We start from the raw sequence: 55,135 nt of genomic DNA on the forward strand, positions 1-55,135 counted from the left end.
GTGATGGCGCCGCCCAGGGGGTGGGCTGGCTGATCACGCAGGACCACGGTATGGAAACGGTCAGACTGCCACCGATGCCCCGAACCAGCCGCGATGAAGCTCCCTTGCATGAGACTCGCTCGAGAGAGTCATATCCACTGAAGTACTTCGCGACCGAAATTTTCGGTCCGCGCTGAGTGAACGTGACTTTGGCTCGCAACACAAAGCCGCCCGGATCGAATGGCCAGACGGCATCCATGTAATAGTCGACCCTCCTCGTGGCGCGCTTGAGATTCATTCGAAAGGTTAGGGCTGAGGGGGTATTGGAGACGCTCGCCGAAGTGATGTTGTAGCGGGGGGCCATCTCCCACACATCCGACGTGTCCTTCCCGCGGACTGACTCTGCGGACGACGGGGCGGCTAGCACCAGCGTGCACGCAATAGCAAGGGCCACCGAAACAAGGGTGCTGGACCTACGAGTCAGTGCGGGCATGGCGTTCCTTCTACGTGGTCGCTGGGTTGAGAGGTGCGAGGACCACGTATTCCGGTCTGAGAAAGTACGCGCGTCCAGATCGCCGGTCAGCATTGCTCAGCGGTTTTCGACGACCCAGTCGATGCTGCGGGTCAACGCCTCGACGTCGAGTGCATCGATCGCGGGATACATCGCGATCCGCAACTGATTGCGACCGAGCTTGCGGTAGGGCTCGGTGTCGACGATCCCGTTGGCGCGCAGCGTCGCCGCGATCTCGTCGGCGTTGATCGACTCGTCGAAGTCGATCGTGCCGATCACCAGGGAGCGGTGGCTGGGGTCCGCGACATAGGGGGTCGTGAAGGAGGTGCGCTCGGCCCAGCCGTAGAGCGCGTCGGACGAGGCGGACGTACGCTCCACCATCCCGGCCAGCCCACCATGGGCGTTCATCCAGTCGAGTTGCTCGGCCATCAAGAAGAGCGTGGCGACTGACGGGGTGTTGTAGGTCTGGTTCTTGCTCGAGTTGTCGATCGCCGTCGGCAGGTCGAAGAACGGCGGGACATAGCGGTCGCTGGCGGCGATCTGCGCGGCGCGCTCCAGCGCGGCCGGCGACATCAGCGCGATCCACAGGCCGCCGTCGGAGGCGAAGCACTTTTGCGGCGCGAAGTAGTAGACGTCGGTCTGAGTAAGGTCGACCGGCAGACCACCAGCCCCCGAAGTGGCGTCGATCAGGACGAGCGCGTCGTCGGCGTCGGTGCCGTCGGGGCGTACGACTGGCGCCATCACCGCGGTCGACGTCTCGTTGTGCGCCCAGGCGTACGCGTCCACGCCCTCCTCCCGCACAGCGTCGGGCCGCGAACCGGGCTCGGACTTGATGATGGACGGCGCCGCCAGCCACGGGGCGGCAGTGACCGAGGCGGCGAACTTTGAGGAGAACTCACCGAAGGCCAGGTGTTGGGACTTCTCCCGGACCAGGCCGAAGGCGGCGATGTCCCAGAACGCGGTCGCGCCACCGTTGCCGAGCACCACCTGGTAGCCGTCGGGCAGGTCGAACAAGGAGGTGAGCCCCTCGATAACGCGGCCCACGGTCTTCTTGACCGGGGCTTGGCGGTGCGAGGTGCCCATCAGGTCGCGACCGGTGGCGGCCAGTGCGGCCAGGTGAGTCGGGTCGATCTTCGAGGGACCGGCGCCGAAGCGGCCGTCCACGGGGAGAAGTTCGGAGGGAATCTGCAGCGTCATGAGGAGTCCTTCGCGTGTCGCGGATCTGGCGGGCCGACGACGCTGTCAGCGCGGCTCTATTCTGGCAGGCGCGCCCCCGCCGCTCCTACGGAGTCCAGCATGACCATCCCCACACCTCACTGGGAGATCCGCCCGGTGTCGATCGAGCATCCGGATGCCCAGATGTTGATCGAGCAGGTCCAGAGTTACTACGTCTCCCTCTATGGCAGCCGCGACGAGACGCCGCTGGAACCCGGCTATTTCGAGCCACCGCAGGGCGCCTTCTTCGTCGGTTATCTCCACGGCGAGCCGGTCGCCTCGGGTGCGTGGCGGATGAGGCCCGACGTGGCGGCGCTGCTGGGCCTGGAGCGGCCGGTCGAGATCAAGCGGATGTACGTCGTCTCACGCCACCAACGCCAGGGGCTGGCAGGTCGGATGCTGGCGCATCTGGAGCAGACCGCGTGGGCGGCCGGCGCCACCGACGTGATCTTGGAGTCCGGCGCGCCGCAGGCTGCGGCGCTGCACTTCTACGAGCAATCGGGGTATCGACCGATCCAGCCGTTCGCGCATTACCGCGATTCCCCGCTCAACCGGTGCCTGGCGCGCTCGCTCGGCGGTGGTTGAGGAGCCGCCCAGGACTCCCGGTGGTTGAGGAGCCGCGAAGCGGCGTCTCGAAACCACCCGTCAGGCGGTCGCCCAGGACTCGTCCCAGCCCTCGACCGAAGACGCCGGCCGCGTGGCCGGACCGGTGTAGATCGCCGACGGGCGAATCAGGCGCCCGGTGCGCTTCTGCTCCAGGATGTGCGCCGACCAGCCACCCGTACGCGCACAGGTGAACATCGAGGTGAACATGTTGGCCGGCACCTCCGCGAAGTCGAGCACGATCGCGGCCCAGAACTCCACGTTGGTCTCCAGGACGCGGTCGGGACGACGCTCGCGCAACTCTGCCAAAGCAGCCTTCTCCAGCTCCTCGGCGACCTGATAGCGAGGCGCGTCGAGTTCCTTGGCCGTACGCCGCAGCACGCGAGCGCGCGGGTCTTCCGCGCGATAGACGCGGTGGCCGAAGCCCATCAGCCGCTCCTTGTTGTCCAGGAGCTCCTTGACGTACGCCCGCGCGTCACCGCGCTGCTCGACCTGCTCGATCATGCCGAGCACGCGCGAGGGCGCGCCGCCGTGCAGCGGGCCACTCATTGCGCCGATGGCGCCGGAGAAGGCGGCGGCCACATCGGCACCGGTGGAGGTGATGACGCGCGCGGTGAAGGTCGAGGCGTTCATGCCGTGCTCGGCCGCGGACGACCAGTAGGCGTCGATCGCCTTGACGTGCTTGGGATCGGCCTCGCCGCGCCAGCGGATCAGGAACTTCTCGGCCAGCGTCGCGCCGTTGTCCACGTCGGCTTGGGTGACGACCGGCTTGCCGAGACCGCGGGCGGCCTGGGCGGCGTACGACAGCACCATCACCGCGACGCGGGAGAGGTCGAGGCGGGCCTGCTCGTCGGAGATGTCGTAGGTCTGGCCCATCCCCAGCATCGGCGCGAGCATCGCGACCGAGGCCTGCACGTCAGCGCGTACGTCACCGGTGTGGATGGCGATGTTGTACGGCTCCGCGGGCGGCAGCCCCGGCTCGTACGACCCGTCGACCAGCAGGCCCCACACCTTCTCGAACGGCACCCGCCCGACGAGTTCCTCGATGTCGACGCCGCGATAGCGCAGCGACGAGCCTTCCTTGTCTGGCTCGGCGATCTCGGATTCGAAGGCGACGACGCCTTCCAGGCCGTGTTGGACCTCGGTCACGTGGACTCCCTTGTCAGTGAGCGGTGATGAGTTGGGGATGCGCAGCCTTGTGGGCGCGCGCGGAATTCCTGCGATTGTGCTCCGGTCATTGTGCCCCGCGCGAATCCGAACCGCGCGAGCGGTCCGCGGATTAGTCTGCCGTCATGGATCTGGGAAACCTGCTCAACGGCCTCGACCTCAACGACTTCAACGACGTCGCCAAGCTCATCACTGAGAACAAGGACTCGCTCGCGATGTTGGGCAGGTTGCCCGAATACCTCGACAAGTTGGGCGATGCACTGGGCGGGGCAGGGGAGCAGGCGCGCAGCGCATCCTTCGCGCTGGTCGGCGAGGACGGTCGCTCGGGTGCCCGATCGGCGTTGGCCTCCTCGTCCGAGGCATTGGCCGGCATCGTGTCCGCGTTGGCCGCGGGCGCCGACAAGATCTCCGACGCCGCGGACGGCGTCGGCAAACTGCCGATGATGGACGGCCCGGCTGCCAAGCTCAGTGGCGCCGCCGACGAGATCAAGGGCACCACCAGCAATCTCGGCGAGCTCGCGAAGGCGATGGACGCCATCGGCGACACCTTGGAGAAGGTCGGCGCGGCCCTGGCCAAGTTGGGCGAACATCTCAACGACTCGGGTACGCAAGCCCGCGGCTTCGCCCAACTTTCGTGAGTCTGTCGTGAGCATCGGGATCGATCCGGGCGCAGGGGCGCCCGACCAGCCGTGGGCCCGACAACGACGCGACTATGCCCTGGGTGGACTTGCTGAAGCCGACGCTCCGCAGGACCCGCTCGAACTCTTCCGGCATTGGCATGCCGACGCGACTCGAGCGCGGCTGCCCGAGCCCAACGCGATGGTGCTCGCCACGGTGTCGGCTGACGGGCAGCCGTCTTCCCGGATGGTGCTGCTGCGCGGGCTGACCGACGGGGCGTACGTCTTCTTCACCAACCAGGCCTCCCGCAAGGGTCAAGACCTCGCCGCCAATGATCGGTGTGCACTGCTTTTCCCGTGGCATGGCATCGAGCGCCAGGTGCGGGTCGAGGGGATGGCCCGGTCGTTGGACCGCGAGGCCGTCGCGGCGTACTTCCACTCTCGACCCCGTGGGGCGCAATGTGGGGCCTGGGCTTCGCGGCAGTCGCGTCCCATCGATTCGCGTGACGATCTCGAACGCGCCCAGGCCGAGGCCGAGAAGGCGTACGAGGACCTCGACGTGATCCCGGTGCCAGACGACTGGGGTGGGTATGCGATCACGCCGTCGGTGATCGAGTTCTGGCAGGGGAGGGCCAACCGTTTGCATGATCGGCTGGTCTATCAGCGCGACGGCTCTGAGTGGTCGATCAGTCGCCTCCAGCCCTGATCGCGCACCCCGTTTGCGGGTCTACCGGTGGTTTCGCCCGGTGGTGGAGGAGGCGCGCAGCCCCGGTGGTTGAGGAGGCGCGCAGCGCCGTCTCGAAACCACTTCCCCCCGGTGGTTGAGGAGCGCCGTAGGCGCGTCTCGAAACCACACCCCCGTGCGCGCTGCGTGGTTTCGAGACGCTCGCTTCCGCTCGCTCCTCAACCACCGATCCCGGACCGCCCGCCGGTGGTTGAGGAGGCGCGCAGCGCCGTCTCGAAACCACATTCCCGTGCGCGTGCTGCGTGGTTTCGAGACGCTCGCTGACGCTCGCTCCTCAACCACCGATCCCGGTCTCCCGGTGGTTGAGGAGCGCCGTAGGCGCGTCTCGAAACCACACCTCCGGCGCCACACCGGCCGCTGGGATGCTCGCCGAGGTGGTCGCGTTGGACGAGGTGATCGCTGCTGCTGAGGCCCGCAAACTCGCGTTGGCCGCCCGCTGGGCCGACGCGCACCCCGACCCCTCCCAGACCGGGGCGAAAACCCCGAAACACGGCCAGGCCGCGGTGTCGTGGCTGACCCGCGAAACCGCGCCCGACGAACTCGAGTTCGCCGACGATGCGTTCATCCCCACCATGGCCTGGGACGCCGGCGCCCCCTTCGCCGCCGCGATGGGCACCACCACCGCTGCTGGGGAACGGTTCATCCGCGACGCGTTGCTGTTGCGGCACCGCCTCCCCAGGATCTGGGCAGGCGTCCAAGCCGGCCGGGTCCCGGTGTGGCGGGCTCGTCGGATCGCCGAAACCATCATCGCCCAACCACGCGATGTCTCCGATGCTCTCGACGTCGAGGTGGCGCCGATCGCCGGCCGGGTCGGTGTCCGGCGACTCGACCAGATCCTGACCGCGATTTTGATCCGGCTCCATCCCGAGGAAGTCGAACAAGACTCCCTTGACGCGCTGGACAAGAGGTTCGTACGCCTGGACGAATCCTCGATGAATCACACCGGGGTCGCGGACATGGCCATCCGGGGCGACTGGGCAGACCTACACAACTTCGACCAGACCGTCACAGCCGTGGCTGCCGCGTTGAAAGCCCGCGCCCTCGCCGAAGGCGACTACGTCGAGTCGTTGGACGTACGCCGTGCACGGGCGGTCGGGATCCTCGCCGATCCCCACACCGCCGCCGCCCTCCTCGACGACAACAACCAGGCGCCCACCAGTCCGCGGCGGGCGATCGACCTGGTCGTGCACCTCACCCCCAGCCACCTCGACCCCGCGACCCTGGACCCGGTCACCCGCGCCTTCGTGCGCGGCGACCGCGCCACCCTCACCGCGATGGTTCAGACCTGGTGTGGCAACCCCGGCGCGACCGTCACGATCCGCCCGGTGTTGGACTTGGCTGCACACCGCACCTCCGCCGCATACGAGATCCCGCCCCTGCTGCGTGACCAGACCGACTACCTCGCCGCCGGGCACTGCACCTTCCCGTGGTGCACCCGCTCCGCCACCAGGTGCGACCACGACCACCACATCGCCCACAACCAAGGCGGACGCACCTGCTCCTGCAACCTCCATCCGCTCTGCAGAAGGCATCACAGACTCAAACACGAGGCCGCCTGGCAGGTCACCACGATCGAACCCGGCGTCTGGCACTGGGCCAGCCCTCACGGCCAGACCTACCGCCGAGACCCCGACGGCACTACCCCGCTGGACAAGACACCACCACCACCCCGAACGCGAACCACCGGATGCGACTACGCACCCTGGGAAACCCCACCACTCAACCCTGCTACGCACCGGCTGATGATCCGGTCGTGAGCGTCCGTCTCTGCCGATGTGGGAGAGTTTCACCATATGCGCGGAATTGTACATCTCTGACAGAGAATGGCATCCTGTGGGCATGACCGAACTGACTGTGACCCATGCGCGGGCACGGCTCGCTGACGTGGTCGACGAGGCTCGAGTGAAGCACGACCCCATCTACCTCACCCGCCGCGGCCAGCGGGTCGCTGCCGTCATCGATGCGGACGACCTGGCGCGCCTCATCGAAGCAGCCGAGAACCTGGCTGACCTCGAGGCCGCCCGTGCGGCGCGCGATGAGATGGCATCCGAAGGATCGATTCCCTGGGATGCCGTGAAGGCCGACCTGGGCCTGGCGTGACGTATCGCGTCGAGATCAGCCCGGGCGCGGTTCGCCAGCTCAAGAAGCTGGACGGGACCGCGCGGCGGCGTGTCCAGGCTGCCATCGAGCTCTTGGCCGAGGAGCCGAGGCCCACCGGAGCGAAGAAGCTCGTGGGCGGCGATGGCGAGTGGCGTGTCCGGACGGGTGGCTATCGCATCGTGTACGAGATCAACGATGGAGTCCTCATCGTCCTGGTGCTGGCCGTCGGGCATCGCCGAGAGATCTGCCGCGGACGCTGACGCGCCCTCATGCCGCGCAGAATGCGTTGGTTAGCCACCGAATCCGAGTAAGACCAACAGTCGTCGCTCGAGTTCGACCAGCGCTGGGGGCTCGAGGCGGCCGAGCACCGTGTGCGCGTTGGCGCGCCGGACCGTGGTGACTTTGTCCACCATCAGATAGCAGTCCTGATCGAGACCATTGAGTTCGTGGGCGACAACTAGGACCCGAAGCAGAGGCGCGTCCACGGCTGTAGTGGTGAACGGGCAGATGGTGAGTGAATCGGTGGCGTCGAACCGGCCGTCCTGGATCACCAGCGCAGGCCTGGGTTTGGTTGCGTAGACACTACCAGCGACCGTGATGATGTCGCCGCGCTTCATTCGGTCCAGTCTTGCAAGACGGCTTCCACGAAGTCCATGTCGTCTGAGCCCGTTGACGCGTCTGCCACCAAGGCGGCCTGGCGGTGGGCCTCCGCAGCGAACTCAGGCGAGCGCACTCAAGGAACGTCCGCACATGGCTGCTGCGTGGTCACGCGTCCCTGTCATTGCCTCGACTTGTGAGTGAGTGCTCACTCACTTAGAGTCCCGCTGTGTCTCAACCCAGATCCACCCGCGCCAAGCCCCTCGCGCCGGACGTACGCCGCCAAGCCCTGATCGACGCCACCTTGCCCTTGCTGCACGAGCACGGACGTACGGTCACCACGCGCCAGATCGCGGAGGCCGCTGGGGTGGCCGAAGGCACGATCTTTCGCGTCTTCGACTCCAAGGACGACCTCGTCCTGGCAGCAATCGAGCACGCCCTGGACTTCGAACCTTTCCTCCTCGACCTCGCAAACATCGAGCGCGAGCAACCGTTGCGCCAACGGTTGCTCGACTACGTGACGCTCTTGCAGATCCGCTTCCGCGGGACCTTCGCCCTGATGACGGCGATGGGCATGGTCGGTCCACCGCAAGCGCACAAGCACACGGTCGAGGCACGCGCGCGCGGCCAGAAGATCGCCGAGTCGTTGGTCGATCCCGACGCTGATCTCTTCCTCTGCCCTCCCGAGCAACTCGTCCGCACGCTGCGGCTGCTCACCTTCTCCGGCACCCATCCGCACATCTCCGACGGCGTCATCCTGACGCCGGAGCAGATCGTCTCGACCGTTCTCGACGGACTCATGAAGCAGGAGGCCCGCTGATGTTGTGGCGACTCGTACGCACTCGACTGCGGCCCTATTGGTCGTTCTTCCTCGCCGTGCTGTTCTTGCAGTTTGTCGGGACGGTGGCGGCCCTGTGGCTGCCCAGCCTCAATGCCGAGATCATCGACAACGGCGTGGTGACCGGCGACACCGGCTACATCGTGCGCCGCGGCGGCGTGATGCTCGCCGTCTCGGTCGTGCAGGTGCTCTGCTCGATCGCGGCGGTGTGGTTCTCCGCCCGGATGGCGATGAGTTTTGGCCGCGACGTACGCGCCCAGATCTTCCACCAGGTGGGGAGTTTCTCGGCGCGCGAGGTCAATCACTTCGGAGCTCCGTCGTTGATCACCCGGGAGACCAACGACGTGCAGCAGGTGCAGATGCTCGTCCTGATGGGTGGCACGCTGGCGGTGATGGCGCCGATCATGATGGTCGGCGCGATTCTGATGGCCGTACGTGAGGACCCCGGGTTGGCCTGGCTGATCGTGGCGGTCGTACCCGTCCTCGGGCTGTCCATCGGTCTGATCGTGATCAAGATGGTGCCGAGTTTCCGGGCGATGCAGGAGAAGATCGACGAGGTCAACCGGCTGCTGCGTGAGCAGATCACCGGCGTGCGGGTCGTACGCGCGTTCGTCCGCGAGTCGTACGAGACCGACCGCTTCGCGGTCGCCAACCACGACCTCACCAAGGTCTCGATCACGGCCGGGCGCTGGATGGCCGGGATGTTCCCGACGGTGATGTTGGTGGCCAACGTCGCGACGATCGGGGTGCTCTGGTTCGGCGGGCACCGCGTCGAGTCGGGCCAGATGCAGGTCGGCGCGCTCACGGCGTACATCTCTTATCTGATGCAGATCGTGATGTCGGTGATGATGGCGACCTTCTTGATGATGATGATCCCGCGCGCGGCGGTGTGTGCCGACCGGATCATGGAGGTGCTCGACACCGAGTCGTCGGTCGTCCCGCCGACCCAGCCGGTGACGCAGCAACCGACGCCCGGGACCGTACGCTTCGACGCTGTCGAGTTCACCTATCCCGGCGCCGATGTGCCGGTGCTGCGTGACATCTCGTTCGAGGCTGTCCCTGGCCAGACCGTCGCCTTGATCGGTTCCACCGGCGCCGGCAAGACCACGTTGCTCAACCTGGTGCCGCGGCTCTTCGATGCGACCTCCGGGGCGGTGTCAGTTGGGGGAGTGGACACTCGACGACTGGCGCCGGAGACGCTGTGGTCGGGGCTCGGACTGGTGCCGCAGAAGGCGTTCCTCTTCTCCGGCACGATCGCCGACAACCTGCGCTATGGGAAGGCCGATGCGACTGAGGAGCAGATGTGGCAGGCGCTGGAGATCGCTCAGGCCCGTGACTTCGTCTCCGCCATGCCGGACGGATTGGAGTCCAGCGTCGCGCAAGGTGGCACGAACTTCTCGGGCGGCCAACGGCAACGGCTTGCCATTGCGCGGGCGGTGATCAGACAGCCGTACGTCTATCTCTTCGACGACTCGTTCAGCGCGCTCGACCTCGCGACTGATGCGCGGCTGCGGGCCGCGCTCAAGCCCGTGACCCGCGAATCCACGGTGCTGATCGTCGCCCAGCGGGTCTCCACGATCCGCGACGCCGACCTGATCATCGTGCTCGAAGACGGCGCGATCGTCGGTCGCGGGACGCACGAGTCGCTCTTGGAGTCCTGCGAGACCTATCGCGAGATCGTCGAGTCCCAGCTCAGCGCGGAGGAGGCGGCATGAGTGAGTCTGCCGACCTGAAAGAGACCGAGCGCGTCGAGTCCGGTCCCGGCCACGGGCGCGGCCCGATGGGCGGGCCGATGATGGGCCAGAAGGCCGACCGCTTCAAGGAGTCGGGCATCCGACTGGTCAAGCGGTTGCGTCCCGAGCGCAACCGGATCACCGGCGTACTCATCCTCACGCTTGGCAGCGTGCTGTTGATGGCGATCGGCCCACGGATTCTGGGTCGCGCGACCGACCTCATCTTCGCGGGCCTACTCGGCTCCAAACTCGGCGAGCAGATGCCGCCCGGCACCACCAAGGCCGAGGCCGTGCAGGCCTTGCGTGCCGCGGGCGAGGACAAGGTCGCCAGCATGGTGGCGTCGATGGACGTCGTGCCTGGCGTCGGGGTCGACTTCGACGCCGTGGCGCGCGTGCTGCTCACCGTGCTCGCCATCTATGTGATCGGCTCGGGACTCGCGTGGGCCGCCGGTTGGTTGCTCAACGACGCCGTCCAGGCGACGATCCGTGGCCTGCGTGCCGAGGTCGAGGACAAGGTGCACGCGCTGCCCCTGTCGTACTTCGACCGCCAGCCCCGCGGCGAACTCCTCTCCCGCGCCACCAACGACATCGACAACCTGAGCCAGTCGTTGCAGCAGACGCTTTCGCAACTGCTCACCTCGGTGCTGACGTTGATCTCGGTGCTGGTGATGATGCTGTGGATCTCGCCGCTTCTGGCGTTGATCGCGCTGCTGACGGTGCCGCTGACGATGATCGTCGGCGGGGCGGTGATGAAGCGCTCGCAGGGCCAGTTCATCGCGCAGTGGCGGCGTACGGGCCGGCTCAACGCGCATATCGAGGAGACCTTCTCCGGCCAGTCCTTGGTGAAGGTGTACGGCCGCCAGGTCGAGGCCGAGCGCGTCTTCGCGCAGGAGAACGACGAGCTCTATCAAGCGTCGTTCAAGGCCCAGTTCATCAGCGGGCTGATCATGCCGATCATGATGTTGATCGGGAACATCAACTACGTGGCCGTCGCGGTGGTCGGCGGTCTGCGCGTCGCGTCGGGCAACTTGTCGTTGGGTGAGGTGCAGGCGTTCATCCAGTACACCCGGCAGTTCACCCAGCCGCTCGCCCAGGTCGCCTCGATGGCCAACCTGTTGCAGTCGGGTGTGGCGTCGGCGGAGCGGATCTTCGAGTTCCTGGATGCGTCGGAGGAGTCCGATGCGGGCACGGCGACCCCGCCTGCACCGGCCGATCGGCATGGCGAGGTGCGCTTCGAGCACGTCTCCTTCTCGTACGACCCCGAGCGTCCGCTGATCCGCGACCTCTCACTGGTGGCCGCGCCTGGTGCGACCGTCGCGATCGTCGGCCCGACCGGAGCCGGCAAGACCACGCTGGTCAACCTGGTGATGCGCTTCTATGAGCTCGACGGCGGTCGGATCACTCTCGACGGCGTCGACATCTCGACGTTGCCGCGAGCGGCGTTGCGTGACCAGACCGGCATGGTGCTTCAAGACACCTGGCTCTTCGCGGGCACCATCCGCGACAACATCGCGTACGGCGATCCGGATGCGACGCAGGAGCAGATCCTGGATGCGGCCACCGCGACGTACGTCGACCGCTTCGTGCACTCGCTGCCTGACGGGTACGACACCTGGATCGACGAGGAGGGCACCAACCTCTCGGCGGGCGAACGCCAACTCGTCACCATCGCCCGTGCCTTCCTCTCCGATCCGGCTCTGCTGATCCTCGACGAGGCCACCTCGTCGGTCGACACGCGTACGGAATTGCTGCTGCAACACGCGATGGGTGCCCTGCGCGAGGACCGTACGTCCTTCGTGATCGCGCACCGGCTCTCCACCATCCGCGACGCTGACCTGATCTTGGTCATGGAGGATGGCGCGATCGTGGAGCAGGGCACCCACGAGCAGCTATTGGAGGCCGAGGGGGCGTACGCCCGGCTGTATCAGTCGCAGTTCGCCGCCGCCGCCAACTAGCCGAGTCAGCAGCAATTCCCGCCGAGTCGGCAGCAATTCCCGCCGAGTCGGCAGAAAAACCACTTGAGGCCTTCCCCTGGGATGCCTAGCCTGCTTCCACACGGGAAAGGAGGTGGTCCGAAGTTGAATACTTACAGGACGCGTGAGGTGGCTGCGGTCTAGCAGCAACCGTCCGCCAGTTGCGCCACGAAGTGCTGCTGGCAATCCAAACGCAGACACCCGACCCGCAGGTGAGCTTGGGACGTCCCCCGAGCGGAGCGTCGTACGGCGCTACACCTGCGGGTTGTCTGCATTTGATGACTCCTCGACGAGAGTTCGTGACCCCTCGGCGAGTGGCGGGGGACACACGCGCGACAAGTTGATTTCGTCAACCACTAGGTGGATCGTTGACACAGTCAACCAATCGCCGGCGTTGATGAGATCCGCCCCGGTTGCCCCAGCCGCCGCAAGAGGAGCCCCATGTCCAAGAGCCCGACCGTGTCCCGACCGGCCGAGGAGACCGGCCAGATGACCCACCGCGAGATCATGGAGGCGCTTACCGGGCTGCTGCTCGCGATGTTCGTCGCCATGGTGTCGAGCACCATCGTGTCCAACGCGCTGCCGGTCATCGTGACCGATCTCAAGGGCAGCCAGACCGGCTACACCTGGGTCGTCGTCGCGACGCTGCTGACCATGACGGCCACCACCCCGATCTGGGGCAAACTGGCCGACCTCTTCCCGCAGAAGATCCTGGTGCAGATCGCGTTGGTGATCTTCTCGCTCGGCTCGATCGCCGCCGGTCTGGCGCCCAGCATGGAAGTGCTGATCGGCGCGCGCGCCTTCCAGGGACTCGGCGTCGGCGGGCTGACCGCCCTCGTACAGGTCGTGATCGCCAGCATGGTGCCGCCGCGCGAACGGGGCCGCTATTCGGGCTATATCGGTGCGGTCTTCGCGCTCGCCACCGTGTCCGGCCCGCTCATCGGAGGCCTGCTCGTCGACACGCTCGGCTGGCGCTGGTGCTTCTATGCCGGGCTCCCCATCGCCGTGCTCGCGTTCGTCGTGCTCCAAAAGACCCTCCACCTCACCCACCACAAGCGCGAGGTGCACATCGACTACCTCGGAGCCACGCTGTTGATGGGTGGAGTCTCGATGCTGCTGATCTGGGTCTCCCTGGCCGGCAACCAATTCGACTGGCTGAGCAGCAAGTCGTACGCCCTGATCGCCGGCGCGGTGGTGTTCATCTGCGCGGCGGTCTACGTCGAGATGAAGGTCGCGATCGAGCCGATCATCCCGATGCGGCTCTTCCGAGACCGTACGACCTCCCTGGCCACGGCGGCTTCGGTGCTGATCGGCGTCGCGATGTTCGGCGCGACGGTCTATCTGAGTCAGTACTTCCAGATCGCGCGCGGCATGTCGCCCACCAAGGCCGGCTTGATGTCGATCTGCATGGTCGGCGGGCTCCTCGTGTCGTCGATCGTGACCGGTCGGATCATCAGCACCACCGGGCTGTGGAAGCGCTACCTGATCGGCGGCATGGTGCTGGTGATCGCCGGGATGGGGCTGCTGTCGATGATCGACGAGAAGACCTCCTTGTACGTCGTCGGTGCCTACATGGCCGTCTTGGGTCTCGGCCTCGGCGCCACCATGCAGAACCTCGTCCTGGCCGTGCAGAACAACACGGCCCAGGCGGACATGGGTGCAGCGTCGTCCGTGGTCGCGTTCTTCCGCTCCCTCGGTGGGTCGGCCGGTGTCTCTGCCCTGGGTGCGGTGCTCAGTCACCAGGTCGCATCCACCGTCACCGAAGGGTTGGCCAAGATGGGAATCAAGGCCGACTCGCACGAGTCGCACTCGATCCCGGACGTGTCCGAGTTGCCTGCGCCCATCCGGGCGCTGTTCGAGCACGCCTTCGGCTCGGCGACCGGTCACCTCTTCCTCGTGGCGACGCCCTTCGCCATCGCCGCGCTGGTATGCCTGTCCTTCATCAAGGAAGTCCCCTTGCGTACGACCGTCCTGCGCTCCGACGAGTTGGCCCCCGAGGTCGCCGCCGAGCTCGGTGTCGATCAGCCGCACGGCGTCGCGCGATGAGCGAACGCGACGGACTCTTCGCCGAGCTGGAGTCCGAGGTCGGAGTGCTCGTACGGCGACTTCGGCGGGTGCTGGGCGAGCGGGCGCGCGCCGTTGACCCCGCACTGTCGGCGGGTCACTACATGATGTTGTCGTACGTCGAGCGGTGCGGTCCGCTGCGCGCTGCCGCCGTGGCGGATGCGCTGGAGGCAGACAAGGCGGCGGTGAGCCGCAAACTGCATCAGCTGATCGAGCTCGGGCTTGTCGTGCGTACGCCAGACCCCGAGGACGGTCGCGCCCAATTGGTGTCGGTGACCGAAGGAGCGCGTACGAAATTGCGCGCCGTGGCCAGCGCGCGCAGTGCCCTGCTGCGTCAGCGACTAGGCGGAATGTCCGACCAGGACCTGGCGGTGCTGGTCACGAGCCTCGGGTTCTACAACCGGGCTCTGGAGCGGGACTGAGTCCCAACTCAACGCCCAGGCTGGCCCAACTCAACGGTCAGCCAGGCGGCGGTGTCGGGCGGCAGCGTGGCGCCGAGCGGCCCGGACGCCACCACGACCTCCCCGTCAGGCAACTCGACCGGCACCGTGCCGCAGTTGAGCACGACCAGCAGCGGGCCGCGCCGGAAGGTGAGCACGTCGTCGCCGAGGTCGACCAACTCGACCTCTTCTCCGGCCGAGTCGGCGTACGCCTTGCGGGCCTGCAGGGCCTCTCGATAGAACTCCAGCGTCGACCCCGCGACTCCCTCTTGAGCCTCGACCGTGAGCGCCGCCCAGGCGGAAGGTTGCGGGATCCACGGCTGCTCCGAGCCAGGACCGAAACCGAAGGGAGCCGCCGTGCCGCTCCAGGGCAGGGGGACGCGGCAACCGTCGCGGCCCGGTTCACCCGTGCGCCACCAGACGGGGTCCTGCCGGTGCTCCGGCGCGACCGCAACCTCTTCGAGACCGAGCTCCTCGCCCTGATACAGATACACCGCCCCGGGCAGGCCCAACATCGCCAACGTGGCGGCTCGGGCGCGGGCCAGGCCGGTCGCCCCGCCGCCATAGCGCGTGACGTGGCGCTTCACGTCGTGATTGGACAACACCCAGGTCGGCGACGAGTGCTGCCCCTCGAGGGCATCGAGGGTCTCGGTGATCACGCGTACGAATGCTCGTGCCGACCACGGTGCTGTCAGCCAGGCGAAGTTGAAGGTCTGCATCAACTCGTCGGGGCGTACGTAGCGCGCCATCGACTCCTGGGTGGAGGTCCACGCCTCGGCCACGGCCATGCGTGGGGGATCGTACGAATCGAGCAGCCGCCTCCAGTCGCGGTAGACGTCATGCACCTCGGGCTGATCCCACATCGGTTCGTCGTCCAGGTGTGGCGCCACCATCCCGTCCTCGGAGTTGATGGTGGTGACATCGGAGAGGTGTTCCCCGTCGGCCAGCACCTGGTCGCGCAGCGACGCCTCCTTGAACAGCGAATGCGCGACATCGATCCGGAAGCCGTCGACGCCGCGGTCGAGCCAGAAGCGCAGCACCGACTCGAACATCGCGGGGACCTCGGGGTTGCGCCAGTTGAGGTCGGGCTGGGAACTGTCGAAGAGGTGCAGGTACCACTGATCGGTGTCGCCCACGCGAGTCCACGCGGCCCCGCCGAAGACCGACGTCCAGTTGTTGGGCGGCTCCGTGCCATCGACGCGACCAGTGCGGAAGAGATAGCGGTCGCGTTCGGGCGAGCCCGGCTGCGCTGCCAGGGCTGCCTTGAACCACTCGTGCTCCGACGACGTGTGGTTGGGCACGATGTCGAAGACGACCTTCAGTCCGAGCCGGTGGGCTCGGGCGAGCAACGCGTCCGCGTCGGCAAGCGTGCCGAACAGCGGGTCGATGTCGCGGTAGTCGGCCACGTCGTACCCGTGATCGTGCTGCGGCGAGGTGTAGAACGGCGTGATCCACAGCGCGTCGGCGCCCAGCGACTTGAGGTGTGGCAACCGGGCGGTGATGCCCGGCAGATCGCCGATGCCGTCGCCGTCTGAGTCTGCGAACGAGCGGACGTAGACCTGATAGAAGACCGCGTTGCGCCACCAGGCCGGGTCGTGGAAGTCGCGCATGGCGACACCTTCTCAGACGAAGTCAGCCCGGTCGACCTGGATCCAGACGTGCTCGGCGGTGGCGACCTGGCGTCCATCTTCGTCATAGATCGTGGTGGCGGTGTGGCTCTTGCGCCCCTCGCGGCCGCGGCCCTCGGCGACGATCACATGCTGCTCGCCGGCACGCGGGAGAGCGTCGACGCGAGCGGTCATCCGACCGAGTACGACGGTGATCTCGGGGAAGCCGCCGGCCCACCCGCCGGGGCAGTCCAGGGCCGCCCAGACGTTGGCGAGCGAGGTGCGAGCCGTCGAGCAGCCGTAGGAATGCCAGTCTTCGAGCTCGGTCTCGTCGGGAGTCCACAGCGCGGCCACACTCGACAGATCTCCCTCGACGAGTGGGCTGGGGAAGATGTGGAGTCCGCCGGGCGCATCGGGACCGCAGGTGTAGCAGGTGGGGAAGGGATGCTCGTCGACCCCGGCGAAGCGTTCCTCGGCCTGGTGGGCGACCTCGGCGGACACCGGGGCGACCGCGACGAGTTCGGCCTCCACCAGGCGACCGGTCGCCACGGCGGCGCCGTCGCGTAGAGCCGTGGTGATGCCGTCCGCGTGGGTCAGGGGCATCAGCGTGTCGAGAGGCGGTGGCTGGCGCAGCGTGATCTCGATGGTCGGCCAGGCCTCGCTGCGGTCCTCTGGGCAGCCCGCGTCGGGAAGTAGTCCGGCCAGTGCGCCTGAGGTCCAGCCGCCATTTCCCGAGTTCGGCGGACCGCAGAACCGAGAGGGGACGACCAGAGGATCCAAGGGGATGCTCATGTCGTGCGATTGTGCCGCACCTCGTCAACCTCGGACAGTGCGCCGCCCAGGTTGACGACGTGGGCCAGAATGGTCCGGGTGAGCGACCTGATCGATACCACCGAGATGTACCTGCGGACGATCTTCGAGCTCATCGAAGAGGACATCGTCCCGCTGCGCGCGCGGATCGCGGAGCGATTGCACCAGAGCGGACCGACCGTCTCGCAGACCGTGGCGCGGATGGAACGCGACGGCTTGCTGACTGTGGAGGGCGATCGGCACCTCGAACTCACGCCCGAGGGCCTGCGCCTGGCCACCCGGGTGATGCGCAAGCACCGGCTCGCCGAACGGCTGCTGGTCGACGTGATCGGACTCGACTGGGAACTCGTCCATGCCGAGGCATGTCGCTGGGAGCACGTGATCTCCGAGAACGTCGAGCGTCGTCTCCTCGAGCTGCTCGACCACCCCACCGAGTCGCCGTACGGCAACCCGATCCCCGGACTCGACGAGTTGGGCGAGGACTCTGGCGAGGGCTTCATGGACGGCGTCCAGTCGCTGTTGGAGGTGGCCGGACCTGAACGCGAGAAGGTGCGGATCCGCCGGATCTCCGAGGAGATCCAGAAGGACGAGGAACTGATGGGGCTGCTGCGCCGCATCGGTGCGCTTCCCGACAAGGTGGTCGCGGTCTCCGCGACCGCCGCGGGCATCCTGATGGGCTCGGGTGGTGAGACCGCCGAGATCGAGTCCGAGGCGGCCGAGCACATTTTCGTGCACCGGCTCTAGGGGACCTTCGGAGCCGTCAGCGCCGCCAGGTCGGGAGGGCTAGCGGGCATAGCGCAACTCGGCGCGGGCGCGCGCCTTGGCTGCTTCGACCTCACGGTCCTTGGGCGGGGCAGTGGTCACGAGGTCATCGATCAGGTGTCGGGTGATGTGCGCGATCTCGCGAACGGCCTGGTCGAAGATCTCCTGATTGGCCTGCGACGGCTTGGTCGCGCCACTGACCTTGCGGACGAACTGGAGCGCGGCAGCGTGCACCTCGTCATTGGTCGCGGGCGGCTCGAAATTGTTGAGCGGACGGATGTTGCGGCACATGCAGGCGAGCGTACGTGCGGCTCAGACCTCGAAGAAGGACACGTCGTCGCCGGTGACCAGCAGAACCCGGCCGTCGGGAAGGGGGAGCGTACGGATCGCGTAGACGTCCTGGCCGTAGTCGACCTCGGCCATCCGCTTGGTCAACTCTCGGCCTGCCACACCCAGCACCGCGATGTCGCCGGAGCCGCGCCAGTCGTCCGAGACCACCGCCAGAGCCGTGTCGCGACCGGTGAGCCAGGTGAAGGCCCGCGGGTCCGAACCGGCCAGGGCGGTCGAGTTCTTGCCCAACGACACCGTGGCGACCCGCTTGAGTGCGGTCAGGTCGCTGATGTCGAAGAGGGCTGCCTGCGCCCCGAGGGTGGCACCCGTACGAGGGTCGGCGTCCTGGCCCAAGCCGAGCAGCAGGTCGTCGCCGATCGGGTGCAGATAGTCGGAGAAGCCCGGGATCTTGAGTTTGCCGAGCAGCCTCGGAGCATCGGGGTCGCCGAGGTCGATCGCATACAACGGATCGGTCTGCCGGAAGGTCACCATGATCGCGAGATCGTCGAACCAGCGCACCGACTGGATCTGCTCGTTGATGCCGAGTTGGTCGACTCGGCCCGATTGGACCAGGTCGGAGCCGCGTTCGCGCATTGTCACGACGGCGTTGAAGTTGCCGGTCTCGCTCGACGGACCGACCGCGACCCGAAGCGAGTCGCCCACCGCGTCGATCGCCCAGCGATCCGCGATCGTGCCCTCCACCTCGCCGCTGGCGACGTACGTGGCCGCGATGCCGTCGAGCGCGAAGGAGTAGAGGTGCGTCGTGCCGTGGTGTGCTGACGTACGCAGCGCAGCGCCCGACCACGGGTGGGTAGCCAGGATCAGGCGGTCGCCGGATTCGTACGCGGTCGTGCTGTTGGTGGCCACTGCGGTGACCTCTCGCGTCCGGGGTGAGGCCGCGTGGAAGCCGACGACGGTCAGCGTGCCCAGGCCGGCGTCCTCGCTGGGCAACGCGACGTCGGCACAGTCGACCAATTGTTGCTCGGGGCCGTGGTCCGAGGCGATGGTCGGAAGCCAGTCGGTGAGTTGGGAGTTGCGTACGATCTCCCGGTTCTTCAGCAGCGCGTCCTTCTCGCTGACGCCTTCGCCCGGGGTCGTGAAGCCGAGGCTGGGCAGGGGAGAGGTCAACGTGATGCGGATCGTGTCGCCGTGTTGGCGTGCGGTGAGCAGCCCTGCGTCGTACGTCGCGGTGTCGGTGACGCGCGGGTTGCCCAGGTCGCGGATGTCGACCGTGAGCACTCGTGTGCTCGGCCGCCAGATCTCATAGCCGTACGCGGTCGCGTCCGCCGAACCGATCACCGTCACCGTGTCGCCGCGCAGCAGCAACTGCGCGGATCCGATGTCGTCGAGCGCCAGGGTGGAGGTGAGCTTGGGTTCGGAGCCGGTGACGTCATAGATCACGAGGTCGTCATCCTTGATCCGCACCAGCACCGAGCCGTCGGACTTCGCCGTATCGGCTTCGTCGACGCCGACCTCTTGCACGTTGGTGCCGGTCTCGGAGCTGCCTTGCTCCTCACGTACTCCCGGCGCGGTGGTCGGGGTGGCTGCCAACGGCCCGGTGGAAAACGACACATCACCTTCTTGGAAGACGATGCCGCCCTTCCATCCCCACGGCGTGACCTGCTTGAGGCCGCGCTCGACATACCAGTCGCGCAGCGTGTCGCACGAGGTTGCCAAGGTCAGGTCGGCATTGGCCAGCCGGAACGGCGGCGGGGCCGTGTCGGTGCCGGGGTCGGCCACCGTGATGCCGGCAATGAAGGCGACGCCCGCGGTCAGCGCGACAGTGGGGAGGGTCGTACGCAAAGTCATGGCATTGGGACGTCGTTGCGCCAGCGGCGGTTCCCCGGCGGTCTGACAGGATCGGCGACATGGCCGATCGCGACTACGACATCGTTCTTTTCGGCGCCACGGGGTTCACCGGTGAACTCACCGCGCGCTATCTCGCCGCGCATGCGCCGAGCACGGTGCGGTGGGCACTAGCCGGCCGCAATCAGACGAAACTAGAGGGCGTACGGGAGCGTCTGGCGCAGCTCGAGCCGTCACTGGCCACCTTGCCGATGCTGATCGCCGATAGCACCGACCGAGCTGCGCTCGACAAGGTCGCGACCTCGACTCGCGTGGTGATCTCGACCGTCGGCCCCTACATCGTGCATGGGGAGCCGCTCGTGGCGGCCTGTGCGGCAGCCGGCACCGACTACGTCGACCTGACCGGTGAGCCGGAGTTCGTCGACACCATGTTCGTCGCCCACCACGAGACGGCCGTCGCATCCGGCGCCCGGATCGTGCACGCCTGCGGCTTCGACTCGATCCCGCACGACCTGGGCGCGATGTTCACCGTCGCGCAGTTGCCGTCGGACCAGCCGATCACGCTGCGCGGAGTCGTACGCTCCTCGGGAACCTTCTCCGGTGGCACCTTCCACTCGGCGATCACGGCGTTCTCCCGCGCCCAGCAGATGCGCTCGGCTTCTGCGGCCCGCCGCACACTGGAGAAGTCCCTCGGGGTTCGCCCGGAGGGGCGCTCCTCCAAGGCCGTCGCCGGAAAGCCCGGCAAAGACCCCGTGCTCGGCTATTGGCTGTTGCCGCTGCCGACGATCGACCCCTTCGTCGTGGCGCGCTCGGGCGCGGCTTTGGAGTCGTACGGCCCGGACTTCCGGTATTCGCACTTCGCCGGCACCAAGACGCTGCACTATGCGGCCGGTGGGGCCGCGGCGGTGACCGCGATCGGTCTGATCGCTCAGGTCAAGCCGTTGCGTGAGTTGTTGCTTGGCCGGGTCAAGCAGGGCGACGGGCCTTCCCCCGAGCGCCGTGAGAAGTCCTGGTTCAGCGTCGACTTCGTCGGCGAGGCTGGGGGCCGGACCGTGCGTACGCGCGTCTCCGGCGGCGACCCGGGCTATGACGAGACGGCCAAGATGCTGGCCGAGTCCGCGCTGTGCCTGGCCTTCGACGACAACCCGGCGACGTCGGGCTCGGTGACGACCGCGCAGGCGATGGGCGAGAACCTGCTGGCGCGATTGCAGGCGGCTGGGATGAAGTTCGAGGTGAGTTGATCCCACCCACGTGCCCCAGGCAGGAGTCGAACCTGCGACCTTTCGCTTAGGAGGCGGCTGCTCTATCCGCTGAGCTACTGGGGCGTGCGCCATTTCTCGTGGCTGGGCCATTGTGGCAAAGCCGGATCGGCGCACCCGCATCCACCCGAAGTTGGCGATTCGGCGCGCCACGTTTGACACTTACCGTCACACTGTGGAGGTTGCCCGCGCGCGATCATCCGGACGCGCCCCTCGGGACCGGGCAATGAAGACCGGGAATCAAGAACCGGGCAAATCCGATCCCCACTTTGGCGAAGGAGTGACGCATGGCCGACCGTACGCCAACGGTTGCTCCCAAGCGTCGCGGCAAGGTCAAGAAGCGGCACACGGTCTTCAAGGTCGTCAGCGTCACGGCATTGGCTCTGGCGCTGGTCACGGGACTGGCGGTGGCGTACGCCTATCGCCACCTCAACGGCAACATCACCACTCTCAAGGTCACCGACGACGACTTCGTCGATGCCCGGCCGGAGAAGGTCGACGTCGAAGGCCCGCGCGAGCCACTCAACATCCTGATCATGGGCACCGACACCCGCGACGGCGTCGGCAACAACATCGACGGCCTCACCGGCGACGGCAACCGCTCCGACACCACGATCCTGCTGCACCTGTCGGCGGACCGGAAACGGGCGTACGGCGTGAGCATCCCGCGTGATGCTCTGGTGACCCGACCGGACTGCAAGAAGGGCGGCGGTGTCGTCTCGGGCGCGGACGACGTGATGTGGAACGACGCGTTCAACGTCGCGGGTCCGCTCTGCACGATCGCGCAGTTCGAGCAGATGACCGACATCCCCGTCGATCACTTCGTGGTGGTCAACTTCGCCGGTTTTCGCGACATGGTCGACGCGGTCGGCGGCGTAGAGGTCTGCATCCCACAAGACATCGACGACCGCGAGCACGGGATCTATCTCAAGCAGGGGACCCGCAGCATTACCGGCAAGGAAGCGCTGTCGTACGTCCGCGTTCGTCACGTGGGCAACGGCTCCGACCTCGGAAGGATCAAACGCCAGCAGGCATTTGTGGCGTCGATGGCCAACAAGGTCGTCTCGGCCGGCACGCTGGCCAACCCGATCCGGCTGTTCAACTTCCTCGACGCCACCACGAAGAACCTCGTCCTCGACGAGGGGATGGGCAATCTGCGCGAGATCGCGGACGTCGGGATCCAGTTCCGCAACATCGACCTGAGCAACATCAAGTTCATCACCGCGCCCTGGCAGTACGACCCCGAAGACCCCAACCGCGTACGCCTGCTGCCGAGCGCCCAGCAGTTGTGGCTCAAGATCAAGCGAGACGATCCGCTGACCCGAGCCCAGACCGAGACCGCGATCTCGGCAGACAACGTCCCCAGCGAGAGCCCGTCGGCGTCTCCGAGCGGCAGCCCTTCGACGAGCCAGACCCCCAGGCCCACCGCCAATGCCAGCGCCGAGGCCGAGGCAGAGGCAGCGGGGTTGTGCACGTGACCTCGCCCGACGAGGCGCGCGAGCAGGCGACCGGGGAGGATTGGCGCCGGCGTCAGCGCCTCGACGCGATCTTCGGCGACACCTTTCCCGAGACCACCAGCGACGAACGCGAGCCGCAGCGGCCCGACCAGGAGTCGGCAGGCGACGCCTGGCTGAGAGCCCAGGTGCCGCCGCATCATGGCTGAGCCGAGACGCCACCCACGCCTTCGCAGGCTGACGTACGTCGGGCTCGCGCTCGTGTTGATCGCGGGAGCGGGACTCGGCTACCTCTACCTCCACCTCAACGGCAACCTCGATCGGCGAGAGGTCGGCAAGGAACTCGGGGCCGACCGCCCCGATGCGGTCGCGGTCGAGGGACCCAAGAAGCCGGTCAACATCCTCGTCATGGCCAGCGACGACCGCTCCTGTGAGGGGTGCGGCATCGATGGAGAAGCCGGAATGGGCGGTTCCGACACGACGATCCTGCTACACCTGTCTGCCGACCGGAGTCGGGCGTACGCCGTCTCGATCCCGCGTGACTCCATCGTCACCCGGCCCGACTGCGGGGCCGACGATCAGATCGCGGGCGGCACCGGGCAGATGTGGAACGAAGCGTTCCGGCTCGGTGGCGAAGGCTGCACCTGGCGGCAGGTCGAGGCGTTGACAGGCGTACGCATCGACAACTACGTGACCTTCAACTTCGGCTCGTTCAAGTCGATGGTCGCTGCGCTCGACGGAGTGCCGGTCTGCATCCCGCAGGACATCGACGACGACACCGCAAACATCCACCTCAAGGCGGGCACTCGAGAACTCAACCCAGACGAGTCGTTGCAATACGTACGGCTGCGTTATTGGGGTCCGATCGAGAAGCGGAACGACCTCAGCCGGATCCGGCGTCAGCAGGAGTTCATCGCGGCGATGCTCAACAAGGCCAGCCACAACGTCGCGCGTCCGGATCGCATCCTCCCGTTCCTGGATGCGGCGACCGAGTCGATCGCGACCGACTTCGACAATCTGCGCGAACTCGCGGGGCTGGCCATGGATGTCCGCAAGATCGGGATGGATCAGGTGCGGCTGTTCACGATCCCCAACGAGTATTTCCCGTCGGACTCCGAGTTCGCCGGGAAGGTGCGCTGGAAGCCCGCCGCCGATGAGATCTGGGAGCGGATCGCGGCCGACGAGGCGATCCCGACGCATTTGATTCGTGGCTCGGTCACCGCAGACCCCGACCGGCCCAAGAACCTGACGCCCGAGGAGAAGCAGGACCGGGCCGAGATGGGCATCTGCTCCTGAGCGTTTGTGCCCGGTCGGCGGGTTTCACGCGTGCGTTCGTGCCCGGTCGGCGGGTTTCACGCGTGCGTTCGTGCCCGGTCACGCGAAGAGCCCGCCCGAGCGATGCTCGGACGGGCTCTTTCTCAAGCTAGATCAGCGAGCCGCGAGGGAGTCGCGGATCTCGGTGAGGAGCTCGACCTCGGTCGGGCCCTCGGCGTCGCTCGGGAAGTAGCGCTCCTTGGCCTTGGTGTAAGGCAGCACGACCAGGAAGTACACGACCGCGGCGAGGATCAGGAAGGAGATCGTCGCGTTCATGAACGCGCCGAAGGTGTTCTCCTTGTTGGTGAAGATGTTCTCGACGCCCTTGGGCATCTGGGCGGTCAGCCAGTTGGTGAAGGTGGTGACGACGGCGCCGAAAGCGGTACCGACGATGACCGCAACGGCCAGGTCGACAAGGTTGCCCTTGAGGATGAAGTTCTTGAAGCCACTCATGGCTGTATCTATCTCCTTGTGAGTGCACCGAAGGTGGTGCCCGTTCGTGGGGGAACGGCGAGCGAATCTAGCCGGTGAAGGCGTACGAGAGGAAATCCGCAACACCGGCACTCGCGAAATCAGCCACCAGGTGCTCCGGGACGCCCAGCACCACCAGTCGGCCCTCGCGCGTCCCGTCGTGCTCGGTCGGGGGGACCGCAAGCACGACGACGTCGGCCGCCAGGAGGCGAGAGTCGCGGCCGTTCGCGTTCGTCGCGTGGATGTCGATGCGGACGCCGGGTTCGAGCAGCGAGGCCGAATCGGCATCCGGAAGGCGTACGGGCACCGCTCGCCGATCCGCATCACCGGTCACCAACGCTGCACCCAGCACCCGCACCTCGGTCACCACCTCGCCTGCGCGCACCGGGGTAGCGAGGGTGTGTCCGACCAGGTCGGCGGAGCGGACGGAGGGCACGAGCGCGGCAGGAAACTGCGCGGCCCGCAGATCACTCTCACGCAGGGTCAGGCCCGCCGGCAGGTCTCGGGCGGCCACGAGGACGGACTCGGTCGCGGGCGCCGGAGGGCGTACGGACACCACCACGAGCCCGACCGCGCCGGCGGCGCAGATCGCGGCCAACAGACGCCGGCGTCGCAGCACCGCACGCCGCCCACTGCGGAGTCTGCGCGCGATCTGATCGCGGCGGCGCGTGGTAATCGGAGCATCTTCAGTCAGCATCCCCGCGACGTTAGATGCAGTGGTGCCGTGGTGTGCGCGTCCTCCACAGAGAGCGCGAACCGGCAGGTCAGGAGCCTGACGAAGTGCTGGTCGAGGACGACGACCCAGAGGACGACGACCCAGAAGACGACGACCCAGAGGACGACGACCCAGACGACGACCCAGACGACGACCCAGAGGACGACGCAGACGAGGACGACGCAGACGACGCGGAAGAGGATGAGTCCGACTTCGGCGACGAGGTGCTGGCGGCGTCGGTGCCAGCCGACTTCGCCGAGCGCGAGTCCGTGCGATAGAAGCCGGAGCCCTTGAAGACCACCCCGACGGCGTTGAACACCTTGCGCAGGCGACCGTCGCACTCGGGGCAGTGGGTCAGGGCGTCGTCGCTGAAGGACTGCACGGTCTCGAAGGCGTGACCGCACTCGGTGCACGCGTACTGATAGGTCGGCACGACGGTCCTCTCCTCACGACGACGGTCCGGCGCGCCTGGGCTTGGCGCTCGATTCGGACTGCCGGATCGTACGTCACGTCGTGCAACGCCCTGAGCCGACCCGAGCATTCCCGATCAGAACCGCACCACCCGGGCGGGCGTCACCGCCATGGTCACCGGCTGGTCATGCGCCTCGATCGGCACGTCGCGGCCCACCTCGGCGTCATAGAGCAGCGCGATCACCGGGGTTCTCGCGACCATCCGCGTCAAGGCCCGGTCATAACACCCCGCGCCCTTGCCGATCCGGAACCCCTGGGCATCGACGGCCATCCCCGGTGCCAGCACCACGTCCGCGCCTGCGATCGCGTCCAGACCCAGAGCGGGTCCGGCCGGCTCCAGCAGCCCGAACTTCGCAGGCACCAGGCTCTCCGGCCCGGCGTACGCAGCCCAGTCGAGTTCGAGGCGGCCCTCGTGGCGCACCGTGATCGGCAGCAGGATCCGCTTCCCAGCCGTATGCAGGGCCTCCAACAACAGGCCCGTGCCGGGCTCGGTGCCGACCGAGACGTACGCCGTGAGGGTTGCGGCCCGGCGTACGTCCTCCAGCGCCAGCGCCCGCTGGGCGATCAGGGCCGCTGCGGCACCGACCTCGGCCACGGTCATCCGGTTGCGTGCGGTCTGCAACTGGTCACGCAGCGCCAACTTGCGCGCCGCGAGGTCGGGCTCGCGATGGCCGGATCCTCCAGGAAGTGACGCTGTCATGAGTCGAGCCTACGATCGATCACATGGCTTCTGCAGGACTACAGCGCGCTCGGGAGAAGATGCTCGAAGCGGGGCTCGACGCCACCGCGATCGACGCTTTCTCGCACTACTACCGACTGCTCGAACATGGCGAGACCGGGATGATCCCCGAGTCGTCCATCGACCCGTTGGACATGGAGTCGCTGGCCGACGTCGAGGTCTCCGACGAGGCCGGTCGCGCGGCACTGCGCAAGGTGGCGATCATCAAACTCAACGGCGGGCTGGGCACGTCGATGGGGATGGACCGGGCCAAGTCGCTGTTGTGCGTACGCCGCGGCCTGTCCTTCCTCGACATCATCTCGCGGCAGGTGCTCAAAGCCCGCGAGGAGTACGACGCCCCGCTGCCGCTGCTGTTCATGAACTCCTTCCGCACCTCGACCGACACCATCGAGGCGCTCGCGCGCTATCAGGATCTGCCCTACGACGGTCTCCCCCTGGAGTTCTTGCAGAACAAGGAGCCCAAGCTGCTGGAGAAGGACCTCTCGCCGGTGTCCTATCCCAGGGACCCCGAGCCTCGAGTGGTGCCCGCCCGGGCACGGCGACATCTACACCGCGATGCTCGGCAACGGCCTGCTCGACCTGTTGTTGGAGCGGGGGTTCACCACCTGCTTCGTCTCCAACTCCGACAACCTCGGCGCTACGCCGGACCCGAAGGTTGCCGGCTGGTTCGAGCAGAGCGGCGCGCCGTTCGCGATCGAGGCCGTGCTGCGTACGCCGTCGGACAAGAAGGGCGGTCACTTCGCGCGCCGCAAGACAGATGGGCGGATCGTGCTGCGCGAGACCGCGCAGACGCTGCCGCAGGATCAGCAGGCGCTCGCGGATCTGACCCGGCACCGGTTCTGCTCGACCAACAATCTGTGGTTCGACGTGGCCGCGATGCGAGATGCGCTGGCGGCCCGCGAGGGGGTGCTCGGCCTGCCGCTGATCCGCAACGTCAAGAATGTCGACCCGGCCGACCCGACCACGCCCAAGGTGATCCAGATCGAGACGGCGATGGGGGCGGCGATCGAGGTTTTCGACGGGGCCCGCACGATCGCCGTCGGGCGCGAGCGCTTCATCCCCGTCAAGACCACCAACGAACTGCTCGTGCTGCGTTCCGACGTCTACGACCTCGGCCCCGATTTCGTGCTCGACCAGTCGGTCTCCGAGGTGCCGTACGTCGAACTCGACCCCGAGCACTATGCGCGCATCGGGGAGTTCGATCAGCGTTTCCCCGAGGGGGCACCGTCACTGCGGCAGGCCACCTCGCTGCGGGTCGAGGGCGACTGGACGTTCGGCGCCAAGGTTGAGGTGGTCGGCGACGTCGACCTCGAAGCCACCAAGGGTGCCCAGCGGATCGAGCCGGGCACGGTGCTGGGCGACGATGGCTGAGCAGCCTGCGCTCGAAACCGTCGAGCAGCACCTGGCGCGGGTCCTCGACGCGCTGGAGCCGCTGGAGCCGCTCAACGTGCCGTTGCTCGACGCTCTCGGCCTGGAGGCGGCGATCGACGTCCGCTCCGAGGTCGCGCTGCCCGGCTTCGACAACTCCGCGATGGACGGCTATGCCGTGATCCGTGCCGATGTCGCGCAGGCCTCGGAGCAGTCGCCGGTCACGTTGCCGGTGGTGGGTGAGATCGGAGCGGGGCAGGCAGACGTACGCGAGATCGCCCCCGGCAGCGTCGCCAAGATCATGACCGGCGCACCCGTGCCGGCGGGTTGCGATGCGGTGGTGCCGTACGAATGGACCGACCGCGGCGTCGACCAGGTCGTGATCCGTCAGGCGCCGAAGCCGCACCAGCACATCCGGCCCGCCGGTGAGGATGTCGCGCTCGACGACCTCGTGATCGAGGCGGGAACCCGGCTGGGGCCGCGACACGTCGGCCTGCTCGCCGCCGTCGGCAAACCCTCGGTGTCGTGTCGTCCCAGGCCCCGCGTGGTGGTCATCTCCACCGGATCCGAATTGCGCGATGCGGGCACCGAGTTGGGCCACGACTCGATCTTCGACGGCAACTCCTATCTGCTGGCAGCGGCCGCGACGGCGGCGGGCGCCCAGGCGTACCGCGTCGGCATCGTGCCGGACGAGCCGGAAGCCTTCTTGGCCGCGCTGATCGAGCAGTCTCCACGCGCCGACCTGATCCTCACCTCCGGTGGCGTCTCGCAAGGCGACTGGGATGTGGTGAAAGCAGCCCTGGCCCCTCGCGGCGTGTGGTTCGGCGGCATCGCGATGCAGCCCGGCAAGCCCCAGGGCTTCGGTCTGGTCGACGGTGTGCCGGTCCTGACGTTGCCAGGCAACCCGGTCTCGGCTTACCTGTCCTTCCAGATGTTCGGGCTGCCCGCGATTCGCAAGCTGATGGGACGCAGTCCGTACGCCCGGCCGCTCGTCAAGGCGCAATTGACCAACGACATCTCCTCGCCTGCGGGGCGGCGCCAACTGGTGCGAGGTGAGTACGCCGAGGACCGTACGGTCGCCACCGTCGGCGGCTATGCCTCCCACCTGATCGGCGACCTGGCCCACGCCAACGCGATCATCGTGGTGCCCGAGGACCAGACGCTCGTCGCCGCTGGCGAGATGGTCGACGTGCTGCTGCTCGACCGCGATTTCTGAGAGGCTGCTCGTCGTGTCTTCCGATTCTGCTGCGCGCCTGACTCACCTCGACGAGTCCGGCGCGGCCCGGATGGTCGACGTGTCGGCCAAAGACGTCACCGCGCGGGTGGCCACGGCGTCGGGTCGCGTGCTCGTCAAACCCGAGGTGATCGCGCTGCTGCGAGGTGCGGGCGTACCTAAGGGCGACACGCTCGCCGTCGCCCGGCTCGCCGGGATCATGGGCGCCAAACAGACGCCTGCGCTGATCCCGCTATGCCACCCCCTGATGTTGTCCTCGGTCGGCGTGGACCTGACCGTGACCGATGACGCGGTGCAGATCGTCGCGACCGTGGGGACCCGGGATCGTACGGGTGTCGAGATGGAGGCGCTCACCGCCGTCGCCGTCGCCGGACTCACCGTGGTCGACATGATCAAGGCGGTCGACAAGGCGGCCGTGATCACCGACATCCGCGTCGAGACCAAGACCGGCGGCAAGAGCGGCGACTGGGCCAGGCCGTCATGACCGGACTTCCCGCCGGTGTGGTCGTGGCCTCCAACCGCGCTGCGGCAGGCGTCTACGCCGACGAGACCGGACCGCTGATCGTCGACTTTCTGCGGTCCCTGGGATTCGTGTGCGCGAATGCGCGGGTCGTCTCCGACGGTGATCCGGTGCGCGAGGCATTGCAGGAGTTCGTCGACGCCGGTGCGCGTGCTGTGGTGACGACCGGTGGCACCGGCCTGACGCCGACGGACCGTACGCCCGAAGCCACCCGCGCCGTCCTCGATCGCGAGATCGCGGGCATCGCCGAGGCGATCCGCGCACACGGCGTCGCTGCGGGGGTGCCCTCCGCGGTGCTCTCGCGCGGATTGGCCGGGGTCGCGGGTGACTGCCTGATCGTCAACCTGCCTGGCTCGCGCGGGGGAGTGAAGGACGGCCTCACGGTGCTGCGACCGATCCTCGTACATGCTGTCGAACAGATCGTCGGCAGTGATCACTAGCCCGGGCTGGCCCGTCACGCTCGGCTCCGGCGCGGTGACCTGCCGCCCGCTGCGAGCAGGCGATGCGAAGGCGTGGGAGGCCGCCAGGAACGTCAGTGCCGAGTGGCTGGCGCCCTGGGAAGCGACCGTGCCACCGGGCGGGGGAGGGCGACCGGCCAACTTCCGAGCACTCGTACGCCATCTGCGGCGAGCCGCTCGCGAGGGGACCTGCCTGCCCTTCGCGATCGAGGTCAACGGTCGGTTCGCCGGCCAGGTGACGGTCAGCAACATCGTGCGCGGGTCGGCACAGTTCGCCTCGATCGGCTATTGGGTGTCCATCGAGGAAGCGGGCCGAGGGGTGGTGCCGACGGCGGTGGCGTTGGTGATCGACCACTGCTTCAGCAGCGTGGGGCTGCATCGGGTGGAGATCTGCATCCGGCCGGAGAACTCCAACTCCCTGCGCGTCGTGGAGAAACTCGGTCTGGTCGAGGTCGGGTACGCCCCTCGGTTCCTGCACATCGACGGCGCCTGGCGCGACCACCGGATCTATGCGGTGACGGTGGAGGAGGTCACGCCGGGTGGGATGCTGGCCCGGCTGCGCCGTCGCTGATCACATCCGTCACACCAGTTGTTTTGCGACACACGCGCGAGCGTGCCCGGCTCGGCGTGTCGCGGCGCATAGCCTCCGGGGTATGGATCCGAGCGGACTGATCTTCCTGGCCCTGGCCGCCGCTTGGGCTGCCTTTCTGATCCCCAAGGCGCTGCAGCACCACGAGGAGTCCGTACGCAGCCGTTCGGTCGAGCGATTCTCCGAGCGGATGCGGGTGTTGGCTCGTCGGGAACCGACCTCGGCCAAGACCGCCCGCTTCGTGGTCAACCGACCCGCGCGCACCGATTCCGAGACCGTGGTGGAGCAGAAGGCCGTGCCGCCCGAGCGCACCGCCGCCCGTCGGGCCGCGATCGCCAAGGCGACCCGTCGACGCCGCAACACCCTGGCCGTGATCCTGGGCGCGCTGACAATCGTGCTCGTGCTGGCCGCGACTTCGGTGATGTCGTGGTGGTACGTCGCGATCCCGGGCACCGTCCTGGTTGCCTGGCTGGTCGCCTGCCGGGTGATGGTGCGCAGCGAGCGTGGACTGGGGCGTCCGTCGATGCCGCACTTGCCGCGCATCGCCCGCATCCCCCGCGAGTCGGTTGAGCCGGTCGCCGACGCTGCGGCGCCCGCATCCCCCGTCGAGGACGTCGACTCGCTCGAAGACACCATGTCGCACGAGCCGGTCCGCGCCGAGCCCACCCGTTTGCCCGGCATGTGGGACCCGGTCCCGGTGACGCTGCCGACGTACGTCAACAAGTCGACCGCCAAGCGCACCGTGCGCACGATCGACCTGGACTCCACAGGTGTGTGGACCTCGGGTCGCAAAGAGTCCGATTCCGCGCTCGTACGAGACGCCGAAGCCGCCGAGAAGGCCGAGCGTGACCGTCGTGGCAACGAGGGCCAACGCGCAGTCGGCTCCTGATCGGCCGGATTGGGTCGGCACTCTCGCCGGGTGCTAAGGTTTCGCCGCGGTCCGGGGCTTCCACCCGGCCGCACCTGGGGCTGTGGCGCAGCTGGTAGCGCGCCTCGTTCGCATCGAGGAGGCCAGGGGTTCGAGTCCCCTCAGCTCCACCCAATTTTGAAAAGAACGAAACCTGCCCCGTCTGATGGCGGGGCAGGCGCGTTTCAGGGCAGGCGCGTTTCGGGTGGGCGGTCTGGCGGGCGCCTCCAGAACTTCACCGACGAGGGCGAGACGACGACTCGGGGAGGTCAACTCCTGAGGAATTCCGCGAGCCCTTCGAGGGCTCGGTCGACTTCCGACTCGGTCGTGTAGGGCGCCATCCCCAGGCGCAGCCCGCCGGCGGGCATGATGCCCAGGCGCGTCGCGGGCTCGTACGCATAGAACTCCCCGGCACCGACCAGCACGTTGCGCGCGCAGAGGAACTCGTACGCCACCCACGGGTCGCGCTCGCCGACGGTGAAGAACACGGTCGGCGTACGCCGGGCCGCACGCGAGCGGACCTCGACGCCGGGCAGTGACTCAAGCCCGGCCTCCAGGCGCGCACTGAGGCCGTGCTCGTGGGCGTCGGTCGCGGCCAACGAGGACGCGAGTCGATCGCGGCGCGACTTCGCGTTGCCTGGCGCGATCGCCGCCAGGAAGTCGACCGCTGCCGTGGCACCGGCCATGGCTTCGTACGGGAGGGTGCCGAGTTCGAAACGCTCCGGGACGGCATTGGTGGCCGGGAGCAGTTTGTCGTTCTCGATCGTCTCCAGCAGATCAGGTGACGCGGCCAGCACGCCCAGGTGCGGACCCAGGCACTTGTAGGGCGAGCAGACGAAGAGGTCGGCGCCCAACTCGGCCAGATCCACGGGGTGATGCGCGGTGTAATGCACACCATCCACGAACATCAGCCCCCCGACGGCATGCACCAGGTCGGCGAGCGCGCGTACGGGTGGCATCGTGCCCAGCAGGTTGGAGGCGGCCGTCAGCGCCACGACCCGCGTACGTGGGCCGATCACCGACGCGGCGCTTTCCAGATCTAACTCGGCCGTCTCGGGGACGATGTCGAGCCAACGGACACTGGCCCCGGCAGACTCCGCGGCCTGCACCCACGGGCGTACGTTGGCGTCGTGGTCCAGTCGCGAGACCACGATCTCGTCGTCCGGCCCCCACGTCTTGGCCAAGGCGCGCGAGAAGTCATAGATCAGCGCGGTCGCGCTGCGCCCGTGCACGATCCCGGTCGCCGGCACGCCGAGGAGATCGGCGTACGCACTGCGGAAGGCGTGCACGGCATCGTCGGCGTTGCTCTCCGAGACGATGCCGGTGCCGCGGTTGGACAACGGGCCCATCAAGGTGTCGGCCACCGCCTGCGCCACGACGCGAGGGGTCTGGGTGCCCCCGGGGCCGTCGAAGTGGGCGATCCCGGATTCGAGCGCCGGGAAGTGCGCGCGCAGTGCTTCCACGTCATAGGAGCTCAGATCCATTTCGAGAACCACATCCTTTGCAGCCACTGTTGGTCGGTGATCAACTGATCGGTCAGCACCGGCCAGAAGAACGCGAAGGCGACCAGTGCCAACATCACGAACGAGCCCGCGATCACCACGCCGGTCGTACGCCTCGACGACGGCCCGCGGTCTCGACCCACGATCGTCGCCAACGCCAGGGTCAGTGCCATGACCATGAAGGGCAGTGTCGCGACCGCGTAGAAGATGAAGATCGGGCGTTCGTTATAGAGCGTCCAGGGCAGCCACGTCGACAGTGTGCCGACCAGTGCGACCCCCCAACGCCAGTCGCGCGCGCCGATCCACAGGGCGGCACCGGCGATCAGCGCCAGGCAACTGCCCCACCAGATCACCGGGTTGCCCAGCAGCGTGACGATCCGCTTGCACTTGCCGTCGCCGGTCGCCGCGCACCCAGGAGTGCTGGCCGGGATGTCGTTCTGCGCGTCGACGCCGACCGTACGGTTGAGCAGCAGCCAGCCTGAGGGCATCGACTGGTAGGGGTGCGTCGCGCAGTTCAAGAAGTCGGTGTGGAAGGTGTAGACGTCGCGGTGGAAGTACCACAGCGACCGGACGCTCTGGGTGACCTCGCCCAGGCCCGACTTGTCCTTCTCGGTCGCCGTGGGCCACTTGCGTCCCGGGTCGGTCTTGTCGACCACCCAGATCTGCTGGTCTTTGTTGTTGGGGTCCTCGGCGCAGTGCCCCTCACCGGCGTACGTCGTGTATTGCGAGGCCGACAGCCCGCTCTGCTCATAGGTCTTGGCGTTCAGCAGCCAGCCCGTCCAGGTCGCGGTGTAGACGATCGCCGCGACCACGACGAGGTGCACGAAGGCAGCCAGGCCATCGGTCAGCGCGGACTTCCACCACGCACCGCGTACCCCGAACGAGCGCCGCGCGCCCACCGACCACGCGAAGACCAGGAGCCCGAAGGCAGCCAGCGGATAGAGCGCGGTCCACTTCGAGCCGACCGCCAGCCCGAAGCAGACGCCGCCGGCCAACAGCCACGGACGGAAGAGCACGCCGCGGATGGCGCCCCAGCCCCTCGTACGCCCGGTGGCATCGACGTTCGTACGCGCGGCCAGCCGCCGCCGGAACCAGTCGCGATCGGCGACCAGGCACGACACCGCGCACAGCAGCCAGAACGCCAAGAAGATGTCGAGCAGGGCCAGGCGAGACAGCACGAAATGGAGCCCGTCGATCGTCAGCAGCAGCCCGGCGACGCAGCCCCACAACGTCGAGCCGGTCAGACGGCGTACGAGCCGCGCCAGCACCAGCACCATCAAGGCGCCGGTCACCGCCGACGCGACCCGCCAGCCGAACGGATCCAGGCCGAAGGCCTTCTCGCCCAGCGCGATCATCCACTTGCCGACCTCGGGGTGGACGTTCATCGACGGCGAGGTCTTCCACAGATCGGTGGTCTGCCCGTCGAGGATCGTGGCGTCGATCTGATCCTTGTAGTCCATCGCGTGCCCGTAGTGCAGCAGCGACCAGGCGTCCTTGGCGTAGTAGGTCTCGTCGAAGAGGAACGACTTGGGTTCGCCGAGCTTCCACAACCGCAAGAACAACGCGACCAGCGCCACCGAGATCGTCGTGAACCAGCCGAGGAACACGTCGTTCATCACGAAGCGGAACCGGCCCCGATCGGCCGCGAGCGGATACGTCTCCCCGTCACTGGTCCGAGACAAGGAGACGGGCTCGTGCGCGGGGCTGCGGTCCTCGACAGTCGTGGGCACGAGCGGAACTCTACGGGTGGAGCTTCGCTGACGGGGGCGACTGGGATCATGGGTCGGTGACCGACACCGGAGTGCTCGTCCTGGCTGCCACGCCCATCGGGCAGGCAGGCGATGCGCCGCCGCGGTTGGCGGCCGAGTTGGCGCAGGCCGATGTGGTCGCGGCGGAGGACACCCGGCGCCTGCGGCGGCTGTGCGCGGACTTGGAGATCTCGCTACGCGGGCGCGTCGTGTCGTACTTCGAAGGCAACGAGCACACGCGTACGCCTGCCCTGGTCGAGGCGCTGCTCGCGGGGGATCGGGTCGTGCTGGTCACCGATGCGGGCATGCCCTCGGTGTCCGATCCGGGCTATCGGGTCGTGGTGGCGGCGATCGAGGCGGGGATCCGGGTGACGGCTGTGCCCGGCCCGTCGGCCGTGCTCACCGCGCTCGCGGTGTCGGGGCTGCCGGTGGACCGCTTCTGCTTCGAAGGATTCCTGCCCCGCAAGGCCGGGGAGCGGGCGCGCCGGTTGGCAAGACTGGCTGAGGAGGAGCGCACGATGGTGTTCTTCGAGGCGCCACATCGTACGAACGCAGCGCTCGCGGCGATGGCAGCCGCGTTCGGCGACGACCGCCCCGCCGCGGTGTGCCGCGAACTCACCAAGACCTATGAGGAGGTCGCGCGCGGCCCACTGGCCGATCTGGTCGCGTGGAGTGCCGAGGGCGTACGCGGGGAGGTGACGATCGTGGTGTCAGGACGGGTGGTGGCCGCGGAGTCGATGACCCCTGATGACTGGCGCGCGGCGGTGGCCTCGCTTGAGGAAGAGGGCGTACGCCGCAAGGAGGCGATCGCGGCGGTCGCGCTGCGAGCAGGCGTGCCCAAGCGCGAGGTCTACGACGCGGTGCACCGCGACTAGCGTGGGTGGGATGAACGGACCTCTTCGCTCCCGCGCTGCCACCTCTGAGGACGGCTCGAAACGTTCGCGCGAGCGGCCGGAAGTTCCGGACCCGTTGCCGCACCCGGTGGTCGACAACCACTGTCACCTCGACATCGCCGACGGTGACTGGCTTTCGGTCGAGGATGCGCTGGATGCGGCGGCGTCGGTCAACGTGACGCGCATCGTGCAGATCGGGTGCGACCTGCCCGGCGCGCGTTGGGCGGTGTCGGTGGCACAGTCGTACGCACCCCTGGTCGCGGGAGTCGCGCTGCATCCGAATGAGGCGCCAAGGCTGGCTCTCGACGGTGCTTTGGACGCGGCGCTGGCCGAGATCGGCGAGTTGGCGCGCGCCCACGATTCGGTCCGTGCGGTGGGGGAGACGGGGCTCGACCACTTCCGCACCGGGCCCGAGGGTCGCGAGGCGCAGGAGTTCTCGTTTCGCCACCACATCCGACTCGCGCGCGAACTCGACAAGACGCTGGTCATCCACGACCGGGACGCGCACGACGACATCCTCCGGGTGCTGGACTCCGAGCCGCCGCCACCACGGTGGGTGATGCACTGCTTCTCCGGCGACGACCGGTTCGCGCGCGAGTGCCTGGAGCGGGGGGCGTACCTCTCCTTTGCCGGGCCGGTGACCTTCAAGAACGCCGCACCGCTGCGCAACGCGCTGGCGATCACGCCACTGGACCGTGTGTTGGTCGAGACCGACGCGCCCTATCTGACGCCGGTGCCATATCGGGGGCGACCGAACGCGTCGTACCTGATCCCGCACACCGTGCGCGCGATGGCCGACGTACGCTCCGAGCCCCTGCTCGACCTGTGCCGGGCCATCGACGAGAACACGTCAAGGGCCTTCGGCGGCGCCTGGTAACCACGTCGCCGGGCGCGAGATGTCGGTCACGTAACCCCCTTGCAGGCCCTGATCGTGCCGTCGCCAACTTGCATCGAACGGGTGGATCGTTATCTTCTTGTGACTGTTAGCCGGAATCGGGCCATCCGTCTGCGCCCCGATCGGCACCTCGTGGGTGAGGTGTGAGTCCCCGCGAAACCGCCGATCAGCCCCGCCCGCCGTCCCCCCGCGGCGCCGAGGTCAGGCGCGGATCGCCCCGAGAACCGGAACGTACGAAGTCTGGAGCCCCGTGTCCCGTCTCACCGCCTGGTCGAAGAGCAAGTCCCTGCTCATCGGCCTGACCACCGTCGTTGCCCTCGCCCTGGCAGGCGCCACCTACGGCTACAGCAGCCTCGGCAAGTCCGTGACGCTGTCGCTGGACGGCAAACCCCAGCAGGTCTCGGTCTTCGGGCAGACGGTCGGTGACGTCCTGGAGTCGGCAGACATCGAGCTCGGCGAGCACGACGAGGTAGCGCCCTCGCTCGACACGCAGATCGAGGACGGCGCTCGCGTTGCCGTGCGATTCGCCCGCGAGGTGACGCTGAAGGTCGACGGCCAGGAGCAGACCCACTGGGTGCTCGCGACCAGCATCGGCGACGCGTTGAGCGAGATCGGCAGTAACTATGGCGGCGCCGCGCTGTCGGTGAGCCGCAGCCAGTCCATCGGTCGAGGCGGTGCCACGGTCAAGGTGGTCACGCCCAAGAAGGTCGTCGTCCGCATCGGTGCGCGGGCGGCCGAGAAGCACAAGGTGCGGGCGATGACCGTACGCCAACTGCTGCGCCAACTCGACGTGAGCGTCGAGCGCCGCGACGACGTCAAGCCGGGTCTGAACACCAAGTTGAAGGACGGCATGCGGATCGTCTTCACCGACGTACGCGTGGTGAACCGCAAGGTGCGCGGCGAGGCGATCGCCTTCCAGACCGTCGAGCGTGCCAACCCCGATGCGTACGAGGGCGAGGACAAGGTCCTGACCGAGGGCAAGGCCGGCTCGCGCAACGTGACCTACCGCCTGGTCTTCCGCAACGGCGAACTCGTCGCGCGTCGCGTCGTCTCCGCCACGGTGACCACCAAGCCGGTCGCCAAGGTCGTCTCCGTCGGCACCAAGGAGCAGCCCTCGGGGGTCAACTTCGCGGGCGGCAACACCGTGTGGGACTCGTTGGCGCAGTGTGAGTCGGGCGGCAACTGGGCGATCAACACCGGCAACGGCTATTACGGCGGCTTGCAGTTCAGCCTGGGCACCTGGCGGGCGTACGGCGGCACCGGCCTGCCCAGCCAGCACTCGCGTGAGACCCAGATCGCGATCGCGACGAAGTTGCGCGATGCCAGCGGTGGGTACGGCGCCTGGCCGGGGTGCTCGGCCAAGCTCGGCCTCCCGCGCTGACCTGTCGCGTCTGGTCCGCGTGAGGGCGTCGACCTGTCGCGTCTGGTCCGCGTGAGGGCGTCGACCTGTCGCGTCTGCTCACCACTAGGGTCTGGGCATGACTGATCCGGCGCCGCCCACGCTGCTGGGCGCCGCCGAGATCCGCGCGCTGGCAGCGCGGCTTGACCTGCGCCCCACCAAGCAGCGTGGCCAGAACTTCGTGATCGACCCCAACACGGTGCGGCGCATCGTGCGGGAGTCGGGCATCGGCGCTGACGATGTGGTCCTGGAAGTCGGTCCTGGCCTTGGTTCGCTGACGCTCGCGCTGCTCGAAGCGGGCGCCGAGGTCACGGCGGTCGAGATCGACCCACGGCTGGCAGCCCTGCTGCCCGAGACGATCGCGTCGTACGCTCCTGGCCACGAGGCGCGCTTTCGCGTGGTGGCCGACGACGCTCTGCGGATCACCGGGCTGCCCGGCCCGCCGCCGACCGCGCTCGTGGCCAACCTGCCGTACAACGTGTCGGTGCCGGTATTGCTGCATCTCCTCGCGCTGTTGCCCTCGCTGGAACGTGGTCTGGTGATGGTGCAAGCCGAAGTCGCTGATCGTCTCGCGGCTCGACCGGGTTCGAAGACGTACGGCGTCCCGTCGGTGAAGGCCGCCTGGTTCGCGGACGTACGCAGGGCCGGCGCGATCGGGCGCAACGTCTTCTGGCCCGCGCCGAACGTGGACTCCGGTCTGGTCGCCTGGACGCACCGACCGCCGCCCAGCGACCAGGTGTCGCGCGAGGCTGTATTCAAGGTGATTGATGCCGCGTTCGCGCAACGCCGCAAGACGCTGCGCGCAGTGCTTCGGGGGGCCGGGTACGAAGGCCTCGACGAGGCTTTGGCAGAGTCGGGCCTTGAACCCACGACCCGAGGAGAGACGCTGAGCATCGACGACTTCTGCCGCCTGACGCTCGCGCTCGAGGCCGCCTCGTGACCGCCGCAATGTTGCCGCCGTCGCGCGAGTTCGTCGTACGCGCTCCGGCGAAGATCAACCTGCATCTCGGGGTCGGCGCGCCCCGCGAGGACGGCTTTCATCCGCTCGACACCGTCTATCAGGCCGTCGCGCTCTTCGACGACGTCACGGCTTGCTATGGCGAAGAGTGGAGTCTGACGATGTCGGTCACCGACTACATCAACACCGAATCGTTGCCCGTCGATGACTCCAACATTGTCAGTCGAGCGGCTGGTTTGCTGGCTGCCCACCATGGTTTGACGCCCTCGGCGTACGTCGATATCTCCAAGGAAATCCCCGTCGCCGGCGGACTGGCGGGCGGGTCGGCTGATGCCGCCGCAGCTTTGGTCGCGTTGGACCGCCTGTGGGGCGTGGAGACGTCGGACGAGGACCTGCTCGCGATCGCGGCCGAGCTCGGCTCTGATGTGCCGTTCGCGTTGATCGGGGGCACCGCCCATGGCAGCGGGCGCGGCGAGATCGTGACACCCGTCGAAGACAACGGCGTGTGGTGGTGGGTGATCGTCCCGTCGCGCATCGGACTTTCCACGCCCGAGGTATACCGGCACTTCGATCGGATGTATCCCGACGCCTCCGCCACCCCTTCTCCCGCGCGGGACGTGGTGGCAGCCGTACGAACGGGCAACCCCCACCAGCTCGCCGAGATGCTCTACAACGACCTGGAGGCTCCCGCGATCGACCTACGTCCCGAACTCGGGCGATTGATCGAACGCGGCGAGGCCGAAGGGGCATTGCGCGGGCACATCACGGGCTCTGGTCCGACCGTCACGTTCTTGTGCGAGGACGCGGATTCGGCCCGCGCCGTGGCGCGAGGGTTGTCGGACGAGCAAGACGTGATCCTGGTATGCAACGGCGCCGCCCCCGGCGCGCACCTCGTGGATCTCTCGGTGCACTGAGACTGCAATCGCGGTGGTTTCGGTGGATGCGCGGCCAACGGTGGTGATTTCGAGACGCTCACGTGCGTTCGCTCCTCAACCACCGAGGGGACGGCCGACAACGGCAGATACGTCTGGCCTCACCCCGACTCATGGCCTGACCGCGTAGCCTGCGGGACATGCCCGCTGACTCGCCGACCATTGTCGCCACCTCGGGCGGTTTCACGTTTGATCACCCGCGACTTCCGGTCGCCTTCGGCCCGCTGGTCGACCATTGCGTCGAGCTCTCGGGCGTACACCGACGACGGCCGCGCATCACGTACGTCGGTACGGCGATCGGCGACCAGGAGTTCTTCGCGCACCGGATGTTCGAAGCCGCCCGGGTGGCCGGGTTCGATCTGACTGAGCTGCGGCTCTTCCCGACGCCGAATCTCGATGACATGCGTGGCGCGGTCCTCGACTCGGATGTGGTCTGGGTGATGGGCGGGTCGGTGGTCAACCTGCTGGCGGTCTGGCGAGCGCACGGTCTCGACGCGATCATGCGCGAAGCGTGGGAGGCGGGCGTCGTCCTCGGCGGAGTCTCGGCCGGGTCCATCTGCTGGCATGTCGGTGGCACCACGGACTCCTATGGTCCCGACCTGCGCCCGGTGACAGACGGCCTCGGACTCCTGCCGTACGCCAACGGCGTGCACTACGACGCCGAGGAGCAACGACGTCCCCTGTTGCAACGCCTGGTGGCGGACGGCACCTTGCCCACGGCGTACGCCACTGACGACGGCGTCGGCCTCGTGTACCGCGACACCGAACTGGTCGACGTGGTTGCGGAGGTCCCGGATGCGGCCGCGTATCGGATCGTTCGCGACGGTGAAGGCGCGGTCGAGGAGCGGATCGGAGCCCGACGGATCTAAGCCGCACGTTTCGCGCCTTCGCGTCCCCACTTGGCAGGATTGCCCACGATATGAGCAATCTGATCAACCTTGAGCGCGTCTCCAAGGCGTACGGCGTGCGCCCCCTCCTCTCCGACGTCTCGCTGGGGGTCGGCGTCGGCGAACGCATCGGCATCGTCGGGCGCAATGGCGACGGCAAGACGACACTCCTGCGCGTGCTCACAGGTGCCGACGAGCCCGACGAGGGGCGCGTCTCCAGGCGCGGCGACTTGGCGATCGGCTATCTCCAGCAAGGCGATCCGCTTACCGATACGCATTCCGTACGCGAGGCAGTCCTGGGTGGTCGCGCCGATCACGAGTGGGCTGCTGATCCGATTTCGCGCCAGGTCGTCGAAGAGTTGCTCGCCGGGATCGAACTTGATCGCGTCGTACTCGGCCTCTCCGGTGGCGAGCGGCGCCGCTGCGCCCTCGCGGCGTTGCTGCTGGGGTCGTACGACCTGCTGATCCTCGACGAACCGACCAACCATCTCGACGTGGAAGCTGTCGCGTGGCTCGCCGCACACCTCGCCGCGCGCCCCTCGGCGCTGCTGGTCGTCACGCACGATCGATGGTTCCTCGACGCGGTCGTGCAGCGGACATGGGAGGTCCATGACGGGGTCGTGGATTCGTACGACGGGGGGTACGCGGCGTTCGTGCTCGCCAAGGCCGAGCGCCAGCGGCAGGCCGCCGCGAGCGAGACGCGACGACAGAACTTGATGCGCAAGGAACTCGCCTGGCTGCGTCGCGGTGCACCTGCGCGGACGTCCAAACCGAAGTTTCGCATCGAGGCCGCCAATGCGTTGATCGAGGACGTGCCGCCGCCGCGCGATCGACTCGAGCTGCAAAAATTCGCGGCCCAACGGTTGGGCAAGGACGTGATCGACGTCGAGGACGTGGACCTTTCGCGAGGGTCGCGCCAATTGCTCGCCGGGGCGACCTGGCGTCTCGGCCCGGGCGATCGGGTCGGGATCGTCGGCGTCAACGGCGCCGGCAAGACCTCCGTACTCGCGCTGCTCTCCGGCGGTCTCGCGCCCTCTCACGGCCGCGTTCGCCATGGACGTACGGTCGTCATGCAGCACCTCACCCAAGATGTCTCCGACGACCTCGACCCCGAGGCCAGGGTGCTTGCGACGATCGAATCGATCCGCCGCGTTACGCGGATGGCCGACGGCTCGGACGTCTCGGCTTCGTCGATGCTGGAACGATTCGGCTTCACCGGCGACAAACTGACCGCGCGCATCGGGGATCTCTCCGGCGGCGAGCGGCGGCGATTCCAACTGCTGCGCCTGCTGCTGACCGAGCCGAACGTACTGCTCCTGGACGAGCCCACCAACGACCTCGACATCGAGACGCTCAACGTGCTCGAAGACTTCCTCGATCAGTGGCCTGGGACCCTGATCGTGGTCTCGCACGATCGGTATTTCCTCGAACGAGTCACCGACTCGACCTGGGCGCTGCTGGGTGACGGCCAGATCTCGATGCTCCCGGGTGGGGTGGACGAATACCTCACCCGCCGTGCTGAGTCAGCAGAAGTTCCTGCCCGAATCAGCACAAATGCCCCGCTGAGTCAGCAGAAGTTGCAGGGTGAGTCAGCAGAACTTCCCTCGAAGGCGCGCGCGGGCAGCGCTGCCGAACGCAACGCTCGCAAGAGTCTCGAACGGCTCGACAAGCAGTTGGCGCGCGTAGGCGAGCGAGAGGCCGCGTTGGATGCGCAGATCATCGCGGCTGGCAGCGATTATGAGCGACTTGCCGAACTCAGCAGGGCGTACGAAGAGGTCCGCGCGGAGCGCACGATGCTCGAAGATGAGTGGCTGGAGACGGCCAACGTCCTGGAGTGAGATTGCTGCTGACTCGCCCGCAATATCTGCTGACTCGGCGGGAACTTCTGCTGACTCGCCCGCAATATCTGCTGACTCAGCGGGGAATATCTGCTGACTCGGCGAAGGGGGCGAGCAGGGGACGCAGCAGCGCTGCGAGCCGCTTGCGATCACGTACGGACAGGTCGGTGATCAGAAGCCGCTCGGCCTCGACCAGTTCGGCAAAGGCTGCATCCACCACTGTCCGCCCTGCGGGCAGCAGGCGTACGAGCACCCCTCGCCGGTCGTGCGGGTCAGGCAGCCGATCGACATAGCCGCGCTCGGCCATCCGGTCGATCCGGTTCGTCATCGTCCCGCTGGTCACCATGGTCTCGCGCAACAGGCGGCCGGGTGAGAGTTCGTACGGATCCCCGGCCCGCCGCAGCGCGGCCAACACATCGAACTCCCAGGGTTCGATGCCGTGCGCGCCGAACGCCTGCCGCCGCGCGCGGTCCAGATGGCGGGCCAGTCGCGTGATCCGGCTGAAGACCTCGACCGGGGCGAGGTCTAGATCGGCGCGCTCGCGTGCCCACGCGGCGACCAGCGCATCGACCTCGTCCTGCATGAGAGGAGTGTAGACTCGAATCAAGAATCTTGATGTCAAGAGAATCGAGCAATGGTGAGGCTTCATCACATCCAGGTCGCTTGTCCGCCTGGCGGCGAGGGACAAGCGCGACGCTTCTACGCCGATGCCCTCGGGTTGACGGAGGTCGAGAAGCCGAAGGCGCTCCAGTCCCGCGGCGGTGCCTGGTTCCGGGCGTACGAGGGCGACGCCATCGCCACCGAGATCCACGTCGGCGTCGAGGACCCATTCGTGCCCGCACGCAAGGCGCATCCGGCTCTCCTGGTCGACGATCTGGCGGCCATCGCTCGGCGTCTGCGCGAGACAGGCTTCGAGGTGGATGAGAGCCAACGCGATACTTTCGACGGCTACCTCAGGTTCCACACCTTCGACGGGCACGGGAATCGGGTCGAAGTGCTGCAGCCGCTCGACTAACGTCGCGCGCATGCGCCTGCTCGTCCTGATCGGTCCGCCCGCGGTCGGCAAGATGACGGTGGGTCGCGCGATTGCGCAGCGCTCGGACTTCAGACTGTTTCACAACCATCACTCGATCGAGATGCTGTTGGACGTCTTCGCCTACGGCACGCCACCCTTCGACGCACTCAACGTCGAGATCAGGCGCCGCGTCTTCGAGGAGGCTGCGGCATCCGGGACCAACCTGATCTTCACCTACGTGATGGCGATGGATTCTCAAGGCGATGCCGACTATCTGCGGCGACTGATGGCGCCCTACCTCGACCAGGATGCCGACATCCGCCTCGTCGAACTCCGCGCCGACCTGGCCACCCGACTCGAGCGCAACCGGACCGAGTTCCGTCTCGCGGCCAAGCCGTCCAAGCGCGACCTGGAGTGGTCGGAGGAGAACGTACGCGGGCTCGACGCCGAGCGGCTCGTCTCCCACCCTGAGATCGAGGGTCCGGGGGAGCGCCTCTTCCAAGAGCACGCGACGCTGCGGTTGGACACGACGGACCTGTCAGCGGAAGATGCCGCCGACGAGATCCTGCGCTGGCTCACGGGCGATTGACTCTGGCCGGCCACGACGAGAGGGCCCAGATGAGCACCGAACGCCAGAGCCGGGCTGCCTTGATCATCGCCACGTTGGCGCTGGTGGTGGCGGTGCTCGGAGTGGGCGGTCCACCCGCAGCGCAGGCGATCAAACGCGGCCTGAACGCCGACAAGGTGGACGGCTTCCATGCGGTCAAGGCGGGGGCCAAAGCGCGCAAGCGTGCCGGCAAGTTGGTCGCGACCGATAAGTACGGCCGGGTCCCCGACGCTGCCCTCCTCCAAGGACAGCCGGCAGGGCGTTTCGTGACCAAGGGCAGCAAGGCGACCGACTCCGATCTGCTCGACGGTCTCGATTCGAGTGAGTTCCTCGCCGCGGGTGGCAAGGCCGTCGCCGCCGGCCAGGCCGATCTCGCAAGCAACGCCGGCGCCTTGGGCGGACTCGGACCCGGTCGCTACCTGACCCAACCTGGCGGGCTGAAACTTGTGGCAGCGGGCACGGTCAATTTGGCCGGGCAACTGAGCCGCAGTACCGGGGGGATCACGGTGACCAAGGCCGGGGTGGGCCTCTATGACATCAACTTCGGGGAGTCGTACGCCTGGAACACCTACGTCACCAACCTGACCCTGGTGAATCCGAGCAAGGGAATGATCTCCGCGGCTGCCGCCGTCCCGAAACTGCGCGTCATGACGTTCAGCGCGACCGGCACCGCCGCGGATTCATACTTCCAGTTCATGATCTTCAAACTGCCCTAAGTTACTGAGAAGTAAGGTTCGCGGTATGAACCTTCTTGCGCTCTGGACCAGGCTCTCCGCGCTGCCGCAGGGCGACCGCCTCTTCTCGTTCGTCTTCGGCCAGAAGGCCCCCTATTTCTCGACGATCCGCCCGCTCGTACGCGAGGTGCGGCCCAACCACGTCGAGGTGCTGATCAAGAAGCGGCGTCGCGTGCACAACCACATCAAGACCGTCCACGTGATCGCGATCTGCAACGGTCTGGAGATGGCGATGGGGGCGCTGGCCGAGGCCACGATCCCGCGCGACAAGCGCTGGATCCCCAAGGGGATGGAGGTGTCCTATCCCGCGAAGGCGGACACCGACATCCGGTGCTTCGCCGAGACCGACGCCGCGCAGTGGACAGCAGATGACCCCGATCTGCCCGTACGCGTGTGGGCCGAACGCGCCGACGGCACGGTTGTCGTGGAAGGTGTGATCAAGCTCTGGGTCACGCCCAAAACACCCAAATCGTCTAAGCGCTGATCAGGCCTTCGCGTCGTCCTGCTCGCCGACCATGGCCACTTGCAGGATCTTGCGTTCGCCGACAAACCGACGCTGCACCCAAGTGGCCAGCATCGTCAGCAGCAGGTTGATCACGACGTACAACCCGCCGATCACGATGATCACCGCGACGTGGTTGTTGAAGCCCTGATAGAGCGGCTTGACCAGCGCGGTCAGGCCGGGCGCGAGGATGTAGAACCCCAGGCTGGTGTCCTTCAACACCACCACGCACTGGCTGATGATCGCCGGCACCATGATCTTGACGCCCTGAGGGAGCAGGATCTCGCGCATCACCTGGGATTTGCGCATGCCGATCGCGTACGCCGCCTCGCCCTGCCCCTTGGGCACCGCATTGATGCCGGCGCGAAAGACCTCCGCCAGGACAGCGCCGTTGTAGAGCGTCAGCGCCAAGATCACCGACCAGTACGCCCGGGAGTCGACGTCGCTGATCGGGCGGAAGATCGCGAAGAACCCCAAGATCATCAACATCAGCACCGGCACGGCGCGGAAGAACTCCACGACCAGCCAGCAGAACCACCGCACCGGCCGGTGATCGGAGAGTTTGCCGACCCCGAAGATCAATCCGAAGACGACCGCGAGCACCACTGCGACCGCGGCCATCTCCAGGGTCTTGACCAGACCGTCCACGAGGATCGCCCGGATATAGCGCGGCGTGACGAAAGGTTCCCACTTCTCGTACGCCAACTGGCCGGTTGCTTGGAGCCGCCAGAGGGCGAACGCGAGCGCGGCGAGCAACGTGACGATCGCGACCACCGTGTAGGCGCGATGCCGCGCGATCGTACGAGGCCCCGGCGCATCGAAGAGGACACTGGACTGGCTCATGCGACCCTCCAGCGACGTTCGAGGAAGATCGCCACGGCCGAGATCAGTTCGACCAGGATGATGTAGCCCAGCGCGAAAGCGATGAAGATCTCCCAGCGGTCACTGGCGTTGTTGTTGGTCATCGCGCGCATCCGAGAGACCGCCTCGGCGACGCCGAAGACGGCAGCGACCGAGGTGTTCTTCAACAGCGCGATGAACGTGCTGGCCAGTGGCGGCACCGACGCACGAATCGCCTGGGGGAGTACGACGTTGGTCATCACCTGGGAGAAGGGCAAGCCGATCGCCCTCGCTGCCTCGGCCTGCCCCAGCGGGACGGCGTTGACACCCGAGCGCAGGGATTCGCACACGAAGGTCGACGTGTAGAGCGTCAATCCCGCGACTGCGGCCCCGAAGAACGAGGTGAAGTCGAAGGGCCCGATGTGCACGTCGAGCCAGCGGAAGTTGATGCCCAGCTTGGGTGCCGCGATCGAGAAGAACATCAGCACGATCAGCAGCGGCGTGTTGCGTACGAGGGTCACGTAGCCGGCCGCAGCGCGGCGCAGCACCGAGATCGGTCCGACGTACATCGCCACGAGCAACGTGCCCAACGCCATCGCCAGCACGCCCGACGCGAGGAAGAGCGCGATCGTGTAGCCGAAGGCCTTCAACACCACATCGATGTTGTCGAGGACGACCTGCACGCGCGCACCTCCTTCCTCGCGTCAGGGCTTGAGCCGGGGGATCAGGACGGGCAGGAGTTCAGCTGCGGGAAGTCAGGCGTCTCCACGCCCGAGGGTCCAAGCGTCGCCTCGAAAGCCTCCGCCCAGACGCCGTCGTCGTTGGCCTTGGTCAACGTGTCGACGATCCACTGGCACATCTCCGGCTTGTCCTTGGAGTAGCCGACACCGATGTTCTCCTCGGAGAACTGGTCGCCCACGACCTTCAGTTCGCCCTCGTTCTGAGCGGCGAGGCCAGCCAGGATCGAGCCGTCGGTGCTCATCGCTTCGACAGAGCCGTCGAGCACCTTCTGCGCGCAGTCGGAGTAGGTATCCAGACCGACGCCCTTCGCGCCTTCCGCCTCGATGTTCTCCAGCGAGGTCGAGCCCGTGACCGAGCAGACCTCCTTGCCCTCGACGTCGGCGACGCTCTCGATGTCGCTGTCCGACTTCACCAGCAACTGCTGGCCGGTGATCATGTAGGGCCCGGCCTGGCCGACGACCTTCTGTCGGTCGTCGGTGATGGAGTAGGACGCGAGCACGAGGTCGACCGTGCCGTCCTGGAGGAACGGCTCGCGGTTGTCCGAGATCGTCTCGACCCACTTGACCTTGTCGCTGTCCGGGTCGATGCCCAGGCTGGCGACCAGGATCTTGGCCATCTCGACGTCGAAGCCCTCGGGCATGTCGGACGCGGCGTCCTTATACCCCAGGCCGGGCTGGTCGTACTTCACGCCGACCTTGATCGTGCCCGCATCGGCGAGCTCCTTCATCCGGGTGCCGTCGTCGAACGAGCTGGCCGCGTCGTCCTTGACGTCCACGTCCGGTCCGTCGTCACCGCTGCCGGCGTCTCCACAGGCTGCCAGCGAGAGCCCGAGTCCGGCGACGGCGAGCACCGCCTTCGTACGAGTGAATCTCATCTGTTTCTCCTTCTCTCCCGGCCCGAGAGGCCTCGTTTGATGGGGATGACGTGTGATGGCTCAGTGCTTGAGGATCTTGCTCAGGAAGTCTTTGGCGCGATCGGATTCGGGGTTGGTGAAGAACTCCTCGGGAGTGTTCTCCTCGACGATGGCGCCGTCGGCCATGAACACCACGCGATCGGCAGCCGTACGCGCGAAGCCCATCTCGTGGGTGACCACGATCATCGTCATGCCCTGCTTGGCCAGATCGACCATGACGTCGAGGACCTCTTTGATCATCTCGGGGTCGAGCGCCGAGGTGGGCTCGTCGAAGAGCATCACCTTGGGCTCCATCGCGAGAGCGCGCGCGATCGCCACGCGCTGCTGCTGGCCGCCGGAGAGTTGCGCTGGGTACTTCTCGGCCTGATGTCCGACGCCGACGCGTTCGAGCAACTCGCGAGCGCGTGAGTCGGCTTCCTTCTTCGATGCTCCGCGGACCTTGATCGGACCGAGTGTCACGTTTTCGAGGATGGTCTTGTGGGCGAACAGGTTGAAGCTCTGGAAGACCATGCCGACCTCGGCGCGTAGCGCAGCGAGTGCCTTGCCCTCCTGCGGGAGTTCCCTGCCGTCGAGGGTGATCGCGCCGTTATCGATCGTCTCCAGACGGTTGATCGTGCGGCACAGCGTCGACTTGCCGGAGCCGGACGGGCCGATCACGACGACCACTTCGCCCGCGTGGACGGTGAGATCGATCGACTTCAGGGCATGCAGTGATCCGAAGTGCTTGTTGACCCCAGTGAGGACGACCAGCGGGGCTCCGCGTGCACTCGTCCCCGGGTCATGGCCTCCCGAGTCCATGACCGCAACCTAATAGGTCGCGCCGACAAGTGGCCATGTCCGAAGTCGGATGTTCTCGGATCGTGACCCCACTTCGAACCGGCTCACCCCACGCCCTGCCCGAAGATTCGCCAGCGATCCTGCGCATCGCGGGTGAGCTGATAGCCCCACACGGTCTCGCCGTCGGGCAGCGAGACGTCCGCGCGAAACCGACGCGAGGTCAAGGTGAAACGCACCGGGACTCGCATCACCTCGTCTCCCTCGGCCTTGCCGGACCACGCCGGGTCTTCCTTCTGTGGGTCACTGATCTCGATGTCGTCGAGGCTCGCCACTCGATGGCACCAGCCGGTCGCGTCTTCGGGCTCGGTCAGCAGCGACGACGCGCGATCACAGTCGTGCTTGTTGAGCGCTTCGAGATAGGTGCGTACGACCTCCTCGGGCGGCGCGTCGTCGGCCGGCGCCGCGACGTCGCCGGTCTTGAGTGGAGGCAAGAACGCGGGGCTCGTGACGACACCGAGGACAAGGAGAACGCCTAGGGTGCTGCCGATCAACGCACTCTTCACGATTGACTGACGCTCCTTGTCCGTCTGCGGTTGCCCGTACGCTCTCACGACATGACGCCCACCGTGCTCGTCGTGCACCACACCGTGTCGCCCGCGCTGGCCGAGTTGGTGGAGGCGGTCGTCGCGGGGATCCGGCACCCTGACCTCGAAGGTGCGGTCCGAGCAAACGTACGCCCGGCGCTGTCGACGACCGGGGCAGACGTGCTGGCAGCGAGTGCGTACGCGCTGATCACGCCGGTGAACATCGGCTATATGAGCGGCGCGCTGAAGCACTTCTTCGACACCGTCTACTACCCGTGCCTGACCGCGACGGTGCGTCGGCCGTACGCGCTGGTCGTGCATGGCAACAACGACGTGGCTGGGGGCGTGCGCAGTGTCGAGAGCATCGCCGGTGGCCTGGAGTGGGCGCGAGTGATCGCCCCGGTCGAGGTGGTTGGGGACGTGAGCGCGCAGGCGCGTGAGGCCTGCGCCGAACTCGGCGGGACCCTGGCCGCGACGATCATGGAGTAGTCGGTGGGGCGCCGTACCCTTGAGCGGTTATGACTGAGACCGCCGCACGCACGTACGAAGTGAAGACGTACGGATGCCAGATGAACGTCCACGACTCCGAGCGCCTGACCGGGCTGCTGGAGGACGCGGGCTATCAGGCCGCGCCCGAGGGCGAGCAGGCAGACGTGGTCGTCTTCAACACGTGCGCGGTGCGCGAGAACGCCGACAACCGGCTCTACGGCAACCTCGGCCACCTCGCGCCGGTGAAGGCCAAGAAGCCCGGCATGCAGATCGCCGTCGGTGGCTGCATGGCGCAGAAGGATCGCGACACGATCATCAAACGCGCCCCGTGGGTCGACGTCGTGTTCGGTACGCACAACATCGGCTCGCTGCCCGCGTTGCTGGATCGCGCTCGCGCGGCCGAGGAGGCCCAGGTCGAGATCCTGGAGTCGCTGGAGGTCTTCCCGAGCACGCTGCCGACCAAGCGCGAGAGTGCGTACGCCGCCTGGGTCTCGATCAGTGTCGGTTGCAACAACACCTGCACGTTCTGCATCGTGCCCTCGCTGCGGGGCAAGGAGAAGGACCGCCGACCGGGCGAGATCCTCGCCGAGATCGAGGCGCTCGTGGCCGATGGTGTCTGCGAGGTCACGCTGCTGGGGCAGAACGTCAACGCGTACGGCGTGGAGTTCGGCGATCGGCAGGCCTTCAGCAAGTTGCTGCGCGCGTGCGGTGAGATCGAGGGCCTGGAGCGGGTGCGCTTCACCTCCCCGCACCCGGCGGAGTTCACCGACGACGTGATCGAGGCGATGGCGCAGACGCCCAACGTGATGCCGCAGCTGCACATGCCGCTGCAGTCCGGCTCCGATCGAGTCCTCAAGGCGATGAGGCGGTCATATCGGCAGGCCAAATTCCTGGGCATCTTGGATCGCGTCCGCGCCGTGATGCCCGACGCCGCCATCTCCACCGACATCATCGTCGGCTTCCCCGGAGAGACCGAGGAAGACTTCCAAGCCACGTTGGATGTCGTACGCCAGGCGCGGTTCGCGCAGGCCTACACGTTCCAATACTCCATCCGCCCGGGCACTCCGGCCGCGACGATGCCCGACCAGATCTCACCCGAGGTCGTCAAGGTCCGCTATCAGCGACTCTTCGCGCTGGTCGAAGAGATTGCGTGGGCGGAGAACCAGAAGCTGGTCGGTCGCACCATCGAGTTGCTGGTCGCCGAGGGCGAGGGACGCAAGGATGCGGCGACGCATCGGTTGAGCGGGCGGGGTCCCGACAACCGGCTCGTGCACTTCAATCCGGAGGGCGCGGACGGCGTACGCCCGGGCGACATGGTCACCGTCGAGATCACGTACGCCGCACCGCACCACTTGGTGGCCGACGGCCCGGTGCTGTCCTTGCGTCGTACGAGGTCGGGCGATGCCTGGGAGCGGCGTACGGCTGAGCCGGTGTCGACTGGCGTCGGGCTCGGCATGCCGACCGTCGGCGTACCCGTGCCGCTGCCGGACGCTCCGGCCTGTCGCTGAGCGTCAGGCCGGCTCCTCGGGGTCGCCCTCTTCGTTCTCCTGACCGGCCTCGGGGGTGTCCTCCTCGCCGGTCTCCTGATCGTCGGCCGCCCCCTCAGGCGCTTGCTGCTTGTCATCGGGCTCGGTGATCTCGGCGGGCACCATGTCGTCCACCGCGGGATTGCTGTCGGGTTCGAGATCCGGCACCGTCGGCGCGTCGGGGATCTCGCCGTACTTCTCCTCGTCGGCGATCGAGTCAGCTCCGCCGGGGAAGCGCTCGGGGGGTTCGGTGGTGGCCTCGGGGAGGTCGCCGAGTTCGTCAGCCATGGTCGTGCTCCTTGAAGCCGAAGGTCAGATAGGGCTTCACTGTGCCCTCGCGGATCGCGTCCAACACCACCCGTTCGTGGGGGACGACAGGGTCAGGAAGGTCGTCGAGGCGACACCACCGGATCTCGGCGTTCTTGCGCGGCTCCAGGATCGTGGGCTCACCCCGCCACGATGACGCCGTGAAGAAGAAGTCGACGCGCTCGTCGATCGGGTCGGCGTACATCGTGCGACTCATCGTGGTCACGAACGTCAGGTCGAGGTCGGTGACGCCGAGTTCCTCGACTGCTTCACGGCGCGCGGCGGCGTACGCATCCTCGCCACGCTCTACGTGCCCGGCGATCCCGGCGGCCCAGTAGCCGTCGCGGTAGCCGGTGTTCTGCCGCAGGCACAGCAGCACCTCGGTGTCGGCTCCCGCACTGCGCGTCAGATAGACGTACGACGCGGGCACGACTACGAATCGATCGGTCACTCGCGTGGGTCCTGCTGGGGCGCGTTGGCCGGGTCGGTCGGGGAGAGTTCCGGGTCGTTCGGCTGCGCGGGCTCGGTGGGGGCGGACTCGGTCGGCTCAGAAGGCGTCGGCTGGCCGATGTCGTCGTCTGTGCAGTCGAGCCCGTCGGCCGCATCCTTGGCCTGGTCACCGCTGAACTGTTGCTGGCTCATCAGGTCTCCTTGTTCCGAGTTGAGGTGGCCAAGGCAACCGCAGGGATCGCAAATCGGCAACGCCCTCCCCGCCAACGAGGAGGGCGCTTCGCTCAGTTGATGTCGTCGTTCTTGCCGTCGAGTGAGTCGAGGGTGTCTTTGGCCTTCTCGACCCCGAGGTCGACCTTGTCGCCCAAGCCGGTCTTCTCGCTGATGACATCGCCGGCCTTGTCGAGCCCGTCCGCGATCTTGTCGCCCTGGCTGTCCACCGCCGCGGTCAGCTTGTCCTTGGCGTCGTCGAGGAAGCCCATGTTGTCTCCTAGATGTTTCGTGGATGAGGTCGTGGCCCTCCAAAAGGGTGTGCCCACGCGTGAAACAGTAGCCCCGTGGTCGTCACACCCAGCGTCAAGCCGATCATCGCGGTCGTCGGCGCGACCGCCTCGGGCAAGACCGACCTGTCCCTCGACCTGGCCGAGCGCCTCGACGGCGAGATCGTCAATACCGATGCGATGGCGATCTATCGCGGCATGGACATCGGCATCGCCAAGATCCCGATCGAGCAACGCCGAGGGATCGCACACCATCTGCTCGATTTCGCGACCGTACGAGATGCCGACGTCAGCGTCGCCGACTTCCAGCGCCGGGCGCGGGCGGTGATCGCCGAGATCCGCGACCGCGGCAAGGTCCCGATCCTGGTGGGGGGATCGGCTCTCTACACCCGCGCGATCCTCGACGAGTTCGAGTTCCCGGGCACCGATCCGGTCGTACGCGCTCGGCTGGAGGCCGAGTTGGAAGAGTTCGGAGCAGCCGCGCTCTACCGGCGCCTCCAGGACACGGACCCCGCTGCCGCCGCGCAGATCCTGCCCGACAACGGGCGCCGGATCGTACGCGCTCTCGAGGTAGGCGAGTTGACCGGCGAATCCTTCACCGCCACGCTGCCGCGGATGACGTACGTCGATACCGCCACCGTGCAGATCGGCGTCGACATCGACCGGCCGACGCTGGACCTGCGGATCGAGCAGCGCGTGGAGCGGATGTTCGCCGAGGGGCTCGTACGCGAGGTCGAGGTGCTCCTGCGAGACGGGCTGGCCGACAGTCGTACGGCATCTCGGGCCATCGGCTATCGCGAGGTGATCGCGATGCTGGAGGGCCGACTGACGCTGGAGGGTGCGCTGGAGCGCACCGTGGCCGCGACCCGGCGCTTCGCGAGGCGCCAAGAGAGTTGGTTCCGCAAAGACCCACGGGTGCACTGGGTGACGTGGAACGACCCGGACCGGGTCGAGCAGGCGCTGACCGCGATCCACAACTGAACGCCCAGGGAGGCATGACTCGACGCCCAGGGAGGCATGACTCAACCAGCTAGGCGCTCCTCCAGAGCCGACGTCAGGATCGAGACCAGCGTCTCGACCTGGATGTCGGCCGTGGTGGTCTCCTCTTCCGTCGCACCGTCGAGCGCGCGGGCGGCGAGCCCGGCCTTGCTGTCGATGAGTTCGGCGATCCGGGCGTCCACGGTCTGCGCGGCGATGATCCGCCACGCGGTGACCGGCTCGGTCTGCCCGATGCGGTGGACGCGGTCGATCGCCTGGGTCTGCTCGGCGTTGGTCCACGACAGTTCGGCGAGTACGACGTTGGACGACACCTGCAGGTTGATCCCCACGCCGGCCGCGGTGAGGGAGCAGATGATGATCGAGACATCCTCGTCTTGGGTGAAGGAGTCGATCGCCTCCTGGCGCGCGTTCTTGGTCTGGTCGCCACGGATCTCGGTGTAGCGCAGTCCGCGCTTCTCGAAGACCACGGCCGCCTCGTCCATCACGTCGAGGTGCTTGGCGAAGAACACGACCTTGCCCGCGCTGCGCGCCAGTTGAGCGGCATAGTCGGCGGCGAGTTCGGCCTTGGCCTGCCCGATGCGACGCACCATCGCGAAGACGTTGGTGCCGTCGGCGGAGTCATCGGGACCTTCGGCGACCTCACGCTCGGCGACCCGGCGTACGAGAGCGTGGTCGATGCCGTCGAGATCGGTCACCGCGACACCTGCGCGGCGGTGCTCCAGCGCGGCCATATAACGACTGACCAGGCGGTCGGCGAGTCGACGCTCGGCCTCGGCGATGGAGCGTCCTTCCGCACCTTCGAGCTCGACCGGCATGTCCGCGATCCGGCGAGCCGGGATATCGGCCGCGACGTCGATCTTGCGGCGCCGCACGATGCCGAGGTCGACCACAGACTCGCGTGCCGCGGGATAGAACGCGTGGTCAGCGGGCGTGAAGCCGTTCTCTTCGAGTTCGGCCATCAACTCGCGACCGGGCTTGCGTTCGTCGATCCAACCGAGGAACTCCCAGATCGCGCGGAAGTCCTCGATGTCGTTGATCAACGGCGTGCCGGTCAGCGCCATCAGCAGCGGTCGGGACACGCGTTCGCGGATCTTGTGCGAGATCTCCTGGACGTGCTGGGAGCGCTGCGACTTCTTGTTCTTGATGTAGTGCGCCTCGTCGACCACCATGCCCCGGAAGCCGTGGTGGCCCATCCAGTCGACGTGTCGATCGAGGATCTCGTAGTTGATGATCACCACGTCGGCGAAGCCGTCGATCGTGTCGCCATCCCCGTGCACGACCGTCACGGTGCGCTGCGGCACCCACAGCTGAGCCTCGCGCGCCCAGTTGGTCTTCACGACGTTGGGAACGACCACAAGCAGTGGGTACGCCTTGGCGGCCTCGGCCGCGAGCAGCGCCTGAGCGGTCTTGCCCAGACCGGGCTCGTCGGCGAGCAGGAACGTACGGTGCCCCTCCGTCACCGCAGCGATCAGTCGACTCTGGTGGTCCATCAACTCGATGCCGCGAGGCAGCGGGACGGGGCGCGGCTCGGGCAGTTCCATCGCGGCGCTCGCGCCAGCCACCGGGTGCTCGAAGGCGTTGAGCAGTGGCCCGATCAACTCCCACCCGGCGAGGTATCCGGTGAGTTTGGGGGCCGTCACCGAGAAGTCGGGCACCTGGAACGGGTTGGCGAGTTGGGCGGCGATCACCGAACGCGGCAGCACC

59 protein-coding genes, 2 tRNA genes and 2 pseudogenes (1 of these 63 running past the window's edge) are annotated in these 55,135 nt (G+C 67.3%); 38 read left to right on the forward strand and 25 right to left on the reverse strand.

Annotated elements, in window-relative coordinates; translation table 11 throughout:
* Window positions 1-568 precede the first annotated feature (568 nt).
* Window positions 569-1,687: a phosphoserine transaminase gene (gene serC / locus V9G04_01955; protein MEI2712071.1), complete on the reverse strand. Its 1,119-nt coding sequence runs from the start codon at window positions 1,685-1,687 to the stop codon at window positions 569-571.
* Between the two features lie 99 nt (window positions 1,688-1,786).
* Here serC and V9G04_01960 point away from each other — a divergent pair, with 99 nt between their 5' ends.
* Window positions 1,787-2,290, forward strand: a complete 504-nt coding sequence (locus tag V9G04_01960; protein ID MEI2712072.1) for a GNAT family N-acetyltransferase — start codon at window positions 1,787-1,789, stop codon at window positions 2,288-2,290.
* Window positions 2,291-2,350: 60 nt separating this feature from the next.
* Here the strand turns inward: V9G04_01960 and V9G04_01965 are convergent, their stop codons facing one another.
* Window positions 2,351-3,457 (reverse strand): citrate synthase 2, encoded by a 1,107-nt coding sequence (locus V9G04_01965; GenBank protein MEI2712073.1) that lies wholly within the window; start codon window positions 3,455-3,457, stop codon window positions 2,351-2,353.
* Between the two features lie 143 nt (window positions 3,458-3,600).
* On the opposite strand from V9G04_01965, the gene V9G04_01970 reads away from it, so the two are divergent.
* The 5 genes from V9G04_01970 to V9G04_01990 all read left to right on the forward strand — a co-directional run bounded on the left by V9G04_01970 (window position 3,601) and on the right by V9G04_01990 (window position 7,197).
* On the forward strand, window positions 3,601-4,113 hold the full coding sequence (locus V9G04_01970; protein MEI2712074.1) for a hypothetical protein: 513 nt from the start codon (window positions 3,601-3,603) through the stop codon (window positions 4,111-4,113).
* A 7-nt stretch (window positions 4,114-4,120) separates the two neighbouring features.
* Window positions 4,121-4,798: a pyridoxamine 5'-phosphate oxidase gene (gene pdxH / locus V9G04_01975; GenBank protein ID MEI2712075.1), complete on the forward strand. Its 678-nt coding sequence runs from the start codon at window positions 4,121-4,123 to the stop codon at window positions 4,796-4,798.
* A gap of 341 nt (window positions 4,799-5,139) precedes the next feature.
* Window positions 5,140-6,594 (forward strand): HNH endonuclease signature motif containing protein, encoded by a 1,455-nt coding sequence (locus V9G04_01980; GenBank protein ID MEI2712076.1) that lies wholly within the window; start codon window positions 5,140-5,142, stop codon window positions 6,592-6,594.
* 82 nt (window positions 6,595-6,676) lie between these two features.
* Entirely contained in the window at window positions 6,677-6,937 is a 261-nt protein-coding gene (locus V9G04_01985) for a type II toxin-antitoxin system Phd/YefM family antitoxin (protein MEI2712077.1), read from the forward strand.
* The gene (locus V9G04_01990; GenBank protein MEI2712078.1) at window positions 6,934-7,197 is read left to right on the forward strand and encodes a type II toxin-antitoxin system RelE/ParE family toxin; all 264 of its coding nucleotides are present in this window, start codon (window positions 6,934-6,936) and stop codon (window positions 7,195-7,197) included. The genes V9G04_01985 and V9G04_01990 overlap by 4 nt, the downstream gene beginning before the upstream one ends.
* 30 nt (window positions 7,198-7,227) lie before the next feature.
* On the opposite strand, the gene V9G04_01995 is transcribed toward V9G04_01990, so the two are convergent.
* A complete protein-coding gene (locus tag V9G04_01995) occupies window positions 7,228-7,554 on the reverse strand; it encodes a type II toxin-antitoxin system PemK/MazF family toxin (protein ID MEI2712079.1) in 327 nt (108 codons plus the stop codon).
* Window positions 7,555-7,763: 209 nt separating this feature from the next.
* Here V9G04_01995 and V9G04_02000 point away from each other — a divergent pair, with 209 nt between their 5' ends.
* From V9G04_02000 to V9G04_02020, 5 genes are all read left to right on the forward strand, one after another.
* Entirely contained in the window at window positions 7,764-8,354 is a 591-nt protein-coding gene (locus V9G04_02000; GenBank protein MEI2712080.1) for a helix-turn-helix domain-containing protein, read from the forward strand.
* A complete protein-coding gene (locus tag V9G04_02005) occupies window positions 8,354-10,087 on the forward strand; it encodes an ABC transporter ATP-binding protein (protein MEI2712081.1) in 1,734 nt (577 codons plus the stop codon). Before V9G04_02000 ends, V9G04_02005 begins: the two co-directional genes overlap by 1 nt.
* A complete protein-coding gene (locus V9G04_02010) occupies window positions 10,084-12,060 on the forward strand; it encodes an ABC transporter ATP-binding protein (GenBank protein MEI2712082.1) in 1,977 nt (658 codons plus the stop codon). The genes V9G04_02005 and V9G04_02010 overlap by 4 nt, the downstream gene beginning before the upstream one ends.
* 459 nt (window positions 12,061-12,519) lie before the next feature.
* Window positions 12,520-14,124 (forward strand): MDR family MFS transporter, encoded by a 1,605-nt coding sequence (locus V9G04_02015; protein ID MEI2712083.1) that lies wholly within the window; start codon window positions 12,520-12,522, stop codon window positions 14,122-14,124.
* Window positions 14,121-14,564, forward strand: a complete 444-nt coding sequence (locus V9G04_02020) for a MarR family transcriptional regulator (protein ID MEI2712084.1) — start codon at window positions 14,121-14,123, stop codon at window positions 14,562-14,564. Before V9G04_02015 ends, V9G04_02020 begins: the two co-directional genes overlap by 4 nt.
* 8 nt (window positions 14,565-14,572) lie before the next feature.
* Here V9G04_02020 and V9G04_02025 read toward each other — a convergent pair whose 3' ends face one another.
* Both V9G04_02025 and V9G04_02030 read right to left on the reverse strand, forming a co-directional pair.
* Window positions 14,573-16,192, reverse strand: coding sequence for an alpha-amylase family glycosyl hydrolase (locus tag V9G04_02025; GenBank protein MEI2712085.1), 1,620 nt, complete (start codon window positions 16,190-16,192; stop codon window positions 14,573-14,575).
* A 12-nt stretch (window positions 16,193-16,204) separates the two neighbouring features.
* Window positions 16,205-16,981 carry a hypothetical protein gene (locus tag V9G04_02030; protein ID MEI2712086.1) on the reverse strand — a complete coding sequence of 259 codons (777 nt, stop codon included), beginning with the start codon at window positions 16,979-16,981 and terminating at the stop codon, window positions 16,205-16,207.
* 78 nt (window positions 16,982-17,059) lie between these two features.
* On the opposite strand from V9G04_02030, the gene V9G04_02035 reads away from it, so the two are divergent.
* Window positions 17,060-17,743, forward strand: a complete 684-nt coding sequence (locus tag V9G04_02035) for a metal-dependent transcriptional regulator (protein ID MEI2712087.1) — start codon at window positions 17,060-17,062, stop codon at window positions 17,741-17,743.
* 39 nt (window positions 17,744-17,782) lie between these two features.
* Here V9G04_02035 and V9G04_02040 read toward each other — a convergent pair whose 3' ends face one another.
* Together V9G04_02040 and V9G04_02045 are read right to left on the reverse strand one after the other, a co-directional pair.
* A complete protein-coding gene (locus V9G04_02040) occupies window positions 17,783-18,052 on the reverse strand; it encodes a DUF2277 domain-containing protein (GenBank protein MEI2712088.1) in 270 nt (89 codons plus the stop codon).
* 21 nt (window positions 18,053-18,073) lie between these two features.
* Window positions 18,074-19,900, reverse strand: coding sequence for a beta-propeller domain-containing protein (locus V9G04_02045; GenBank protein ID MEI2712089.1), 1,827 nt, complete (start codon window positions 19,898-19,900; stop codon window positions 18,074-18,076).
* 59 nt (window positions 19,901-19,959) lie between these two features.
* Between V9G04_02045 and V9G04_02050 the strand changes: the two genes are divergently transcribed.
* On the forward strand, window positions 19,960-21,138 hold the full coding sequence (locus tag V9G04_02050; GenBank protein MEI2712090.1) for a saccharopine dehydrogenase NADP-binding domain-containing protein: 1,179 nt from the start codon (window positions 19,960-19,962) through the stop codon (window positions 21,136-21,138).
* Window positions 21,139-21,149: 11 nt separating this feature from the next.
* Here the strand turns inward: V9G04_02050 and V9G04_02055 are convergent.
* Window positions 21,150-21,222 (reverse strand) — tRNA-Arg (locus V9G04_02055).
* Window positions 21,223-21,443: 221 nt separating this feature from the next.
* On the opposite strand from V9G04_02055, the gene V9G04_02060 reads away from it, so the two are divergent.
* Genes V9G04_02060 through V9G04_02070 form a run of 3 tightly spaced genes read left to right on the forward strand, consistent with a single transcriptional unit; the run spans window position 21,444 to window position 23,906 of the window.
* Window positions 21,444-22,634 (forward strand): LCP family protein, encoded by a 1,191-nt coding sequence (locus tag V9G04_02060; protein MEI2712091.1) that lies wholly within the window; start codon window positions 21,444-21,446, stop codon window positions 22,632-22,634.
* Entirely contained in the window at window positions 22,631-22,819 is a 189-nt protein-coding gene (locus V9G04_02065; protein ID MEI2712092.1) for a hypothetical protein, read from the forward strand. Before V9G04_02060 ends, V9G04_02065 begins: the two co-directional genes overlap by 4 nt.
* Window positions 22,812-23,906: an LCP family protein gene (locus tag V9G04_02070; GenBank protein ID MEI2712093.1), complete on the forward strand. Its 1,095-nt coding sequence runs from the start codon at window positions 22,812-22,814 to the stop codon at window positions 23,904-23,906. Before V9G04_02065 ends, V9G04_02070 begins: the two co-directional genes overlap by 8 nt.
* A gap of 132 nt (window positions 23,907-24,038) precedes the next feature.
* Here the strand turns inward: V9G04_02070 and V9G04_02075 are convergent, their stop codons facing one another.
* Window positions 24,039-24,377, reverse strand: a complete 339-nt coding sequence (locus V9G04_02075; protein MEI2712094.1) for an MscL family protein — start codon at window positions 24,375-24,377, stop codon at window positions 24,039-24,041.
* A 67-nt stretch (window positions 24,378-24,444) separates the two neighbouring features.
* Window positions 24,445-25,092, reverse strand: coding sequence for an SAF domain-containing protein (locus V9G04_02080; protein MEI2712095.1), 648 nt, complete (start codon window positions 25,090-25,092; stop codon window positions 24,445-24,447).
* Between the two features lie 32 nt (window positions 25,093-25,124).
* On the opposite strand from V9G04_02080, the gene V9G04_02085 reads away from it, so the two are divergent.
* Window positions 25,125-25,388, forward strand: coding sequence for a hypothetical protein (locus tag V9G04_02085; GenBank protein ID MEI2712096.1), 264 nt, complete (start codon window positions 25,125-25,127; stop codon window positions 25,386-25,388).
* A 14-nt stretch (window positions 25,389-25,402) separates the two neighbouring features.
* Here the strand turns inward: V9G04_02085 and V9G04_02090 are convergent.
* Both V9G04_02090 and V9G04_02095 read right to left on the reverse strand, forming a co-directional pair.
* A pseudogene (locus V9G04_02090) lies at window positions 25,403-25,651 on the reverse strand (FmdB family zinc ribbon protein).
* A 6-nt stretch (window positions 25,652-25,657) separates the two neighbouring features.
* Entirely contained in the window at window positions 25,658-26,281 is a 624-nt protein-coding gene (locus V9G04_02095; protein MEI2712097.1) for a 5-formyltetrahydrofolate cyclo-ligase, read from the reverse strand.
* Between the two features lie 23 nt (window positions 26,282-26,304).
* Here V9G04_02095 and V9G04_02100 point away from each other — a divergent pair.
* The 7 genes and pseudogenes from V9G04_02100 (at window position 26,305) to V9G04_02130 (ending at window position 31,527) form a co-directional block, all read left to right on the forward strand.
* Window positions 26,305-27,691, forward strand: a pseudogene (locus V9G04_02100) (UTP--glucose-1-phosphate uridylyltransferase).
* On the forward strand, window positions 27,684-28,904 hold the full coding sequence (gene glp, locus V9G04_02105; protein ID MEI2712098.1) for a gephyrin-like molybdotransferase Glp: 1,221 nt from the start codon (window positions 27,684-27,686) through the stop codon (window positions 28,902-28,904). Before V9G04_02100 ends, glp begins: the two are co-directional and overlap by 8 nt.
* 13 nt (window positions 28,905-28,917) lie before the next feature.
* Window positions 28,918-29,406, forward strand: coding sequence for a cyclic pyranopterin monophosphate synthase MoaC (moaC, locus tag V9G04_02110; protein ID MEI2712099.1), 489 nt, complete (start codon window positions 28,918-28,920; stop codon window positions 29,404-29,406).
* On the forward strand, window positions 29,403-29,882 hold the full coding sequence (locus V9G04_02115) for a MogA/MoaB family molybdenum cofactor biosynthesis protein (protein ID MEI2712100.1): 480 nt from the start codon (window positions 29,403-29,405) through the stop codon (window positions 29,880-29,882). Before moaC ends, V9G04_02115 begins: the two co-directional genes overlap by 4 nt.
* Complete coding sequence (locus tag V9G04_02120) at window positions 29,848-30,471, forward strand: GNAT family protein (GenBank protein ID MEI2712101.1); 624 nt, start codon at window positions 29,848-29,850, stop codon at window positions 30,469-30,471. The genes V9G04_02115 and V9G04_02120 overlap by 35 nt, the downstream gene beginning before the upstream one ends.
* 82 nt (window positions 30,472-30,553) lie before the next feature.
* Complete coding sequence (locus V9G04_02125) at window positions 30,554-31,378, forward strand: hypothetical protein (protein ID MEI2712102.1); 825 nt, start codon at window positions 30,554-30,556, stop codon at window positions 31,376-31,378.
* A 76-nt stretch (window positions 31,379-31,454) separates the two neighbouring features.
* A tRNA-Ala gene (locus V9G04_02130) sits at window positions 31,455-31,527 on the forward strand.
* A gap of 138 nt (window positions 31,528-31,665) precedes the next feature.
* Here V9G04_02130 and V9G04_02135 read toward each other — a convergent pair.
* Window positions 31,666-32,880, reverse strand: coding sequence for a cysteine desulfurase-like protein (locus V9G04_02135; protein ID MEI2712103.1), 1,215 nt, complete (start codon window positions 32,878-32,880; stop codon window positions 31,666-31,668).
* Complete coding sequence (locus V9G04_02140; GenBank protein ID MEI2712104.1) at window positions 32,871-34,628, reverse strand: phospholipid carrier-dependent glycosyltransferase; 1,758 nt, start codon at window positions 34,626-34,628, stop codon at window positions 32,871-32,873. Before V9G04_02140 ends, V9G04_02135 begins: the two co-directional genes overlap by 10 nt.
* A 56-nt stretch (window positions 34,629-34,684) precedes the next feature.
* Here V9G04_02140 and rsmI point away from each other — a divergent pair, with 56 nt between their 5' ends.
* The 7 genes from rsmI to V9G04_02175 all read left to right on the forward strand — a co-directional run bounded on the left by rsmI (window position 34,685) and on the right by V9G04_02175 (window position 42,448).
* Window positions 34,685-35,521: a 16S rRNA (cytidine(1402)-2'-O)-methyltransferase gene (rsmI, locus tag V9G04_02145; GenBank protein MEI2712105.1), complete on the forward strand. Its 837-nt coding sequence runs from the start codon at window positions 34,685-34,687 to the stop codon at window positions 35,519-35,521.
* A gap of 10 nt (window positions 35,522-35,531) precedes the next feature.
* Entirely contained in the window at window positions 35,532-36,416 is an 885-nt protein-coding gene (locus V9G04_02150; GenBank protein MEI2712106.1) for a TatD family hydrolase, read from the forward strand.
* Window positions 36,417-36,684: 268 nt separating this feature from the next.
* Window positions 36,685-37,815 (forward strand): transglycosylase family protein, encoded by a 1,131-nt coding sequence (locus V9G04_02155; GenBank protein ID MEI2712107.1) that lies wholly within the window; start codon window positions 36,685-36,687, stop codon window positions 37,813-37,815.
* A 97-nt stretch (window positions 37,816-37,912) separates the two neighbouring features.
* A complete protein-coding gene (gene rsmA, locus V9G04_02160; protein MEI2712108.1) occupies window positions 37,913-38,773 on the forward strand; it encodes a 16S rRNA (adenine(1518)-N(6)/adenine(1519)-N(6))-dimethyltransferase RsmA in 861 nt (286 codons plus the stop codon).
* A complete protein-coding gene (locus V9G04_02165; protein MEI2712109.1) occupies window positions 38,770-39,705 on the forward strand; it encodes a 4-(cytidine 5'-diphospho)-2-C-methyl-D-erythritol kinase in 936 nt (311 codons plus the stop codon). The genes rsmA and V9G04_02165 overlap by 4 nt, the downstream gene beginning before the upstream one ends.
* Before the next feature lie 158 nt (window positions 39,706-39,863).
* Window positions 39,864-40,592, forward strand: coding sequence for a peptidase E (locus V9G04_02170; GenBank protein MEI2712110.1), 729 nt, complete (start codon window positions 39,864-39,866; stop codon window positions 40,590-40,592).
* Between the two features lie 50 nt (window positions 40,593-40,642).
* Entirely contained in the window at window positions 40,643-42,448 is a 1,806-nt protein-coding gene (locus tag V9G04_02175) for an ABC-F family ATP-binding cassette domain-containing protein (protein ID MEI2712111.1), read from the forward strand.
* Between the two features lie 76 nt (window positions 42,449-42,524).
* Here the strand turns inward: V9G04_02175 and V9G04_02180 are convergent, their stop codons facing one another.
* Entirely contained in the window at window positions 42,525-43,031 is a 507-nt protein-coding gene (locus tag V9G04_02180; GenBank protein ID MEI2712112.1) for a MarR family transcriptional regulator, read from the reverse strand.
* A gap of 51 nt (window positions 43,032-43,082) precedes the next feature.
* Between V9G04_02180 and V9G04_02185 the strand changes: the two genes are divergently transcribed.
* Genes V9G04_02185 through V9G04_02200 form a run of 4 tightly spaced genes read left to right on the forward strand, consistent with a single transcriptional unit; the run spans window position 43,083 to window position 45,288 of the window.
* A complete protein-coding gene (locus V9G04_02185) occupies window positions 43,083-43,463 on the forward strand; it encodes a VOC family protein (GenBank protein MEI2712113.1) in 381 nt (126 codons plus the stop codon).
* A 10-nt stretch (window positions 43,464-43,473) separates the two neighbouring features.
* Window positions 43,474-44,052, forward strand: coding sequence for an AAA family ATPase (locus V9G04_02190; protein ID MEI2712114.1), 579 nt, complete (start codon window positions 43,474-43,476; stop codon window positions 44,050-44,052).
* A gap of 29 nt (window positions 44,053-44,081) precedes the next feature.
* On the forward strand, window positions 44,082-44,786 hold the full coding sequence (locus V9G04_02195; GenBank protein MEI2712115.1) for a hypothetical protein: 705 nt from the start codon (window positions 44,082-44,084) through the stop codon (window positions 44,784-44,786).
* Window positions 44,787-44,811: 25 nt separating this feature from the next.
* A complete protein-coding gene (locus V9G04_02200; GenBank protein ID MEI2712116.1) occupies window positions 44,812-45,288 on the forward strand; it encodes a hotdog fold domain-containing protein in 477 nt (158 codons plus the stop codon).
* Here the strand turns inward: V9G04_02200 and V9G04_02205 are convergent, their stop codons facing one another.
* From V9G04_02205 to V9G04_02225, 5 genes are all read right to left on the reverse strand, one after another.
* Entirely contained in the window at window positions 45,289-46,149 is an 861-nt protein-coding gene (locus V9G04_02205; GenBank protein ID MEI2712117.1) for an amino acid ABC transporter permease, read from the reverse strand.
* Window positions 46,146-46,829, reverse strand: coding sequence for an amino acid ABC transporter permease (locus V9G04_02210; GenBank protein MEI2712118.1), 684 nt, complete (start codon window positions 46,827-46,829; stop codon window positions 46,146-46,148). Before V9G04_02210 ends, V9G04_02205 begins: the two co-directional genes overlap by 4 nt.
* A 41-nt stretch (window positions 46,830-46,870) precedes the next feature.
* The gene (locus V9G04_02215) at window positions 46,871-47,761 is read right to left on the reverse strand and encodes a glutamate ABC transporter substrate-binding protein (GenBank protein MEI2712119.1); all 891 of its coding nucleotides are present in this window, start codon (window positions 47,759-47,761) and stop codon (window positions 46,871-46,873) included.
* Between the two features lie 60 nt (window positions 47,762-47,821).
* A complete protein-coding gene (locus V9G04_02220) occupies window positions 47,822-48,550 on the reverse strand; it encodes an amino acid ABC transporter ATP-binding protein (protein MEI2712120.1) in 729 nt (242 codons plus the stop codon).
* 131 nt (window positions 48,551-48,681) lie between these two features.
* Window positions 48,682-49,140 (reverse strand): hypothetical protein, encoded by a 459-nt coding sequence (locus tag V9G04_02225; GenBank protein MEI2712121.1) that lies wholly within the window; start codon window positions 49,138-49,140, stop codon window positions 48,682-48,684.
* A gap of 51 nt (window positions 49,141-49,191) precedes the next feature.
* Between V9G04_02225 and V9G04_02230 the strand changes: the two genes are divergently transcribed.
* Both V9G04_02230 and miaB read left to right on the forward strand, forming a co-directional pair.
* A complete protein-coding gene (locus tag V9G04_02230) occupies window positions 49,192-49,650 on the forward strand; it encodes a flavodoxin family protein (protein ID MEI2712122.1) in 459 nt (152 codons plus the stop codon).
* 29 nt (window positions 49,651-49,679) lie between these two features.
* A complete protein-coding gene (miaB, locus tag V9G04_02235) occupies window positions 49,680-51,158 on the forward strand; it encodes a tRNA (N6-isopentenyl adenosine(37)-C2)-methylthiotransferase MiaB (GenBank protein ID MEI2712123.1) in 1,479 nt (492 codons plus the stop codon).
* A 3-nt stretch (window positions 51,159-51,161) separates the two neighbouring features.
* Here the strand turns inward: miaB and V9G04_02240 are convergent, their stop codons facing one another.
* The 4 genes from V9G04_02240 to V9G04_02255 all read right to left on the reverse strand — a co-directional run bounded on the left by V9G04_02240 (window position 51,162) and on the right by V9G04_02255 (window position 52,414).
* Window positions 51,162-51,464 carry a hypothetical protein gene (locus tag V9G04_02240; GenBank protein MEI2712124.1) on the reverse strand — a complete coding sequence of 101 codons (303 nt, stop codon included), beginning with the start codon at window positions 51,462-51,464 and terminating at the stop codon, window positions 51,162-51,164.
* On the reverse strand, window positions 51,457-51,933 hold the full coding sequence (locus V9G04_02245) for an NUDIX domain-containing protein (protein ID MEI2712125.1): 477 nt from the start codon (window positions 51,931-51,933) through the stop codon (window positions 51,457-51,459). The genes V9G04_02240 and V9G04_02245 overlap by 8 nt, the downstream gene beginning before the upstream one ends.
* Window positions 51,930-52,124 (reverse strand): hypothetical protein, encoded by a 195-nt coding sequence (locus V9G04_02250; GenBank protein MEI2712126.1) that lies wholly within the window; start codon window positions 52,122-52,124, stop codon window positions 51,930-51,932. Before V9G04_02250 ends, V9G04_02245 begins: the two co-directional genes overlap by 4 nt.
* Window positions 52,125-52,216: 92 nt before the next feature.
* The gene (locus tag V9G04_02255; GenBank protein MEI2712127.1) at window positions 52,217-52,414 is read right to left on the reverse strand and encodes an antitoxin; all 198 of its coding nucleotides are present in this window, start codon (window positions 52,412-52,414) and stop codon (window positions 52,217-52,219) included.
* 75 nt (window positions 52,415-52,489) lie between these two features.
* Here V9G04_02255 and miaA point away from each other — a divergent pair, with 75 nt between their 5' ends.
* Entirely contained in the window at window positions 52,490-53,413 is a 924-nt protein-coding gene (gene miaA, locus V9G04_02260) for a tRNA (adenosine(37)-N6)-dimethylallyltransferase MiaA (GenBank protein ID MEI2712128.1), read from the forward strand.
* Between the two features lie 41 nt (window positions 53,414-53,454).
* Here the strand turns inward: miaA and V9G04_02265 are convergent, their stop codons facing one another.
* On the reverse strand, window positions 53,455-55,135 hold the 3' portion of the coding sequence (locus tag V9G04_02265) for a DEAD/DEAH box helicase (GenBank protein MEI2712129.1). 455 nt of this gene lie beyond the right edge of the window; 1,681 of the gene's 2,136 nt are visible here — the last part of the coding sequence; its start codon lies beyond the right edge, outside the window; its stop codon occupies window positions 53,455-53,457.

This window comes from Nocardioides sp., assembly GCA_037045645.1.
GTDB lineage: Bacteria > Actinomycetota > Actinomycetes > Propionibacteriales > Nocardioidaceae > Nocardioides.

Coding starts and splice junctions, on each gene's coding strand:
- V9G04_02080 (MEI2712095.1), bottom strand. CDS start 25,092: ATGCTGACTGAAGATGCTCCGATTACCACGCGCCGCCGCGATCAGATC.
- V9G04_01995 (MEI2712079.1), bottom strand. CDS start 7,554: ATGAAGCGCGGCGACATCATCACGGTCGCTGGTAGTGTCTACGCAACC.
- V9G04_02205 (MEI2712117.1), bottom strand. CDS start 46,149: ATGAGCCAGTCCAGTGTCCTCTTCGATGCGCCGGGGCCTCGTACGATC.
- V9G04_02040 (MEI2712088.1), bottom strand. CDS start 18,052: ATGTGCCGCAACATCCGTCCGCTCAACAATTTCGAGCCGCCCGCGACC.
- V9G04_02075 (MEI2712094.1), bottom strand. CDS start 24,377: ATGAGTGGCTTCAAGAACTTCATCCTCAAGGGCAACCTTGTCGACCTG.
- V9G04_02190 (MEI2712114.1), top strand. CDS start 43,474: ATGCGCCTGCTCGTCCTGATCGGTCCGCCCGCGGTCGGCAAGATGACG.
- V9G04_02115 (MEI2712100.1), top strand. CDS start 29,403: ATGACCGGACTTCCCGCCGGTGTGGTCGTGGCCTCCAACCGCGCTGCG.
- V9G04_02180 (MEI2712112.1), bottom strand. CDS start 43,031: ATGCAGGACGAGGTCGATGCGCTGGTCGCCGCGTGGGCACGCGAGCGC.
- V9G04_02200 (MEI2712116.1), top strand. CDS start 44,812: ATGAACCTTCTTGCGCTCTGGACCAGGCTCTCCGCGCTGCCGCAGGGC.
- V9G04_02010 (MEI2712082.1), top strand. CDS start 10,084: ATGAGTGAGTCTGCCGACCTGAAAGAGACCGAGCGCGTCGAGTCCGGT.
- V9G04_02120 (MEI2712101.1), top strand. CDS start 29,848: ATGCTGTCGAACAGATCGTCGGCAGTGATCACTAGCCCGGGCTGGCCC.
- V9G04_02015 (MEI2712083.1), top strand. CDS start 12,520: ATGTCCAAGAGCCCGACCGTGTCCCGACCGGCCGAGGAGACCGGCCAG.
- V9G04_02045 (MEI2712089.1), bottom strand. CDS start 19,900: ATGACTTTGCGTACGACCCTCCCCACTGTCGCGCTGACCGCGGGCGTC.
- V9G04_02070 (MEI2712093.1), top strand. CDS start 22,812: ATGGCTGAGCCGAGACGCCACCCACGCCTTCGCAGGCTGACGTACGTC.
- V9G04_02050 (MEI2712090.1), top strand. CDS start 19,960: ATGGCCGATCGCGACTACGACATCGTTCTTTTCGGCGCCACGGGGTTC.
- miaB (MEI2712123.1), top strand. CDS start 49,680: ATGACTGAGACCGCCGCACGCACGTACGAAGTGAAGACGTACGGATGC.
- serC (MEI2712071.1), bottom strand. CDS start 1,687: ATGACGCTGCAGATTCCCTCCGAACTTCTCCCCGTGGACGGCCGCTTC.
- V9G04_02030 (MEI2712086.1), bottom strand. CDS start 16,981: ATGAGCATCCCCTTGGATCCTCTGGTCGTCCCCTCTCGGTTCTGCGGT.
- glp (MEI2712098.1), top strand. CDS start 27,684: ATGGCTGAGCAGCCTGCGCTCGAAACCGTCGAGCAGCACCTGGCGCGG.
- V9G04_02025 (MEI2712085.1), bottom strand. CDS start 16,192: ATGCGCGACTTCCACGACCCGGCCTGGTGGCGCAACGCGGTCTTCTAT.
- V9G04_02170 (MEI2712110.1), top strand. CDS start 39,864: ATGCCCGCTGACTCGCCGACCATTGTCGCCACCTCGGGCGGTTTCACG.
- V9G04_02250 (MEI2712126.1), bottom strand. CDS start 52,124: ATGAGCCAGCAACAGTTCAGCGGTGACCAGGCCAAGGATGCGGCCGAC.
- rsmA (MEI2712108.1), top strand. CDS start 37,913: ATGACTGATCCGGCGCCGCCCACGCTGCTGGGCGCCGCCGAGATCCGC.
- V9G04_02240 (MEI2712124.1), bottom strand. CDS start 51,464: ATGGCTGACGAACTCGGCGACCTCCCCGAGGCCACCACCGAACCCCCC.
- V9G04_02135 (MEI2712103.1), bottom strand. CDS start 32,880: ATGGATCTGAGCTCCTATGACGTGGAAGCACTGCGCGCGCACTTCCCG.
- V9G04_02255 (MEI2712127.1), bottom strand. CDS start 52,414: ATGGGCTTCCTCGACGACGCCAAGGACAAGCTGACCGCGGCGGTGGAC.
- V9G04_02215 (MEI2712119.1), bottom strand. CDS start 47,761: ATGAGATTCACTCGTACGAAGGCGGTGCTCGCCGTCGCCGGACTCGGG.
- V9G04_01970 (MEI2712074.1), top strand. CDS start 3,601: ATGGATCTGGGAAACCTGCTCAACGGCCTCGACCTCAACGACTTCAAC.
- V9G04_01960 (MEI2712072.1), top strand. CDS start 1,787: ATGACCATCCCCACACCTCACTGGGAGATCCGCCCGGTGTCGATCGAG.
- V9G04_02125 (MEI2712102.1), top strand. CDS start 30,554: ATGGATCCGAGCGGACTGATCTTCCTGGCCCTGGCCGCCGCTTGGGCT.
- V9G04_01985 (MEI2712077.1), top strand. CDS start 6,677: ATGACCGAACTGACTGTGACCCATGCGCGGGCACGGCTCGCTGACGTG.
- V9G04_02150 (MEI2712106.1), top strand. CDS start 35,532: ATGAACGGACCTCTTCGCTCCCGCGCTGCCACCTCTGAGGACGGCTCG.
- V9G04_02060 (MEI2712091.1), top strand. CDS start 21,444: ATGGCCGACCGTACGCCAACGGTTGCTCCCAAGCGTCGCGGCAAGGTC.
- V9G04_02230 (MEI2712122.1), top strand. CDS start 49,192: ATGACGCCCACCGTGCTCGTCGTGCACCACACCGTGTCGCCCGCGCTG.
- V9G04_02095 (MEI2712097.1), bottom strand. CDS start 26,281: ATGACAGCGTCACTTCCTGGAGGATCCGGCCATCGCGAGCCCGACCTC.
- V9G04_02185 (MEI2712113.1), top strand. CDS start 43,083: ATGGTGAGGCTTCATCACATCCAGGTCGCTTGTCCGCCTGGCGGCGAG.
- V9G04_02005 (MEI2712081.1), top strand. CDS start 8,354: ATGTTGTGGCGACTCGTACGCACTCGACTGCGGCCCTATTGGTCGTTC.
- V9G04_02195 (MEI2712115.1), top strand. CDS start 44,082: ATGAGCACCGAACGCCAGAGCCGGGCTGCCTTGATCATCGCCACGTTG.
- V9G04_02020 (MEI2712084.1), top strand. CDS start 14,121: ATGAGCGAACGCGACGGACTCTTCGCCGAGCTGGAGTCCGAGGTCGGA.
- V9G04_02175 (MEI2712111.1), top strand. CDS start 40,643: ATGAGCAATCTGATCAACCTTGAGCGCGTCTCCAAGGCGTACGGCGTG.